The organism is Paenibacillus sp. FSL R5-0519, from assembly GCF_037974275.1.
Taxonomy (GTDB): domain Bacteria; phylum Bacillota; class Bacilli; order Paenibacillales; family Paenibacillaceae; genus Paenibacillus.
Genome location: NZ_CP150234.1, coordinates 2,074,417 through 2,132,087, shown reverse-complemented (window position 1 = coordinate 2,132,087; position 57,671 = coordinate 2,074,417). Strand labels below are relative to the sequence as shown.

The following is a 57,671-nucleotide window of genomic DNA, read 5'->3' as shown; positions in this document are numbered from 1 at the left end:
CCTACCGTTTTGTCATATTTAATGCTATGATACACATATTCTGTAGCAAATATATTTTTGGTGATTTTATCCTCATATACTCCGCGGCCTGTTTCTTCTACAGCCATCTTGGCGAGCATCATGTGTTTATCCAGACCCGCAAGCGCCATCGCTTGCACAATCCGGTCAATCTGCATCTGATCCATCTTCATGAATGCGGCGTGTGCTTTATTCGCTTTGTCGATTAACGTTTGAATATACTGACCTGCTGTCGGTTCTTTTGCTGGGGCGACTTCGTTCTTTACAGCCATCTCCCTCATCCTCCTAAAGGTTCGTATTGGTTTGTCTCTCTTCTTTACATTCACATCGTACCATGGGTAAAAGGTTAAATATGTGATTTTTTTCACAAAGTATAACGAATTTAATTTAAGTTTTGTAATGTCCTTCATAAGACCATTTTCGCTTCCTATTTAAAATATAGGGCTATACAATTCATGCTCTCCATCAAAAGTGAATTTAATCACAATGTTTGAAATTTCGTCATTTTTGCCCCCTTTCCTTCCCCCTCAAACGGTAAGATTAGGTATATACTGAACTTAAAAATTGAACCACCGCAATTTGTACCGTCCTTCCTCCCGGCCGAGATGACCCTGATCAGGACGGCAACGGTTTGCGGCAAACCTCGGAGGCTACTGCAAGCTACAGGAGTCCATCCGACGGACACAAAGGGGAGATAGACTTATGTTAGAACTAACAACTGTACTGGAAAAACGCGGCAATACCAACTGTTTCTCGGAAGCGAATTTCAACCATCTGCTGGTTACCATGAAAGATAGAACTTATCCGGAAGGTACACATCTGTACTGGGAAGGAGACGTCTCTGACAAACTTTATTATATGAAACGGGGCCGTGCCCAGATCACCAAATCCACGGATGAAGGCAAGGAACTGATCATGTATATGTATCAGTCCGGTGATATGATTGGGCAGGCTGATCCCTTCTTCGGCTCGAAACACACCTTCTCAGCGGAAGTACTGGAGGACAGTGAGATCGGTGTACTAGAGCATAAGGATCTGGAGATGTTAATCTGCCAACATTGTGACTTCGCGATCGACTTTATGAAATGGATGGGCATCCACCACCGATTGACACAGACGAAGTTCCGGGATCTCATGTTATATGGCAAACCAGGTGCGCTTTGCTCCACCCTCATTCGATTGTCGAATTCGTATGGTGAGCCTCATGGAGAGCATGTCATTATTCATAAAAAAATTACCCACACGGACCTGTCCAATATGATTGGAGCTACCCGTGAAAGTGTAAACCGCATGTTAAGCGATCTGCGCAAGAAAGATGCGATCGAATATGACAACGGCATGATCGTCATCAAAGATCTGAAGATGCTGCAAGGGATCTGTCACTGTGAACTTTGCCCGAACGAGATCTGTCGTATTTAATAATTGACTATGCTAATCGAATGTTGCTTATAATTATAATGAAAAAAGCCCAGTTCTCCTAAATAGAGATTGGGCTTCTTGGTATGCTTAGGATGCATTGGTCAATTCAAGCTTCACCGCATCACGTGGATTCAATTTCATGTCCAAACCATTTTCCATTAGTTCTTTGTCATTCACCATAATGACCCACCGCTCATTCATGCGGGGTGTGACATTCTCGACCGAAACGACGAATTTGTTATTCTCTGACATTCTTACAATCCCGCTGGACTTCAACACATCGCGAACGGTACACTCTTGAACGTAAACTCCGGCATATTGACGATTGAGGGTTGGCATAATGTTTCCACCGCTCACCTTGAGTAACGTTGTCTGATATGCAACGCCATCCCCCCCACTGTCAGCGGCTTTCACGTAAATGATCACTTCATCTTTGGCATGAAGCTCCATGTCCCAATCTTCCTGTTCAATGTCCTTGCCATTCAATTTGACAGCCCAGCTAAGCGAAGAATCCAGAGAAACTTCACCAACGGATTGAATCCGTTTGCCATCTGCCGTAAAATCAACCAGTCCGCTATTAAGTAATGCCTTTTTGAGTGTCAAACCCTCGCTAAAATCGCGCTTAATGGACTTGGTTGCATCAGGCAAAAACGTACTGCCATCTACAGCCACTGTAATTGTATTCGCTGTTTCTGTCTCTTTGACAATTGGCTGTTCAGAAGGCTGTGTCTCACTACAACCAGCCAAGATCGCCAGTAAGAGCAAACATACACCTATGTAACCGGGGATTTTCTTCATCATGTAGGTAACACCACCCTGCGTAAAATCATTCACCCTGTTGTCCATAACCTCTATTATGGCACAACCTTCAACAAAAAAAAGTGTCAAAGCCGTTACTTTTAATGGAGTGCGTCGCCAAATAGGGCTTGTACAAGAAAGAGAGCCTGCACACAGGCTCCCCAATCTTAATCATTTTTCCAATCTCATTGGTTCTGCTGTTACTGGACACTAGCCTGCATGTATGTCCGTCCTCCATCTCCATCTTTCAGGTATGGATTAAGTCCGAAGAACTGTTCTTCAGACACATATACACCTGTCAGCAATCGCCCTTCAAGCAAACCTCCGTCCACCTGCACGCAACATGAAGGTGCGTCTACATACTCCTGATATAACGGAATCTGCCCATATTGTTGATGTATCTTGAACACCTTGCCTTGCTCATGCAAAGGCCGTTCAGAGAAATAGGTAGGCACAATATAACGGGCAATGACATCCAGTTCCTGAACGCTATAGAAGGCGTCATCCCCAAGCCAAGGTGCTAACATTCGAATCTTCTCATATTGAGACCAGACAACCGCTTGAATCAGCATTTCTGCGTGAACCAACCGACCTTCTCCGATATCCAGAAGCAACTGCTTTTCATCGATTGTTTCTTCCATCTGAGACATCGTTGAATCAGGTTGTCTCAGTTCACATCCGATACACTTCCAGCCCCTGGACGTTTGAATCCATTTTTGCAGCACAGCCGGAGCTAATCTCGGGCCATCGCTGTTCACAGAATGTGTATTCACTTCGGTTAGATCATCTTTAACCGAACGGGAGTATGCTGTGCGCTTAAATAACTCTGCAGCTTTTTTGTATATTAGATGGACCTGAATGGATGCGCTCTCAAGTTCTGCAATATCTTTCTTGCCGTAGCGTACTTCACGGGATAAGCTTTCTTCTCTCATGACAAGTGGGCCTCCTTCGCTCCGGCCGTCTGTGGCCATTTTCTATAGATTATACTACAACTCATGACAACATGTGCAACGCCCAAGAGAAAAACGCCGATCCACGTTATTTTTAAGACAAAAACCCCTGATTTCCACAGAAATCAGGAGTCTATGTCATTCATGCAACGCAAGTGGGTGATGTTGCTTAGACGTTAGTCAACCCACTTCTCAGCCCAGTCTTGAATTTGATTCATGACAGGCTGGAGCGCTCTACCTTTATCCGTCAGTTCATATTCAATACGAACCGGCGTCTCAGGATAGACGTGACGAACCAGAATACCTTCACCCTCCAGATCTTTCATCCGTTCGGATAACATCTTATCACTCATGGATGGAATCAGATTGGAGATATCCTTAAATCGCTTCGAACCACTCATCAACGTTTGAATAATTAAACCATTCCAGCGCTTGCCCAAAAAGGAAAACGCCGTCTCAAAACGCGGACACATCCGCAAGTCTTGACCTTCCACATTAATCACCTCTTTAGAGATCACTCAACTTACATTTTGTTAGTATATTTCATAATAACATATTTAAGCATTAAAGAAAACGTCTGCCCCTAAAAAGTTTAAATTTTAGAAGTATTACTTGTTATATCCCAGTATACCTTACAGCCTGCTTCGTAACCATGGGAAATATCGTATAACTTCTAACTTCCCCATAATACTATCTTACCCAAAAGGAACCCAACTGCCACAGTCATCATCGACTTGCAGAAGGGTTCCTTGGTAAGGATATGTTATCCCAGATTTTTTGATTCCTTTCTAGGAATAAAGCAAATTGTGAATTAAACCAGCACGCCACCAAATGGTCTTACAGGTTCGCTCTTGCCAAATTCCGGCTTAAAGCTGCGGGCAGGATATGCCCATTTTACTGCATTACTGATTACTCGCAATATTTCCGGTTTATAATAGGTCGGATACGTCTCATGACCTGGTCGGAAATAAAAGATTTTACCTTCACCACGCCGGAACGTACATCCGCTCCGGAATACTTCCCCACCCTGGAAGTTACTTACAAACACCAGTTCATCCGGTACTGGAATATCGAAGAATTCACCGTACATCTCTTCTTTTTCCAATACAATCTTGCCTTCAATGCCATCTGCAATCGGATGAGATGGATTAACACACCATACAATTTCCTGCTCGTCAGCTACACGCCATTTCAGATCGCAGCTGGTTCCCATCAGCGCTTTGAATGGTTTGGAGAAATGACCTGAATGGAGCACAATCATTCCCATCCCGTTCAGCACTCGCTGTGCAACCTTCTGTGAGATCTCATCGCTTACACGATCATGTGCCATATGTCCCCACCATATAAGCACATCTGTGGAATTCAGCACTTCATCACTCAATCCGTGTTCAGGCTGATCCAGTGTAGCCGTACGAATAGCAAAGCCTTCGCCGCCAAGTCCGTCAGCCAGTGCTCGATGCAGACCATCCGGGTAGACTTCCCTTACTTCATCGTGAATTTTCTCATGGACAAATTCATTCCAAATGGTGACGTTGATCATATTCAATTTCCCCCTAATGTAGCTCTAAACCCACCACATATCGCCCAGCGGTTCTTCAATCAATACTTGCTGGAGATTTTGTACGGCTTTAGAGAATCCTTCTTCAACCGACATCAGACCGTCCTCGTGTTCAATACTTACTACATAATCATAGCCGACCAGACGCAAGGCACTAATAATATCTGCCCATGTCTTGTTATCATGTCCATAACCGACCGAGCGGAACTGCCAAGCGCGATCCAGCATATTCGTATAATCTTGCATATCCGTTACACCGTGTTTGTTCACGTTTACCGGATCAATTGTTGTATCTTTGGCATGGAAGTGATGGATGGCTCCTTCACGGCCCAAGATGTGAATGGCCTGAACCGGATCAATACCTTGCCACCACATGTGACTTGGGTCCAGATTGGCTCCGATTACTTCACCTGCTGCTTCACGCAGTCTCAGCAAGGTTGCTGGTGTATGAACGGAGAATCCACCATGCAGCTCCAATCCGACTTTTACGTTACGATCTGCTGCAAATTTACCCCACTCTGTCCAATACGGGATCACTTTGTTCTCCCACTGCCACTTCAGGACCTCCTGGAAGTCATTCGGCCATGGTGCAACAGGCCAGTTCGGATACTTGGCATCCTCATGATCTCCCGGACAACCGGAGAATGTATTCACTACAGGTACTTCCAGCTTCTCAGCCAGTTCTACCGTTTTAACAAAATCATCATGGAATCCCTTCGCAATATCCTTTTGCGGATGAAGCGGGTTACCGTGACAGCTCAGTGCACTAATTGTCAAACCACGTGACTCCACTGCGTTTTTGAAGTTTTTAAGTGCCGTAGGGTTGCTTAACAATTCATCCGGCTTACAATGTGCATTGCCTGGATGTCCGCCTGTTCCGATCTCTACTGCTTTTAATCCCTTGGATGCTACATAATCAAGAGCATCCTCCAATTTACGTCCTCCGAATAGTACCAAAAATACGCCGAGTTTCAAGTGCGATTCCTCCCTGGATTAGATATCGAATAATTGCTGAATTCATGAAAATTGAACTGTATACATTTACCGTTCAGATCATCTGCCTGTTTGCTTAGTGTGGAAAATCGAGAGTGTTTCTATCCTGAAATTGAACGTAAGAATACTGGTTATTCTGCACCATCCGTATGGGCATCAAGCGTTAACACTTGTTACTCATACTAGAGCGATTCCACGCTTTCAATCTCAGTTTGAACTGTGCGAGTTACTGCAAAAGCGTCATAGCTGCTCTCCAGATGTATGTGCTTGCCTTCAAGTGAAGAACGCTGGAATGAATGCATAGCTTCCAGTACGTGATAAGCGAGCTTGCCACTGGCTTTGTGTTCGCGTCCGGCACGAATGGATTCAACCATTTCGGTTACGCCGATGCCTCGTTCGTTTTGTCCACTTTCGAAGACTGGTTGGATCGTCTCCCAAGTGTCTTGACCGTATCTGCGAACCTTCACTTCCCCGTTAAAATAGTTTGGGTCCGGTACGCTAAGCGTACCTTCTGTACCGTAGATTTCAATACGTGGCAGATCCGAAGCTCCGCGAATATCGAAACTGGTAATCATGGTCGCAATGGCACCTTCTGCGAAATCAATGGTTCCTGCCAAGTGGGTAGGCGTCTCTACTTGCAACGCTGTACCTTCCTTCGGCCCGGAGCCGATCTTGCGATCTGCAATCTGTATGCCTGCCGAGGCGCCAATTCTGCGTATCGGTCCAAGCAGCGTAATCAGAGCGGTCAGGTAGTAGGGTCCCATATCAAACATCGGTCCACCACCTGCAACATAAAAGAACTCCGGATTAGGATGCCAAGCTTCCGGTCCTCCACCCATGAAGAATGAAGTCGCTGCAATCGGCTTGCCGATCAGGCCATCCTCAATCGCTTTACGAGCCGTTTGAATGCCTGAACCAAGGAACGTATCCGGTGCAGAACCCACATACAATCCCTTTTCTTCAGCCAGTTCAACAACCTTGCGACCATCCTCAAGCGAAATTGCCAGCGGCTTCTCGGCATACACATGTTTGCCTGCTTCGAGTGCAGCCAGATCGGTCATGGCATGACTGCCAGGAACCGTAAGGTTCAACACAAGTTCAATTTCGTTATTTTGCAGCAACTCATCTACATTGTAAACGTTTGCGATATTAAATTCATCTGCCCGTTCCTGAGCGCGTTCACGAATCAAATCCGCAACAGCCACGACTTCAATGACCGGGTTGTTTTTGAGATTTTCCAGGTAGATGGCGCTGATGTTACCACACCCGATGATGCCTGCTTTCATTTTCTCCACTGTGACGTTCATCTCCTTACGCATGGTGAAAATCTGCGTTTGAATGGTTGAGATACATATGTTTTGTTGGATGTTTCCTGTTCCTTAAATCTAATACTATGGTATTCCGTTTCAGCTTCAATTAAAATGAATAATATGATTGAAACATGAACTATCTGGTCATAATTTTCAAATTGCAAGGAGTATGCCCATGCCGACAGATCAATCCTGCCAAGTTCTTACAGCAGGCTTTTCATTTCATCGTAAACCCTACGCTATGGTGCAGCCTGAAGGGGTCAAGAACTACCTGTTAAGACTGCAAACAGACGGGCGTTGCCGTGCACGCATTGACGGGGACATGTCCCTGGTGGATGCGGGCGATCTGCTTCTTTTTGATCCTGACGAGCCCTATGAGCTGAGAATAGACAATGAAATTAATCCGATGGGAGAACGACTGGTGGAGAGTGGTGACTATCACATCTTCTTCAATGGTTCCTGGGTGGATGAGTGGTGGAAACGTCACAAACGGCCGACACGGATCAAAGTCGAACTGACGGAAAGTCTTTTAGTCCTGTTTCGACAGCTCGTGCTGGAGCAGCGCCGCATCTCTAATCCTTATCCGGAAATTTCAAGTTATTATATGCGGATTTTATGTCTCGAAGTGGATCGTCTGCTTGCGGAGCATCCAACGATAACCAATACCAATTATGTGGCTTATGAGATCAAGAACTACATTGAAGAAAACGCTTCCTCTTTATTCAAGCTGGATGATGTGGCAACACACATTGGCATCAGTGTCTCACGGGGTGTTCATCTCTTCAAAGAGGCATTTGGCAAAAGCATCATGCAATACACGCTTGACGTACGGCTGAACATGGCCAGGGAACGGATTATTTTCAGTCCAATGACCCTGGAGCAAGTGTCCGAGTCTTCCGGCTTCAACAACTATACCTATTTCCATCGGGTATTCCGTTCCCGGTTCGGCATGTCCCCGAAGGAATTCCGCGTCATTCACCGGGAACAGATGTAATCATACCAGTATACGTAAGTTGAACTTATTTGCGCGCGGCTATGGCCTCAGATACAACCATCGCCAGATCTTCATTGCCAAACATGGACAACACCCCAAGTACCGTATCATCCGGGATCTCACCGGCTTCCTCCTTGGATACAATCAGCTTCTGCACCTGCTGCAAACGCTCGTTGCTCTGCTGATTCGGGTAGGCTTGCCGGTACATCTCTTCCGGGTCCAAACCATTATTGACACACCACTGGGCAAATACGAGGATCATCATCTCTTCTTCCTGTTTATAGGTTTCAATGACCGCTTCCTCGATCTGCTTGTTACGTTCCTTTTCATATTCATCCATGACGTGTAATCCTCCGTAAGTGTATTCTCTAACTATTTGCGAATCAATTGTTCAGCCAGTTCATGACTGTCCATGACATGACTTGCACTGATCAGGCAATCATCTGGCGATTCCAGACAAGCCAGGAAATTATCAACTGCTCCGCTAAAACCTCTGCGTGCTAACACGGTGTCCCAGCTCCCGAACGCTTCTTTGGTTTCCAGACTCCCCTGTTCCAAGTAGCTAATCGTGTCCATGTTCACCACTTCCGTAGAACGTCCACCACCATGCAATTCGACCTTCTCCAGATCTGCCCCAGCTTCACGCACCATATCGAATCGACCGTAGGCTGTTCTACCCAGCTTGGCCGTTCCGGTTGCATGTAGTAATCGGTCCAGATCATTCTTCCGAATCCATTGGTGAAGCAGCTCCACATTATGATCCGAGTACCACAGCATCAGATCGAGCATATGGATGAGATCATCATAGATCGTTTCAGCCGCAGGACGATCCTGAATGCCTGTACGATGTTTGGTCACTGTCAGGGAGTCGAAGCCTTTTCCACCCTCCATCCATTGTTTCGCTTTTTGATACATCGGTGCGAATCTGCGGTTGAAGCCCACGGCCAGCAACAGACCTTGTGCCTCGGCAAAAGCAGTCATCTCTTCCGACTCCCGAAGCGTATAGGATAACGGCTTGTCTACGTACACGGCTAATCCCTGTTCCAGACATTGCATGACAATGTCAAAGTGCGCTTCTGTTGCTGTATGTACAAACACCGCATCCAAGTCCCAGGACAACAGTTCTTTCAGATCCGTTGTTCCCCGTTCTAATCGATACGCCTCCTGAACGGCTTTGACCGGCTCCGGAGATCGGTTCATAATGCCTACAATCTCCACGTTCGGATGAGCGGTTAACAGCGGCAAATATACTTTACGTGCAATATCGCCGAGGCCGATAATTGCAACTCGTTTACGTTGGGTTGTTTCCATGATGATCATTCCACCTTCAGTTCGGTTCTATATTTCCACGTCCTATAGTGTAACCCTTCGGACAGCAACTTGCCAGTGATTGCAGCAGACTTCACACGAATTGTTCAGACCATGGGCGAACGTGGTAAACTTGTAATGAAAAGCAGTACAGATCGGGACACGACTAGACCTGCCTGATCTGAAAGGAGCGTTTGGGATTTTGCGAAAATGGTTATGGCTTCTGTTATATGTTTTACTTGCAGGAGTCACGTTTATTTACAGGTATGAACTGCTGGCCTGGACCGATCTACATCAGTCCATCCCGCTGTTACTCGCCATGGCAACATTGTTTGCTCTTGTGCCAGTGATTCCTTATAAGTTTGTTATTATCGCCTTTGGTTACAGTTACGGTACGACCACAGCAGCCTGGATATGCTGGCTTGGCACAACACTTGCTGCCATCCTTGTCTATGGCGGAGCAAGGACCATTTTCAGACATCAGGCGAGATCGTACCTCGAACGCATTAAGGGTCTGAACCGTTTTACCACATGGATGGAAGCCCATCCATTCATGGGTGTCATGTCGATGCGACTGTTGCCGGTTGTGCCTCAGATGGCCGTTAATATCTATGCAGGTATAACGTACACGCCATTCTGGGTCTTCATGGTTGCCACAGCAATTGGCAAAATGCCCGCAATTTTTGTTTTTGCCTATGCAGGTGCACAGGCTGAAACCTCAATCTGGCTGAGTCTGGCCATCCTTGCCGGATATCTGGTGTTCATGACTATCGTATTGCTCTTATTTCGCTTTCGGTCACGTAACAAAGTCTGAATATGGGATTCGCAAGCCATTCAGATCCGCTTTGTTTTCAATCCCGCTTGGTTGGCTTGCCAAATCAGGATATAATAGAAGAACAAGCCCAATGCTTGTGGTAACAGGTTAATAAAAATGGTAGATTGCTGGAGCTCAAACCCCAGCGCCAAATCTTCATCAGAAATGGAGTGACTATAGCATGGATCAACATTCAAACGAGTTAGCAACTTTTGCAGGCGGATGCTTCTGGTGTATGGTATCCCCCTTTGAAGAACTGCCCGGTATTCACAAGATTGTATCGGGTTATACAGGAGGACATACCGAGAATCCAACATATGAAGAGGTCTGCTCGGAGACAACAGGACATGTAGAGGCTGTGCAAATTACATTCGACCCTGCCATCTTCCCTTATAAGAAACTGGTTGAACTGTTCTGGCAGCAGATCGACCCTACGGATACAGGCGGACAATTCCATGACCGCGGATCTTCTTATCAGACGGCCATCTTCTATCACAGCGAAGAGCAGCGCCAGATTGCGGAAGCGTCCAAAGCGGAGCTGGGACAAAGCGGGCGTTTTGACAAACCCATCTTCACGCCGATCTTGCCAGCCAAACCGTTCTATGAAGCAGAAGAACATCACCAGAATTATCACCGCAAAAACCCTGCCCACTACAAACGGTACAGCAAAGGTTCTGGACGCGTAGATTTCATCGAACGCAACTGGTCCGGCAAAGTGGACAAAGACGGACTGAAAGAGCGTCTGACGCCGCTTCAATATGAAGTGACCCAGAACAGCGCGACCGAGCCTGCATTCCATAACGAATTCTGGGATCACCACGGTGACGGGATCTATGTAGACATCGTATCCGGCGAGCCATTGTTCAGTTCTACCGACAAATACGATTCGGGTTGTGGCTGGCCGAGCTTCACACGTCCATTGCGTGACCACAATGTGAAGGAAAAAACCGATCTCAGTCACTTCATGATTCGTACCGAAGTGAGAAGTCGTGAGGGGGATTCCCATCTGGGTCACCTGTTCAACGATGGTCCTGCCGAAGCAGGTGGAATGCGTTATTGCATCAACTCTGCGGCACTTCGTTTTGTACCCAAAGAAGATTTGCAAAAAGAAGGATACGGTGAGTACGCGGTCCTTTTTCAATAAGTTTGAATACCAAAAAGAGCAGTGGGATGATCCCACTGCTCTTTTTGGTACTTTACAATCACATCATACTTACAATCCAACCAATCCAATACGCGAATGGAATTAATAACAGCTGTGCCACTAGTGTACCGAATAAACGGGATACGAGCATACAGCCATAAATCTGGTTCATGCGATCCAAACGGATCTCACCACGTAATGATCGGTCACTGAGCAGGGAAATTCGCGGATCAATCAGGATGGTTAGCAAAATAGTCGCTATTCCGTTAATTAATCCGGTCGATTGGGATGCAGCTACAGCCTGCCCTGGATAAAGGTACGCTGCGTACAAACTGGACAGGACACCCGTAGTGTAGATTGCGGTTACCGCTACATTCAGCATCATTAACCGTCTTGGCATCCCATGCTGTACCAATCGTTTGGCCATCTTCCAGGATGGCGGAGTGATGTAATACATTGCATTTCTAATCTTGCTTCGCTTCAGCATTCCGCGAACCATCACAGGAATGGAACCCGCTGCTTCAAAATGCACGACCATTCGGGATGAGAGTTTAACCATGGTCGGAAAACACAATATAGCTAATGCGGTTCCGATGGTAGCCGCCCCCATCAGCCAATGTAGTTGTGCTGCAAAATGAGGATTAGCTCCACGTGTTGCGGTATCCACCAGATTACCTACCATCGGACCCTGAGCCATATTGGAAGTTCGAGAAACCAGCAGCAAAATACCTGCCAATGAAATGGCGAGCGCGATTCTGCGGGTGCGTAAACCACCAAGGCGGAGCGCGTACGACAAGCTGTCTGCGGTATGAATCAGCATAGTGAACAACATAGGGATTGCCAGACTAAGACTAAACATATGTATGTACTCCTTTATCTTCCTGTTATTGAACTTATTTCTTTCCTGGACAGCATTATACTCCTGCCGCTTGCAAAAGTATAGGAACGAGATCCTTCTGGATCATCGTTAATCACTCCTACTCACCTTCCTGTTTATCGTTTATCCCTCCCCTCAGAGGGTAATATACAACTAATCCATTATTGTACAGGAGGAGTTCATATGCCTTGGAATAAACAGGATTATCCGGTATCCATGAAGAACCTGGAACCACGTGTCAGACACAAAGCCATTGAGATTGCCAATGCACTGCTTGATGACGGGTATGAGGAAGGCCGCTCGATTGCCATAGCGACAGCTAAGGCGGAAGAATGGGATGAAAATCATCCCGTGCCGAAAAGTTCAAAATCGGACTCCACATCTTCTTCCAATCATTCCGACCACCAAAAGTCGTCTTCCACGGATCGTCGTCATTCTGAGCCTGTTTCTTCGTCCAAAAGTCATGACAACATCCATGTAGTGCCTACTGACTCTGGCTGGGCGATCAAGGAAGAAGGAAAATCTACCTATCTGTCCACATTCGATACGAAGGCAGAGGCTGTAGATAAGGCCAAAGAACTCAGTAGCAAACAGAATATTCGAGCGATTATCCATAATCAGGATGGACAGATCTCTTCTTCGATCAAGTCTTGAATGAATCAGAAAACAACAAAATCCCTTTTGCTGCTGAAGAGCAGTCAAAAGGGATTTTTGTATGAACGTTAACCATTTTAACCCGATACAGGTTGGTGGTTATTCTGAAACGTATGGTTAATGGGATACCCCTCTAGCCACCGTAGTCCGTTGTGAAACAGCAGCAGCGTTAACTGCCTTGGCTGCAGCTGATGGCATCGGCAATTTCACAGCCGAAGTTGTAGCCACGGTTCCGCGAGCCGGAACACTAACAACGTACGTGATAACTTTACTGGCGATCCATACGGCCAGAATCGTATATAAAGTTTCTTTTACCGGAAGAAAGAAAAGCGACAATCCCAATACAAAAGCATCACTGACAAAGAAAACGGTCCCCAGCTTCCATCCCTTCCAGCGGCTAACCAGCACGGCGAGAATATCGTCTCCGCCTGTCGCTCCGCCGAAACGAAGCACAATCCCAGCGCCTACTCCAGTCAATACACCGGATAGAACTGCCGGAATCCACAGATTTCCGTTAAACGACAACACCAGTGTAGAGTATCGTTCAAAGCCGTCATAGAATAGGGAAAATGCAGCGACGCCAAGCAATGCCTGAATCATGAATTTCCAGCCTTTGAGGAACCAAGCCAGGATCATGACCGGAATGTCGAGCAACAACATACCGATGGCAGGCGATAAGCCTGTTGCGTATTTTCCGAGCAGGGCCAGACCAACAAATCCGCCCTCCGATAAATGATTCTGAAAGTTAATGTGATAATAGGCAAAAGCTAAAATAAATGTACCGAGCAGCATAATGGCGAATTTGATCGCCTCTGTTTTAACGTGTTGTAAGGTTAACGATGTTCTCTTCATTCAGGTTCCCTCGCAGTTTGTAGGTTGGTTTTTTAGACCGACCGTACCCTGCAAAAGGTAAGCCTGGAAGAAATCATCGTGTGTGTCCTTCGAATATTCATTCCAATCCCCTCTTTCGCAGAGTCAGCCGTTTTTTTGAACCGGTTGATGTACTCTACAAGGGGCGCTATGTGTATGAGAGATCGTAACGTTTCCAGATTGTCCTTGGGGAGATTGTCCTTCGGGGACTCATGGTATCCTGATCCTTTCTGTTCTGTTGTGGTTAGCTGTGCTTAGTTAAACTGAAAAATAACTACAATGCATAAGCTTGAACATTTAATTGTACACTCACACTTGGACTACAATACCCTCTTTCGATTGCGGTTATCCCCGGATTTTTGGAATTCCATTTTCCCTCTGGGGAAAATCCGGTGATAGCTTAATGCTTCCGAAACAGCTTTCTTTCAGAAAGCTTTTAGGCGAGCGCTTCGCTTCTAAAGTTGGGTTCTGCACTATTCGTTCCTGTGCAAATTGTAAATCCAATTTACAGCAGATGCAATTTAATTCAGTTTAAACACCAAAGCTAACTTGCTTGTTCTTCTATTATATAACACCAACGTGACCGGGTCTAAACAGCGGACCCGTCAAATATGCGCATAAAGCAGCATCTGGGCTGCTCCAGCAGTCATACGGGCACACCAGGAGTAGCAATGCTTGCTAATGGTGCAACCTGCTCCTTTATTCTATGACCAAAGCTTCCAAAAATAACTGTTAGTCACCCAACTGTGACAAATTGGGGCCTTTTTTTATTTTCTTGTACTTTTTAAAGGAATCCTTTTCCTTTCACACATACACTATAGCAAACGTAATTGGCTTATGATTTGTCCAGTTCAGACGTTTCCAGACTTACTCTGCTGTTTATGGTATAATATAACAATTGAATCCCACTACCGTTTAAGCGAGGCGGATTGATGAAAACGTTAAAGCCAAGAGTCTTTATTGGCTGCTCGCTGGAAGCGAAGCCGATTGCAGCCGCAGTACACGAAAACTTACGTTTTTCAGCTGAAGTTACCCCTTGGTATTCCGGGGTTTTTAATCCAAGCAGCTATACCATGGACGATCTGGAAGTAGAGGTACGTACGACTGACTTTGCGATTTTTATTTTTCATCCGGATGATATATCCAAGATTCGCGGGAAGTACTACGCGTCGGTCCGGGATAATACAATGCTTGAAATGGGTCTGTTTATGGGTCGTCTGGGACGAAAACGTATTTTTTTCATTCTTCCGGAGGATATTACGGACATCAAGGACATAACCAAGGTCGAAGGATTGCGTATGCCCACAGATCTGCTGGGGTTAAATCCACTCGCATATGAAATCCGTTCTGACGGAAAGTGGGCACCAGCCGTGTCCGTGGCATGTTCCAAGATCGCAGACAGTATTGAGGAACAAGGACGCTGGAGTGATCCAGAATTGGAGAACATCATTGAGAAGCATAAGCGCACTGAGGGAGAAGCAAGGTTACAATTGCTTAAGTTGCTGCGGTTCTTTAGGGAATTGCTGCGTACCCGCAAAGCAGATGCCAAGATGCTGGAACGAATGAGTGATGCCCTGCGTACTGCCTTTGTCTCTCATCCTCCATTCGCTGTACGTGGCACAGCCATATACCGTACAGATGACAGTGGTTATATTGAGCAATTATGTGGTAATGTTGGAGAACCGGGGAGAAAGTATGACTTGTCCGCTAATGACGACAAACAACCGGATGATCCCAAGCGCATCCTGGTGATTGATTCTTACCGGGAGAACAAGATCAAGATCAACCTATATGATGATTACCTTGAGAAAGAGTATCTGCTATGCTATCCTGTAGCCAAGAGGTATGTAATCACCGTTCACATTATTGGACATATTGAAGCGGATGAGGCGGTTTTTCAGCAGATTGACCTACAGAATCGTCAACTGTTCAACGCCATCAACGATTTGTTAGGAGGCGAACCGGAATGAAACCGGAAACGAAAAAAATAAGCAAGCGCTGGGGCAGCGAAAAAAAGGTACGCCTCAGTTCTGCGCCCGAATCATCACGACCGGTTCCGGAACCCAAGGAAGAAGATCGTTTCCACAAGCCGGCCGTACCGCTAACGACTATTGGGCCCTCCCTGAAGGGCAAGGAAAGACCTTATAAGGTCATCCTTGAAAAAGAGGCGTTCTACGAAAAACCTCAATATCTTGCTTAATTTTCTGAACACATCATCAAGCCTGCCGCTGAATCGGCAGTATTCCATAGGCCCCGCCGCCCAAGGCAGGGCTTTTTTGTTGCCCATTTCTAGTAAAAATAAAACTGCTTCTACTCGTTGACTTCGCATCATCGTGTTGCGGCAAGTCATTCTGAAATCCTTATTGTAATTCACTGCTTTAATTCAATGCTTATAATCACTTCTGCAGCAGACTGTATTGCATAAGGCTTATTTGGTTTATGGCCTTAGGTTTCCTGCAAAACCCATAAATTATACCTTATTTTGGAGCAGGCTTGTCCTGTTTGTTGCTATCAGCAAACTAAAGAAGACGAGGAATGATCGTAATAGTTCACGTCTTTCCTGCTACTTGCTATTTCCAATTATAATATAAGAACATATGTTCTGTAAATAAAAAAAGAAAAATATACTTTTCTAAAATTCATTTTTAAAAATATTTTAACCTATAAGAATTTTAATAAGCGTTGATTAGACTTTAATTTTTTTCTACGAAAAAAACAGGCAACGCATAACCTCGCGCTGCCTGTTTCATTAGTCATTATTTCGTACTTATATGTTGGGGCTGTCTAAATCAGACCCGACTGTTGAAGCAATCTGCGTATAATCACAGCTGTTTCAGCTCGGGTAATCGATTGATTCGGAGCAATGGTATCTTTTCCACGTCCAGACACCAATCCGGTAGAGATACTGGATGCAACTGCTTCCTTCGCCCAACTTGCTACTTGCTCAGCATCTGCGTAATCAGACCATTGCTGAACGTTCCCGGCAGACGCAGCTGTTTCCATTCCAGTCACTGTCATAGCTCGTGCAATGAGCACCATCGCTTCCTGACGAGTAATCTGTGCCTGTGGACGGAATGTTCCATCTTCATAGCCATCGATTAATCCATAGCTAGCCGCCGCGTTCACAGCATCCGCGTACCATTCGCTTCCGCTCACGTCATTAAAGGAGCTAAGCTGTTCTACAGGTTTTAATCCTAATCCCCGTACCAAGATGGCAGCGAACTCTGCACGTGTAACTCCACGGTTCGGTTCAAATGTGGTGTCCGTAATGCCCTCGATAACCATACGTGCACCCATATCATTCACTTCTGTCTCAGCCCAGTGTTGGGCTACATCAGTGAAGGTATGCGGGTGCCAGATAACGGCATATACACTGTTGGTTAAACTGTTAATCTGTGCCTGATATACCCCATTGCTCTGTGTAATTTTTGTGGGTACATGTCGTACAGTTCCTTCTGCATCCACGACAACACCTGTGGTGATCCGGTTAGGATCAACGTTCGCTGGCAATGCAATCGTACGCGATACATAACTATTGAACTTATCCACACTCACAGATTTGTCATCGTAGGTAGCTGTTACTTTGTAATCAACTGGTGATCCCAGAAGAGCATATCCATTTTGCTGAGCTGCTGATTGTGCTGTCTGTATGACTGCTGCTGTCGGCTGTGAAATCTCAATATGCAGTTTGATGTTCTCCAAGGAATAGTCAGAGTTCACACCGAGTTGCTGCGCGAGCTGCTCAATATTAACCTGCTGTGCTGGCAATGTGTAAGAGGCAATATCCGTTTGAAGCACCAATACGGCTTGTTTGTCAGCCATGAGTTTGACGGTCTGCCCCGTTAGTTCACCAATAACCTGATCTCCTTGAGCATTGCCTGTCACAGGAATCGTAACAATAGCCTTATTGCCCTCGGTTTGAAGTTTTTGTGCGATGAGAGTTGCGTCCACTGTAAGGGTTACAACTTTTCGTCCGTTCACTTCAGTAGTAGTCAAGATTCCAGCGTTCTCGGCTTTACCGTTCACGAGTACCTGAGCACCTGTAGTTGGGGGAGTTACGACGGGAGTAGTCACTGGTGTAGCCGCACCACTTCCACCAGAACCGGAACCCCCGGAGCTTCCATTGCCACCCGATCCACCTGTACTATCACTATTGCGCTTGATGTTCAGCGTATATGTTTTCTTGCTTATTCCGTCCAATGCAGTCACTTCAATAATAATTGTATTCATGCCACTGACTAACTGCACAACTGTACTATTACCACTAACACCATTAATTTTCACTGTGGTTCCAGTTTGATCCGGTTTAACGCTAATTTCAGTTGTGCTGATGGAACTACTGACCGTTGCTTCATAAATCTCTACATCCGGATTGAATGCTGGCGTTAATGTGATCGAAGGTAGAGATATTCCACTCAACTTGGCATTGGTGATATCAATTCGATTGATGTTAAGTTTATAGTCGTTACTGGTGCCGTCCTCCGCCTGCACATTAATGTTTACAAGGTTTGAGCCATACACCAGATCCGTAACTGTGTATGTGTATATCCCATCCGTCACGGTTTCACCTGTAGCGCCTGTTACGTGTACGACTTGTTCTTCATTTGCTTTGCCTAGAGAGAAGTCTAAACTTGTCACGTCAGATTCAACATTTACGCGGTAATCAAGCTCATCTGCAGAGAAGTCCGGTGTCAGCTGCCCTGAACTTACCGTCAGCGTGGAGAGTGTTGCTGTAGATGACATCCATTTCGCATAGAGCGTAATATTTTGCGTCAAGTTCGTATTGAAGTCAAAAGGTTGAAGCAGTTGGCTATCCTGATACCAGCCCGAGAACGTATATCCAGCTTTTTCGGGAGCATCAGGGTTTACTGCTGAGCTGTTGTAGTCCACTTTTTGATTGTCAATCTCGGTTCCGCCGTTCGATTCAAAACTAATATTCACATACAGTGGTTGCCACTGTGCATACAACGTCACATCACTATCATTCATGGAGAATGTATCCGCTGCGCTGTAGCTAGTTCCACTGCCGTCTGCGGATGTATTCCATCCCATGAACTGGTAATCTTCTCTTGTCAGTTCTCCCGTGTTGTCCAACACGGTTACTGTTTCATCTTTTTGATACTTGTTGTTGTCGATGGGAACACTTCCTGTGATCCCGCCATTGGCGTTGTAAGTAACTGAATGTTCTGTAGAGAGTGTCATGACCGTCAGCTTGTAATTTTTATTTCCGTCCGCATAAGCAACGTAGGGATTTCCATTTGGACCAAACGCAAGTGAAGTTTCATTGATTTGGCTAGCGGAAAATGGTTTTCCCCCAACCACGGTCCATTGATTCCCGTCCAATTTCATCATTACACCTTGTGGGTCCATGCTAAAGTTAACAAGATTTTTAAAAGCTGTATACGGAATACCTTGAGGGTCAAAAGCAAGTGACATACTATTTAGCCTTCCTGATGAGAATCCCTCATTCCCTACCACTTTCCACTGGCTGCCATTCAATTTCATTACGGTTGCTTTAAAAGCTTTCGAACCGTCTTCAAAAGCAACATAAGGCACATTATTCGGACCAAATGCAAGTGAAATATACGATGCCGAGTCTTCTGTAAACGCTGTATTACCCACATTTTTCCATGAACCATCTGTAAATTTCATTACAGTTGCTTTTCTACTCGTTGAATCTGTATATGCGAGATGAAGAATTCCCGCATTATCAAATACTATTGAAGATAATCCAGAAGCATTATTTGTTGTAAATCCGACTGGGCCAACATTTTCCCACTGATTCCCATTCAATCTTTTCACTGTAATCTTATTACTCACAGATTGATCACGGTACCCGACATAAGGAATATTATCAGGACTAAGTGCAATTGATACATAAACCGCTGCCGCAGCTGAAAAACCAGCACTACCTACAATCTCCCATTGTTCTCCGTTAAATTTCATAACTGTTGCTTTGCTAACATTATCAGTATCCTGATACGCTACGTATGGAGTATTCTGAGAATCAAATGCGAGCGAAGAAGTATAAATACCACCAGCAGAGAAGCCGGCAGATCCGACAGATTGCCATACTCCAGAAACGTATTTTAGAACCGTTGCTTTTCCGTCATTGTCTCCATCCTTAAATATGGTGTACGGTGTACCCTCCCGATCAAAAACCAAAGTAATATTTTCCGCTTGTTTTGTAGTAAATCCGGCTCCGCCTACATCTACCCATGTTCCACTTGCCGCATAGGCTCGTTCTACACCCAACGTTTGAAATCCTGGAAATCCTCCAAATATTAAAGCAGCCACAATTAACATCGTTATCACTTTTTTAGGTTGTATTAAGCGCTGATTCATCACTATCATCCTTCCATTCATCCTGTTTAAATCCGTTGCACTTGCCCCGACTTGCTCCGCCTCGTGTCAACCTTTTAAATCTACTTAAGAGCTGCTCAACTACTATGCTCGTATATGCATTAGACGTAGATCTATTGAATATGTATTTTTAAATATTAGTACTCCTTTCAGTGTGGTTTGAAATTTTAAAGATATTATAACGAGCTACTATAAACAAACTCTAAACACGGGGAGTACATTCTCCTTTTATGTTCTGCATTCCGACAAGTTGAAATTGCCTACGAGACTTATTTCACAAGGACTTTTAAGTGATTCAACCTGCCTTTAAGAGAGAATGTAAATATTTTCAGGTTGAAACCTGCATGGCTCAGGATTATGCTGACTATACTATAAACAGGAACGTTTGTTCCTAATTAGAACGATATATTTATGGCTAAGGAAGTGAACATATGACATCCTCAACTTCCGCCCCATCCCCTGCGGATGAAGACCATCGTCTGATCAAAGGTCTGGTTGTGCGCACGCTATTGCTGGATGTACTTGAACGAGATATTCGTACACTGGATACGCTGATGCTGAAGATGCCTGAAGTCTACATTCTGTCGCTGACCCGCATTCAGAACAATGTGCTCAAGGAGATGTTGGCCCTTCGTAAACAGATGAGAACCCGCGGTGTCAAGGTACTGGAAGAGAACCGTGAAGCAGATGGTATCGAAACTCTGTATATGTGCAGGGGGTATTGGCAACGGTTCTACATGCTGTGGACATTTGCACGCAATGAAGTCAAAAAAGAACTCAGTCGGCATCTGCAGATGGACTTGGCGCAGACCTGATGTAGCTCTGACACTATTGAAAACAAGTTGACCATCGCTAGCTGTGTTCATTAAGATGGAGAAGAGATATCCAACCATTCCAATAAGGGAGGAATTGATTTCAACAGGATATACTCTCAACGTCTTATCAATCAAGGAGTTGTACTTCATGGATTTGAATACCCATTCGATTAAACAAACACCCGCACATACAGGCATTGCAGCAGATGTAACCGAACTGATCGGCCACACACCTGCCGTTAAACTAAACCGACTCACAGGCAGCGACTCCGCTGACGTATACGTGAAACTGGAATACTTTAACCCGAGTGGCAGCGTCAAAGACCGTGCCGCATACAATCTGATCGTTCAGGCTGAACGTGCGGGTCACTTGCAACCCGGCGCAACCATCATCGAACCAACCAGTGGCAATACCGGGATTGGCCTTGCGATGAATGCCGCCGCAAAGGGATATAAAGCTATTCTGATCATGCCGGACAATATGTCCAAGGAACGCATCAATATCCTGAAAGCCTACGGCGCAGATGTGGTGCTCACCCCTGCCGCGGAGCGGATGCCAGGTGCGATTCGCAAAGCGAAAGAACTTCAGGCAGACATTCCGGGCAGCTTCATTCCGCAGCAGTTCGAGAATCAGGCGAACCCGGACATTCACCGGATCACGACGGCTCCCGAGATTATGCAGCAGATGGATGGCAGGCTGGACGCCTTCATCGCGACGGCGGGAACTGGCGGAACCATAACCGGGACGGGAGAGGAGCTGCGCAAGCATTTACCCGATATCCGCATCTATGCGGTGGAGCCTAAAGGGTCTCCGGTGTTGTCCGGTGGCGAGCCCGGACCACACAAGCTCGTCGGTACAAGTCCGGGGTTCATTCCGGACATCCTGAATACCGACGTGTGGGATGCCATCATCCAGGTGTCCGATGAGGACGCACTGGAGACGATGCGACAGCTTGCTGCCCGGGAAGGGCTGTTACTCGGCCCTTCCTCTGGGGCTTCGGTGTGGGCCTCCCTTCGCATCGCGAAGGAACTAGGGCCGGGGCACCGAGTGCTCTGCATTGCGCCGGATACCGGGGAACGGTATCTGAGCATGGATATTTTTTAACACAGCAAAAATCTATACACATCAAAAAGGGGCTTCCATGTCCCATAAGTCATACGGATGACAGAAGCCCTTCTTTATTATCGCTCATTTCATTTAGTGTTCATTTGGCGTTCATTGGTTCTAATGAACCTGACACACGCTATTTGCTCTCATTTGCGCAGGTTTGACAGGTAACGAATCACAGCGACGTTATTTTCCAAATTCGGTCGATTTACAGGCTTAAAAGCCATTTTCGGCGGGATAACGTTACTGAGATTCGTTAGAATTTACATCACTTCATTATCATCCTAATAAGGTGCGGTAGGTTCGTTAGAATGTTGGAGCGATTAGTAGCGAGGAGCGAGGGTAGATCCCTCGAAAAAAGGGAAGAGAAGTACACTAGTGGAACCATCAAAATAAACAAATAAGCTCTTGCTCCCATACGAATGGTGAATCCGCAGAGAACAAGAACTTATTTTATCAAGAAGCCTTATCATTAAAAATAAAGCAAGAACATCTAACGTAAGCTAATTAGTGTATCAGGGTTGTCCATTCCACACCTTCAGGAAGCAGAGCCGCAATGCGGTCTTTGGCTTCCTTTTTGGTATACAGCGATTCATCGAGAATGACCGCGGAACCGGAATCCGTGCTTGTCCGAATCAGCCGTCCGAGACCTTGCTTCACACGCAAGAGCATATACGGAAGATCAATCTCTTCGTATGGTGCTGCCGACGCACTGCGTTTTGCATTGAAGACAGGGTCCTGTGGTGGATACGGAAGCGACCAGATCATGACATTGGATAATGACGGGCCTGGAACGTCCAGTCCTTCCCACAGATTAACGGAGCACAGCACACTCTCCTCATCCTGCTGGAACGCCGCGATCAGATCACTGATCTCCCGGTCGCCCTCATACATAAAGCGCAAACCTTCTGCTCCAGGTACATGAACGATGTCCTGCTTGAACGCCCGTAGTTCTTCCATCGTACGGAACAGAATCAGCGCACGTCCTCCACTCTCCTGTAGTAACGACACCGCATCACGCATGCGATTTTCGTTCTCCGGGTGACCCGGTACAGCTTCATTGGTAATTTTCATCTTCATTTTGTCCGCATAATCATACGGGGAAGCCACCGAGAACGATACAAAATCATCAATGCCCAGGCTGTCCGCTACATAACGGAATGAACTATCCACAGATAACGTTGCAGAGGAGAACACGATTGGAATACCTGTGTTGAACACCCGCTCGTTCAGCATTTCCTTCACGGTACGCGGCATGATCGATAAGGTTGTCTCATCCTCGCTCTCTTCCGCCCAACAGATGTAACCATCTTCCTTGCGGAACAAGGCAAGTGCAGACTGAATCATGTCCAAATGTTCTTCCACGACACGCATCTGATAACCATCCAGCGAGAACAATCCACTCTCAAATACCAGTTCCTCACCGATCGCATCCAGCACACTCGTCAGACGTTCAATCTCACGCAGCAGTGGCGGCTCTACCCGAACTTCTTTCCGTTCCGATCCCGGAATCGCCACCGTATACGTATCCAGCAATGCAAACAGTCGCTCACTGCTCTCAATCGCTTCATCCACACGCTCCGCGAGGGATTCACGAATCTCACCTTCAAGCAGGCGAGTCACGAGTTCCTCGAAGATGCGGTGTTTCAATTTGTAGCTCAGTGCGTTCAGGGCTGCTTCTTCCAGCAAATGTCCTTCATCAAATACAACTGAGCTGTGATCAGGCAGCAGTGGCAATTGTCCCTCGCGTTTGCGCGCATCGTAGGTCCAGACATGCTCCATGTAATAATCATGGGAACAGATGATGATATCTTTGGAACGACGGTAATGGTCACGCGACAGCGTCAGGCCGCAGCGTTGTCTTTTTGGACACACAAAACAATCCTGAAACGGGTCCCAGTTGATTTTATTCCACTGACGATCATTCAGATGTGGATACTGTTTGCGGTCACCATACGGATGGAAAGCCTGAAGTGTACCCGGCGTGTTCACAAAATCCGGCAGACTCTCATGCACTTCTTCAATAACAGGGGCATCTTCATCCGCAAATCGCATCGCACTTAATTTGTTCAGACAGACGTATTGGTCCGGTGACTTACCCAGACGTGCGTCCACTTCCAGATCCAGATGTGCAGCCAGCTTCGCAATATCTCCGCCGGGCTTCACAAGCTGTTCAATCAAGGACTCATCGGCACAGGCGATCACCGCCGGTTTTCCCGTATAACGTGCATAACAGACCGCGTAGAGCAGATAGACTAACGTCTTGCCTGTTCCGACACCGGCCTCCGCCATAATGGTCTTTTTATCTCCATAGGCCCGTTCGAGCTGGTACGCCATAAAAATCTGTTCATCCCGTACCTCGAAGCCGGACTCTGGCAAAATATCGTAAAAAACATCGGCAACCCATTCCCCGAGACGGGATACAAAAGGTTCAGCCGGATCATATGCAAAAGGATAACGTTGTGTAGACAATCCTAGGTCAGCCTCCATTCTTAGACAAAGCGGTCCAATTCCAATTTTCCGTTCCAAAAAGGCCGCTGGGCAAAAGTTAATTATCTCACGTCATGACGTGGATTACAACATTTTTTTGACACGATAAATGAAGGACGTATTTTTGCAATCACCAATGCCCTTTTCCCCATCGTCATCGGTTGATACCGAGGTTGATTTTGGTGGATTAAGGGTGTGTTTGAGTGTCATCTATGGACAAAAGAGAGCCTTATTACATTCATTTGGGAGGATGGGCTGTTAAATGAGGGCGATGAACCGATGGCAGGATTATGTGCCACCTATGCAATGCATGGCGTTCGAACCGGAGAAGCCTGCTACGTCAGCTTGTGCACCAATCTGAGCAAATGATTATTGATGATAACGTTTACAACATTTACCATGAAGCTGTGCTGTTCAGATGGGTTCTGTCCAATCGCAATGACTTACCCCAATGATTCACCTGTCCGGCACAAAGCAACAGCAGCTCACGCATTCTATTTCCCATTAACCAAGGAGGTCTACGTAATGAAATTATTTCCATCCAAATCTACTCATGTATCTGCACGATCTGCCCGTTCTCAGAAGGAACGCTCCCTCAAATCCAAAATGGCCCAACTCTGTCTGAGTGCCGCGTTTCCTCTATTATTGATTGGTGGTGGATCGGTTGGTGCGGCGGAACTGATCGAGAGTAGCTTGCCAAATAACCCATCAGAAGCAGCCGTCACCTCAAGTATGACACTTGCTGCGGGTGATCTCTATGTCTCCCCTAACGGCTCAGCCAGCAATCCGGGTACGATCAACAGTCCAACGTCACTGGCTAACGCATTAACCCAGATCGCACCGGGCAAAACGATCTATCTACGGGGCGGTACCTATAACTTCTCCCAGACCATTACCATTGAACGTGGCAACAGCGGCACATCGAGCCAACGCAAAAACCTGGTGGCGTATGGATCGGAAAAACCAGTCTTTGATTTCTCAGCCCAAGCCTTCGCTTCCACCAATCGTGGACTGCAAATGTTCGGAGACTACTGGTTCGTCAAAGGGCTTGAGGTGAAGGGTGCGGGCGATAACGGCATCTTCATCGGAGGCAGCTACAACCGCCTGGAGCAGATCGAGGCTCATCACAACCGGGATACGGGTATTCAAATGGGGCGTTATGCTTCCACAGCCGCCAAGAGTGAATGGCCTGCATATAATGAAGTGATTCGTTCGTACTCCCACAACAACTATGACCCGGATGACGGCGAGGATGCAGACGGTTTTGCGGCCAAACTGACCGTAGGCCCGGGCAATGTCTTCGATGGTTGTATTGCGGCCTATAACGTGGACGATGGCTGGGATCTCTATAGCAAAACGGACACAGGCGCCATCGGCGCGGTTACGATCCGTAACAGCATCGCCTACGGTAACGGCGCGACATCAGACGGCACTTCCACCTCCAACAGCGATGGCAATGGCTTCAAGCTCGGCGGTGAGAAGATTGCGGTAAATCATATCGTCGAGAACAGCATTGCGTTTAACAATAAAAAGCACGGCTTCACCTACAACAGCAATCCCGGTTCGATCCAGATGAAAAATAACACCTCCTGGAACAACGGGCAAAGCAACTTTGCCTTTGATGTAGGCACCCACATCTTCACCAACAACCTGTCTTTCCAAGGCGGCGCCAGTGACAAAACCAGCGGAACCGACGTCAGCAGCACTAACGTCTGGTGGAAGAACAAAAAAAGCGAGAACGCCAAAGGCCTGCTCGCCAGCGCAGCCGACTTTGTCTCCCTCGTGCCTTCGGTAACGCGCAGCGCGGACGGAACGCCTGTCCTGGGCAATTTCCTGAAGCTTGCGAACGGCAGTGATCTGATTGGGTCAGGTACGCCATCAGGTACAAATATTGGAGCGCGGTAGGTGGTAGGTAATATGATAAAAGAATAATTTAAAAGTTAAATCCCCTTTCCCATGCCAGCCTGCTCGGTGGTAATGGATGAGGGGATTTTTGAATTGCTGTGTATTGTCTGCTGGCTTATGAGGTAGATAGATAAATACTCAGGGCTTGGCTAAAACCTCAATCATCAGTCTGCCGCCTGTGCGAAAACCTTGCTCAAACGCGGCTTCCACATACATGGACGTGGATTGTCCGATTAAGTCTATCAGTTGCTCCAAAGCATCGTATTCGTTCCCCGTAAGCTGTGTTTTGTACTCCTGCATTAGATCCGATATCTGGCGATTGATCTCCTGATACTCGGTATGCTCAGGGTGAATCGATTCGTCCAACCGCAGATTTCCGTGAAACAAATCTTCGATCAGGTTTGACATGTTATCCCCACCTAGTCTTTTTACCAACTATTCTCACTATACTTTAGCGGATTTTCCGCTAAAAATCAATAGCGGATAACACGCTAAAGTATGATGTTGGTGAGGTGATAATAATGTACGCTCGTATACGCAATTTACGTGAAGACAAAGATTTATCCCAAACACAAATGGCCACCTATCTTGGCTGTAGTCAACGTGTTTATAGTAACTATGAACGTGGCGAGTTGGACATTCCAACCGCTATATTGATTAAGCTGGCTGACTATCATCAGACAAGTACAGATTATCTTTTGAATCGGACGGATGTAAGAAAGCCTTATCCATCAAATTGATTTGGCTTGAACTTCATATACCCGTGGCTAAGTCCTTTCATGCTGAAAGCAAAGCCAAACTAGTACCCTGGTAATGTATTCACCCTTTCAAACTTGCTATGGGCGTTCGTTTGTAAGGATCATCAACCATAAGATAGAACTCTCTATAGATGAATGTCGGCGTATTAATCTTTTTCTATTGACCAACCATTCCTTAACAGAACGGGGACGTGGATTTTTTGATGTATTTCCAAGGAACAAGTTGATTCATATCCTCTTCTCTCCTGAACCAAATTGTCGCAGGGTCAACAGCTACGATATCAATCACATCGTTACAACGTTCGTTAAGAATTACTTCACCAGCACAAGCTCCACGCACCATGATCATAATCCGCTGAATCGTATCAAGCTTGTCCAGCGACCTTCCATTCTGATAACCAGGCGAGGGAAGTGGAGAATCCAGTAAGTTCTTGATTGCATCTAACGATTTCTGCCATTCTAAGTTGGCGTGTCTCCCATACGCAGAAAGTTGTAGAACGCATGCGAAATATCGGGATGAACAGACACTACTGCGGCCGAAAGAACTGAATTCGCAAATAAAAAAATGGTTTTATGATACCATTTCAATGTTTCACCGGACATAAAAATAGAAGGTAGGAAAAGTTTCCTTACCTTCTACATTTCTTCATACTTCTATGGATTTATAATATCATCGAGTTACTATAGTGTTACTACGGATTTAATCAGTAATCCTCATACATTCATCCCCCAATTATTTAATTTGGGACTTCGTATTCCGATATTAAATTCAAAGGAGGAGATATATGTTTTATACTAAAGTGCAATCTCTCGAAGAGTACTTAAATGCAATAAAAATAAAAAATCCTGAGCACGTAGAGAAAGTAAGAATAAGCCTGGGATACATAGTGCATAATTCCGCGAAGCAAGGAATAAACGTTGAAAACGAGCTGAAGAATATCCGAACCCACTATCAAGCTCAATTATCACTAGGGGGTGCCCAAAGCAATAATATTGCAATTTTCGCTGTTTTAATTAGCTTGATTGTCGGATTTTTTAGTATAGTTCCTTCTTCAGTACCAGAAAAGTTACTATTTATTCCTATGTACTTGTTTATTCTTTTTATTATGATTGGCGCAACTCAAACTAACAAACGGTTTAATAAAAAAGTAGTCACATACACTATTATCTTGCAAATTATCGATGAGTTATTAGAATCCAAAGACTTTCATTAAATTCACAACTCATCCTGCTGAAGCTTGATATCCAACTCGATGAGACGTTCCAAATCCTTTACAGTCTGCATCTTTTTTATTTTCAGACTGTAGGTCTTTCAACCACTGGGCAATCCATGCCTTGACGATTTTACGATACTGTTCCTTTGACTCAAGGATGCCCTCCATGACTTCAAGTTCGCGCTACAACAAAGTTTCATCTGCTTCTCATATGTATCCCTCAGCTTTCCGTTATGATGGAATGCAAAAAAAGCGGCGGAGTCGATAAATGCCGCGCGCGACGGGACGCTATCTCAGCCGGGGGATACCCTGGGTAATAAGGAGTACGTTAGCGCGTCCTCCTTTTTTTTATTTTTCCAACAAAATTAACCGCTTTATCTAAGACCGAAGGTTACCTGTGTTTTATTGAGTTTTAAATATGCGCTCTCTGTGATATTCCAAGTAAACCTTGTGCCGCTCTAGGAGATTTACTTTCATTTCTTCATGTACGTTCATCAATATCTTATTATGGGCTTCAAGTAATGGAGAGACCAAAATAAAGCCGTCATCACGAAAAATTATTAGACCCTTATCAAAAAGGATGTCAATGGGTTGGACATAGTAGAAAACCGTTATATTGATCGAGTCTTTCTTTGTTACTAGACACACTCCAAGGCTTTGTGTGGCTAGCTCTTAAAAGATTCGGATTATCAATCCCACACAACTTACATTTTTCCTCAAGTGCTCGTAATCTCTGTTTGAAAATACCCTGGCCGATTCTGTTTTTAACAATTTGTTCTCTAACTGTCTCTTGCGGCTCATCTGAAACTGCAATAAATTTCTATGAAGATATTAAACAATCTTCACATACTTTATACAATGGCTTTAAAAGAAGCATGACCTGTTTCAGCATTTCATAATAAAGTCGGTTTTCTAAAATGCAAACTGGTTTCCAGCTTGAAGATAGCAGTATCTCCTTCAATTTTTATAAAAGATACATTAATCCATATAGGAGCTTTCGGAAAAAACCCTCCTAAAACCCCAACAGAATCTTCTAACCATAGTTTTTACCACCAATATTCTCTTTAGATAACACAAGATGTTTCATTACCACCATCTAACATTTTCCCCTGTTCCTCAACGGGCTCTATGACAAACTTAACGATATCGCTTGAAATGTTTTTAGTCTTCCTTATCTTATCAACGGCTTTAGATAAATTAGTCGAAAAAATTACCTCATTCATTTGAGTAGTCAAAATATCTCCTCCTATTCAAACCATTGATGAAGTCTTTTATAGGGTCACCATCTTAAATGATACCTGGACATGGATTACTTATTCTCAAAATCTTTAACTTGCTCAATCTTTTGTGAAAAATCGCAAGCATTTTGAAAATCTTCTTTCATATAAAGTTCGATTAAAGCATTCGCCTCTTCCTCCCAATCGGGACCATATTGTAAAAGGTAATCTGTGAACCATTCATAGTAAAACAGGTTGGATGGATTTAACCAAATCAATCTTTGATACATCTTCATTACACAAGGAATGGACAGAAAGAAATGAGTAAGTTCGTAATTGATTGCTTCCAATAAATGATCTGAGTTGTCCGTATGATCTATTTCAGATATCAATTTATTGTATAAAGAGTCTACAGTCTCTCTCGTTGTCTTTAATTCTGTCTGATCTAATGTCGACCAATTCTGATCAATCCACTGATGCAATGTTTCCACTGTTTTTTGTAAAGTCAAAGCCATCATCCTTACTCTTATTAAACTCATTTGTTATCTACAACATCTCCGGAAAACGAAGATATGACAAACAGGTCAATCATCGTGGTACCTAACTAAGATCAACCTGTTTAATGTAATGAAATAAATATTTAAGATTCACATTTTTCTAAAAACCATCTCCTAGCTTCTTCTTTTTCTAACAGCAATGGTTTTTCCGGTGTGCCAATATTTATACTCTGAAAAAAAGCTTCTTCTATCCCTTTAATACCCTTTAGTGTTGCCCCGTTTAACAACGTATCTTTAAATGTCGATACACTTATATCTATATTTTCTAGTCTTGCATTTCTAAAATCGGTTAAATGGAAAGATACATTAATCAGATTACAATCAACTAAACATGCGTTATTAAATGCTGCTTCCCAACAATCCCCTTTACTAAATCTACTATTTTTAATGATGCAGTTGGAAAAATCCGTATACCTGAGATCTGATTTATAAAAATCACATTGATCTAAACATGTATTGATAAAAGTTGATGAGGCTAATAATGATGAATGAAAATCAATATTTTCCAGTTTGAGATCATCAAAAGTACAATCTATTAAATAGGATTGTTCAAGTAATACATTAGATAAGTCAAAAACTCTTAAATCAACTTCATCTAACTTTAACTGCTCACCTTCAACACCAATTGTCTCAACCCACTTTTTATGCAAAACAAACATATTAATAATATCTTTTTCTTCCATTTTTCCACTCCTTTAGGGGAACCATAATATTCTATGGGCTATTCCTTCTTTATCAATTGCTTTCTTCAGTTGTTCAATATGCTCTGGCACCATTTTTTTCGTATCAATAATTACGTCATGCCCCTTAGCAAATTCCTCATGTATTTTTTGCATACCATTTTGAATAGTAAAAGCACCCTTTTTAGGATTGGTTATAGGTATTCCGTTCCTACCACTTGGATATGATTCAAAACTCTTCACGTCCCACTTTATGCCCGTAGTGGTATCAATGAACTCTGCGCCCTTATCTGCTTGTGAATCACGTATTATTCTCCCTAAATCACCTCTTGCTTCTAATTGTAATCCAACATCTCTTTCATTTATATTTTTTGGTTCTATTTTATCACCACCTGAAGGATCTCGAGCTAAATCATCCAACTCTTTGTGATTCCTGCCTCCAGTGTATGTATCTTTACCCATCCCTTTAATATTACTTGCTTTCCTTGCCTCAGCCGCTTCCAAATTCTTTTTAATCTTCGCCACAGCTGGATGAGAAGAAGGTACGCGAAACGGCCCTTTGCCACCCGGCATACTCCCGCGAACCATCTGAAATGCCATAAATAGTTGGCTGAATTTCAGAGAAGTCAGCATCATCTGAGCATACTTATCGGATACAGGCTCACCTGTGTAGGGATGAATTCCATTTTCAAAGGCTTTGATCTGCATCGCATAAATATCTTCTCCTGGCGCTTCAGCATCCGTAGCTTGCATCCGATTAATATCCAAATGCCCCTGATCCTTCTTATATGCCTGGAGCGCAGCCTGATCCGTAACACCATTCTCGTTCACAGGCATCCACATCAGCTTCCCATACACATTGACTTGCGCCATCCGGTAGCCTTTATCCTCCGTACTCGCATCATTACCCAAGGTCTTCATCATTACTCCCGCACCCACAGCGCCAACAGCACTTCCAAGACTCACCTTTTCAGCATCAGCATTCTCAAACCGCATAGCGATATCCTTGAGTTCCTTGGAGATGCCCACCATACTCTCCAGCGCCTTCTGCAATACAGGGCGCGACTGCTCAAATTCATAGTAGAATCGCTCCTGCGTCACACCCAGCCACATCTGCTGAAGGAACATGATCTGTCTTGAGAGATCCTCCCGTATATGCTCCATTTGATGTCTCGCCTGATCTACTTGATTCGATACGTGATGTAACTGTTCCGGGGTTACTTTAATGGTACTCATCCATTTTCACCGCTCATCTTAAATATGATAAGACTATGTTAGCAGAAGTTTAATGCCAATGACATCCGGCTAATCTCCTGATTTCACTGCATGAATCCACGCTCAGAATGATTTATATCCGTCCTTCAGCCCCATACGATCTCTATGTAGGTGTAGACATGTTCCTGAGGGTGTCCTTCAATTTGACGACTAAAGGATACTATGGCAATTTACTGCGATGAGCAGCATGATTTAATAAAAAATAGAATTAATGAAATACTTGACTTAAAGTGATAGATAGGGGTACTATATGTTTGTATAAATGGAATATATTACAATTTAAATAATTATTTTGGAATCTTATATTTTCAAGATGGGTATCAGAGCCTATCATAGCTAAGATATCAATGCGTATAAATGAGTTTTCCATTTTGTCTGCAACACATAATCATTGGCAGGCATTCATTTTACATATACATTCCTACTTCATAGAGTTTTCTAGCCTGTAGAGTTCTACCATTTTCATAAGAGAGGAGGGCAAGAAGCTTTAATCTGCAAGCAGGTCTATTTGTCGTAATGGCATGTTTTTGTAAAAGAATACCCATAACAAGAAAGGTGGAATTTATTGCTATGAGAAAATTGTTTAGTTTAGCTCTTATACTTGTTCTAGTGCTTTCGTTTAATGTAGCTGCCTATGCAGATGGTGACGTGACTCAAGCCAAACCGTTGACAAAGGAAGAAATTATTAATTCCAAAGAATTCCGTGAAGCTGTGAAAGCAGCTAAAGCTGAATTTGAAGCGCAGAAGGCTAAAGATACGGGTGGTCCAGTTCTGTTTGCGCCTGCTCCGAAGGTATCTCACATTAACGTATACGGTGTTGTATCTCCGAATGGCGGTCAAGAAATTTACGGCTTCAATAACAACCCACTCTCTACGACCAATGATCATGGTGGGGCTTGGATTCAGTGTATTACGTTCCAGATCGGTTATGACAGTAGTCACTACGGCAAACTCGCTGGCAATACTATGACCAACAACTGGTCTGAAGCTATTGATCTGGACGGTGATCGTGTCGTAGATGCTTTTGCCCATTCTTGGGTTTCTGAATCCCCTAATACAACAGGCGGACAATTTGTAGGTACGGTCTATTCCATTAATATTCCAACACAGTGGACCGCTTGGATTAATGTTCGTTAACAGGAAAGATGTAATCTGAATATTGGAGGAATTGCTATCCTGGTTCTATCATGAGGAATACGGGGAGGTACGCCTAAAAGCTCATCAGCTTCGGATACAAATCGGATCGTGCCTAAATTTGACGTGACAACCCACTCTTCTGCTAACAATTGTGTTAGTATATTTTCTTAAACGGCTTTGACGAAGCATGCCAAGAATTTCAGGAGCGTGGAACAAAGCAGAGGAAAAAAACAGTGGCTTTAATCCCTTAATCGATGCTGATGGTAAAATTGCAGGTTCCTCCTTGTTGGCGCGACATATGGAGATGGAATACAAGCTGATGCTTCGTTATGGTGCTAAGGAAGCCGTATACGCATGGACAATGTATTTGCTGACAAAGATTCCGCGAAGTCTCTAATTCGTGCGGCCCTGGAGCGAGCTAATTATCCGTTAACAAGTTCTGGATTGATGGACACGGATTTGATTCTTGATCAGGCGCAGGGATATACATCCCTGCGCCTTTTCTCATCGTGATATTAAAATGCGCGACTTTGTACTGAAACCAACCCATTGCACAGTAGGCTGCTTTCCCTCTGCTTGTATGAAAAAAACGTGCTCTCGTTAGATCGCTCTTCTAAAAAGCCAAAGTTCAACCGATCAAAGATTCTTACATCCTTCACATCTGTAATCTTGTACTCTGCCATATAACGTGCCATTTCATCTCTGGCCATCTTGACCCAAGTTGTCTTTTCAACAAACTTCCCATTGAGCATTTATCCGAATATACAAGTAATGAATCTGGTTTCCTCACTCAGAAAAAGCAAAATATTTTGCAATCTCTAAAACACTAGCCACAAATTTAATAGATTGTATTTTAGCCAGACTTGCTTTGGAAAATGCCTAATAAATACATAATATTTGTGCAAATTGTGCATAAATACACTCAGGACCTCTATCACTATAAATTGCATTTCTTGAGATTTGCTTTGTAAGAGTTGTCTCCTCTAGTTGCAGCATTAATCAACATTTCAACTTTTTAAGATGTCAAGTTTTTACGTACCTGATAGATCATTATAACAACTGATTATTACTCATATAAGAATACAAGTTCAAACTACATCGATCGTTCTAATTCATATCACAATTAAGCACTTCTTCTTGCTTTGCCTATTTTCATTGCAGCAGTTATCTTTTCCTTCAAGAATGAATAACTCCTCTACTTAATCAATTCTATCGGCCAAAAAGAAAAAACCTTAAGGACATTGCCCCAAGGTTTAAGCGTAGGAAACTATACATTCTCATTATAAGAAATAGACTCAAATAATTGACCAAATACAGGTATTAGTTTAGTTACATACCAATTTACGTCAGTTATTTTGTTATAACTTTCTACATCAAGGACTTTTCGATTGATATCAGGACTCATAAGTATGGTACCATTCTCTTCAATTAAAAATGTTCCCCCTACGTCAGTATCTTTCCAAGTCATTGCCACTCCAATTAATTCTCTTTGATTATCCTTTATGACTAAAATCTTAAGTAACTCCTCTGGAGGAATTGATTTACGTTGCCAATTAAATTCATCATCATCTCCAATCGGTAGATAAGTCACTTTTCCTTGATCGTTATAAGACCAACCGAAATCTTCGAGTTTGCGAAGAATAGTCATTCTTGAGATTTTCTTTGATAAACTTATTTCAATGGATATTGAAACAGACATGCAAAATCCCCCTTATCTTCAATCTAAAAATTCCTTGAATCCAATCCCTTTTTTAGTCAGCCAATCTTTGATCTGCTGAGGTATTTTAGTGTTTGAATACAAATAATATTTCGCATCATTACTTTTTGCAATCTCAAGCCTAGAACCCATATCTGATTTAAACTTTGCTACTCCACCATTCTTTCCTTCTAAAATCTTATCCCAATAATTTCCTGATTTTGCTTCCCACCATTTATTTCCGACACCACCATCAAAGTCACGACCACCTTTTGAGAAGCTTCCATTTCCACCTAACCGCTTGGTCAAGTAAGCTTCAAAGTCTTTACCAATAAGCCCTTTGGCACTTGAGACATTATTCGACCCTTTGGTGGATTGTCCATTATTTGAAGTTGATGGCTTACTTTTTGCTGACCCGCTTCCCCCCCGACTTCCACCACCTCCCGAACCTCCATTAGGGCCCATACGCCCTGCGCTTGCACTACCACTACCTTGTCCCAAACCTTCTAACGAGTTTTTACCAGGTCTTTTATTGTGGCCACTTGGGTCCACATATTTTGTTGGATTATTACTCACATAAGAATACAGATTCAAACTCAATGGATCATTCAGTTCACCTTCGTAAGTGTCCTCTCCAATGAAACGTGCCATGCCTGGATCATACCAACGTGCTCGCAGATATTGCAGCCCTACCGTATCATCCCAATATTCTCCGGCATAACGAAGCATATTCGGAACAGTTTCTTCCGTCGTTAGCGGTCCACCCCAGATGTCATAGGTATAGCTGTTCAGCACTTTCCCTGCATCGTCCACGAGGCCAACGACATCGCCATGACCATTCAACTGGTAGTATTCCAGTTTACCTGTTTGTTTGTCCTGGCGAGCCCATAATTGCCCATACAGATCATAGATATAGGCATATGTCAGCTCTGCTTTTCCAGACGTTACAGTGCCCTCAGCCATAAGTTTGGCTTCTTCATCGTAGTAATAACGAATCGTTTGGTCGCCTTCCGTACGTTCATACAACAGTCCATCTCCATTATAGCTGTAGGTTACCGTTTTGCCTTCACCCGTTGCTTTGATCAGACGATTCTGGCTGTCATACGTGTACTGTGCATCCTTTAGACCGTATACCTTACCACTTCCGGTACTGTACCGGTTACCATTCGGGTCATAAGTATACGTTTCTTTTTGCGTGCCCGTTTCGGTCTGAATCCGGCTCAATTCATCGTATGTGTATTGATCAGTTTCCCCATTCTGTGTACGGGACGTAATGTTTTTATTCCCATCATATTCATAGGTGAACTGTTGCACCGCAGATGTCCCTTGAGAGATCGTGATTCCCGACAGGTCATAGCCGCTGAACTGGTAGCTTGTGCTGAGGCCCTTGCCAAACGACAATTTCTCCAGCAAGCTATTGGACGCATAACTGAATGTCATACGATCCACAGGCGTCGTTCCCGATGCTGCGAGTGCAGAGGCCCCTCCTGAACCCGAGGTAATATCCATGGAGGTTACCCGATTCATGGCATCTACTTCGCCGTGAATGCGCAAGGATTGTCCTTTGGCATCCGTTAAGGTATACCCTAGACGCTGCTGGGTATTGTTTTCGTAATCAAATCGTGTCCCATCCGGGAACGTCAGTCCGTTCAACATCCCATCTGCTGCTTGATAACTGTACGTGGTCTTTCCATGATCATCGGTCATCGATGTTCTGCGGCCAATCTCGTCGTACGTATAGGATACATCCGTATCCGGTGCTTTCATACCTGTGAGCATGTTGTCACTGTTATACGTATACTCTGTTACTTTCCCAAGTCGATCCTGTTTTTTAATCAGATTACTTTTCTTATCGTAATATAACGTTGTCGCATACCCGGCTGGACTCGGATGCGTCTGTTTAATGAGTCTTCCCAATTCATCATACTGTTTTGTGACTGTTTGCGTATTCGGTGATACGATCTGTGTCACTTGGCCCTGATAGCTATAGAAGTAGCGGCTTGTCTCTTGCTTCGGTGTGGTTACCGTCGTGATCTGTCCAAGTGCATCATACGTATAGGTCGTTCGTTGACCGTTACCATCGATAGATGCAATTACGTTACCATCGATATCATACTCGGTTTGTTGTAACGGAACATATGCACCATTCCGATATTCTTCCACCGCCGTCACTCGACCAAGTAAATCCTTCTTCTCCCGTGTTTGATTGTCAGCAGCGTCCTTATAGGTCACTGTTTGACCCACAGCATCAATATTGGTTGTTCCAATGGTCCCGTCTGGATACTTTGTCTCTATCGTTTGTCCAAACGCGTCGACTACAGCTCTCGTAACATTACCTTCGGCATCCTCAACAGCCGTTACATTACCTTCGCGGTCATAGGCGTATTTGTACGTAGCCTCAGCCGTCTGCTCTTCTACCAAAAGGCCTAGCGGATTATACCGCTCGGTCGTGACAATGCCATCTGGTGATGTATTTGTAATGATGTTCTTAACATCATTGTACGCCGTAGTTGATTTCGTACCATCAGCATGCACGATTTGCAGAAGTCGCCCTTCCTTATCATACTGATACGATTCCTGTTCCCCGGATGCATCGGTTGTCTTTTCCAGTTCACCAGCATTCGTATATTCATACGATTCCACGAGAGCTTCTGCTTTACCGGCAGCATCATTCACGGTCATGGACTTGGATTTCACCAAATGCCCTGCATTAGCCTGATAACTCAACGTAGCTACGCTGTCTTTAGCTAAATAGCCGCCTTTATCCGTAGTGCTGATGACTCTTCCTTTATCATCCAGCTTCACTTCCGATTCAGTGAGCAACTGACCGCCGTATCCATTTTTAGTTGTGCTCCCTAGAACGGAACCTTGGCTGTTATAGGTTGTTTCGGTGTATCTCTCCAAGGTACTATTAATCTTGCTGGTAGAACGGACAGGCTTGATCCAGTTGTATGGAGCTTTGCCTGTTTCATACGCATAGGTAGATTCCTGTCCTGTACTTTGCTTTTCGGACGTCACCATGCCGTTGGCATCATATGCAATAGTCGTTATCAGCTTTTCGCCAGCACGTCCACCCTCACTAACCCACTCCGTTATTTGAGTCGGAAGGTTTCGCTTCGTCTGATTATCGTACTGCAACTCCGTGGAATAAGTCACGTCATCTCCAGTTAACGTGTGCTTATCTGCGCGAACCAAATCTGGATGAGCTGCAGCGCTAAACGTTTTGGAGAACGTCCAAGTATCTACAGTGTTCTCTGCTTTCACTTTTGTTGTCCATGATGCGGGTTGACCGTATGCTTCCAGGTCTTCTCCAGAATATTCAAAGTTAACCTTGTCCAGAACGCCTTCGCCTTCCGTTGTACTAAACTGGCTCTTGCGCTCTCTTACTTTAAATACGAAATGGGATGAAGCTTCGCCAATCTGCTTCAGCGCAGGAATATATGCATAATCTGTTATAGCTGATGAAGGGCTTGTAATACGCGATAGTAAAGCTGTATGCATCACACCTTGAGCATTTTGATTGCTTTGCAACTCAGGTAAAAAGTTGAATTTCGATTCCGGATAATAATACGTATACGTCGTTGTCCGATCGAGAGCATCTGTGTATTCTCGCAAAATACGAATGCCTTCGTCCTCGCGTTGCGTGTACGTTGCCTTCCGATCCGTTCCGGCAAGCTGTACAGTAACCTTCAGGTTGTCATAAGCAAATGTCAGCGCCTGACCTTCGCTGTTTTCAATTCGTGCAATAGCTTGATTTCCGTTCAATGTCGTATAGTGAAAGTTCACGGTATTGCGGTAGCCATCTGTAATTTGCAACAGTTCTCCGGCTTCATTAAATAGATAATCGTAGCCGTTTCGGATGGATAGACGATAACTGCTAGATACGCCATTAACAGTCACGGTCGCATCTCCCTTAACGGTTAAGTCATTCCATACGTAACCTTCCAGTTCCAGGTTCGCGTTTAAGCGGTAATTGCCCACGCCTGGAATCTGAATATACTGATTATCGCCACGTTTTTCCATGAAAGGAATGTCCCAACGCCAGCCTTGCCCCAATCCAGCAGAAAGTTCTTCCTTGCGTGGCGTAACCTTATTGGAATACGTTTGTGTCGTTTCGTCATATTCAACGCCAAGTTGCCCAGTGGCTCTAGCGCTGTCATAGACGCGTGTCAGATCAAACGGAATGAGTCCAGGTAGAGAAAGGTCAGTACTCTGAATCATCAATTCCCCTGTAGCAGTAGAGATGGACTCCGCTCCATAAGACGTCATATAAAGCGATGCGTCATCTCGGATATCGACATGGTTAAGTCCAGTTTCGTCCACGGTCGTTCCCGTACCTGGAGTATCCTCATTAAGAGCATTAATCGAAAAGTTGTTTTGCTGTGATGAACCGGAAGGGCGTAGCCCCTCCATTTGAATCGGTTCGCTTATTTCTTGTGCTTCTAGCCATTTTTCAGCAGCCTCGCCGCCTGTGCGATCTGTCTGTAAAGCTTTATACAACTGGTACAACGAGTAACCCTGATCTAGTTTCTTCTCGATCCAATCTTCTTTGATACCAAATTGCTCTTTTAAACTATGGATTGTAATGTAGGTAGCGGAAGGGAGGGAATCCCTACCTTCTGCCGCCGCTGCTGTTTGTCCTCCATATCCAAAAGTACCGAATCCACTAAGAACCAATATGACGCATAACCAAATAATCGTTATTTTCTTAAACACTCCATCACCTCAACCTAGATTTAGACAATCATTAATTAAATGGGAAAATCTTTTTCGTTCGTTTCGTTAAATTACCGTTGCGATCATACTCGAACACAATTTGATCTCCCGTAAATAGGACAACTTTAAGCAGTTGATTGCCATAGCCGTACTCATAGCTATTGTCATTACGAATGTTCATCCATGCTGCTTTTATGGCTCCCTGAATCGGTTTTCCTTCTTTTTCACTTAGCTTGAGATAATAATTCTGTCCACCTTCAAGCTCCCATTCAAGAACGGTATATTGCTCACCATATACCTGTTCTTGCTCGATTGAAGCAGCTACCGGAATGCTCAGTTCCTTATCTGAATACAATTCGATCCGAGGTTCAATGGAAAAATCACCTGATTCCTTTATGGCAATCCGATACTTGTCAGAGCTATACGGACTAAAACGGTAGTACACATTCCCTTGCTGAACTGTCGGAAGCGCCGTCTCTGTGTTTTCATACAAAGTCAGAAACTCCACTTCCACTTCCTTGACCGTAAAGTGCCGATAAGCACCAACGAATTTCAGTGTTTGGGATGACACGTTATGCACCTGAATGTCAGACTTTCCAGGTACAAATTGTCCTCCTGTAGCGTTCTTTCCTTCCTTAACAACAGCTTGATTCTGATTTCGAATAACGTAATCATAGGTTCCTCCTTCTGAAGGAGAACCAACAAGTATAGCCTCATAAGGTGAAGTATTTGAGAACAAGAGCGTGTTATTTGGCGTCAAATTCCGCTTAATAAGTGCAGGCTCCTGACTGGAGCTGGCTGTCACAGGAGAGGTATATTGAATCGTTACAGGTTCCGTAGATACTACGGTAACAACAAGCGTTGCACCTGCTGGAATATCCCATGTTGCATGACTCATACCTTCCACGAAATACAATGCTTTATTAGATTTGTCGTAGACCGTATAATCCACAACGGAGTTTACTCCTGCGATTCGTTCAATTTGAGCAGGTTTTGAATCCGGATTCGTAAAGACTGCACTCTGTCCTTGATTGACAGTGATTTCTGTCTCTGGTGAAGGGACTTGATCATCTTGTCCACGGAAAACGCGGTAAATCCCACCATACGTTATGGGTTGATCCGAGATGTTGGTAACAACAACTTTTTTACCACCCAAGACATACGCCTCAATCGCTGTTGCTGTTCTACTGCTTGACACTGTTCCATCTACGTTGTAAATCGTGTAATCATACACCCGCCCCTCACTGCTGGAAGCATCATTTCGGACCCTTTTCGCATCTGAGCTTATGTTGGTAAAGGCATAGCTCTCGCCTTTGTTCAACGTTACGCGCAGATAAGCTGGTTCCTGGCTATCCACTACAGAGAAATCATCCGTGTATTCAAATGTTACAGGTGTACTTCCCTCTACGGTAACGACGGCTTCACCACCAGAAGGAATGGTAGCGAGACTTACACTGCTATTGAATTTGTCACTATGTGCTCTGCCATCTGCCTTATACACCACGATATCAAACAGTGCACCTAATTTTTTGGCGTTACTCCGTATTGGGTTGCTGAGTGAGCCTCCATTATGGAATATTACCGATTGACCCGGTGATATCGTTATTTTAGTTAGTGCTTCATTTGGTCGATCCTCTACATCAAAAATGGTGTAAATCGCACCTATGGTTACAGGCTCCGCAGATACGCCTGTGATTACTGCTTTATTTCCATAGTAAACAACTGGTTCAACCGCTGTTGCTTTTCTTGTACTCCGTTCTGTTCCATCCGGATAATAGGTGACGTAATCAAATATCCGCCCTTGGGTTGTGGATGCATCACTATCTAGATATTCCCGATCAGTAGTGTTATTCCAAAATGTCACGCTTTCTCCCTGTTTGAGTGTTACGCGATGGTACGCAGGTTCCATGCTTTCTTCAACCGAGAAATCATCCGTATAACTAAACTCAATTGGGACTTGCCCAACTACAGTCACGACTGCGTAACCTTGTGAACGAATGATCGGATTGGTATTTTTGTTGAATCCATCCGAATGAACGACGTTTTCTGCTGTATAAAGAACATAGTCAAAAAGGGCTCCATTGGTACTGCTGGCATTGTTTTTTATCGGATTGGCCAACGAACCATTATTACTGAAAATCATAGATTCTCCAGGATATACAGTGATTCGAGTAATTGCATCGCCACCGGCTTTTTGGACATCAAATGTCCGATAGGGCACACCATATGTTACAGGCGTTGCTGTAACCAAAGTTACAACGGCGGTTCTTCCTGCTGCTACAGTAGGCTTAGTGGATGTATTCGTCCCTGTAGAACTTTCTGTTCCATTTGGAAGATAAACGACATAGTCATGCTTATCTTTGGTGGAACCATCACTTTGGAGCGCATCTGATTTGGAACTGATATTGGTAAACTGGTAGCTCTCGCCCTGATGTAGAGTCGTACGCGTATAGGCTGGCTCATCACTCCATTCACCGGTATAAACTTCGTACGGAAGTCCAACGGTGACAGGCTGTGCTCCGGCCCCCGTAAAGATGATCTCGTTTCCTCCCCCTAAATATGGTTTGCCGGTTGATTCAAAATTCGAACTAGAAAGGCTTCCATCTTCATTGTAGTTTGCATAGTCATATCTCCGGTCTTGAACTGTGGAGGTATCCGCACTAACAGCTCTCGTTTGTGTTCCTTCATTGACGAACCGATAGCTCTCACCTTTGGACAAGGTGGCTCTATGTAAGGCAGGATTCGAAGATACACTATAAGTAAATTCAGCAGGTATTGTTACTGTAAATGCATTGCTCCCACTTGAAGTCACGACAGCGGTGTATCCTGCTCCTACGGATAAGCTGCTAGTCGAATTCATGTTATCCGTTGAAATACTTCCATCTGCTTTATAAACAGCATAATCATAAGAACTGCTTCTCGATGAAGCAGCATCTGTGCTCAAGGATCTTGAGCGAGTTCCATTATTAGTGAAGCTATAGGAATCACCAGGATACATAACTATAACTTGCTCTTCGGCAAATGCCATGGCTTGAGGAGTAAAGAAATCTTCTTCGTACGTATCCTCAGTTACGGTCTGTGCATCATCTACATCTTCCACATCTTCGTCTACACCTTCTGGTTCTTCGTGGATATCCGGATCAATAAGATCTAGATACTCGTCTTCTGTTACAGTTGATTCCTCCATAAAAACATCGACATTCTCAGCGCTACTTTCAGTCATTATTATGGCATCCGATTGATCCGAAAGCGCATAACCGCTAGTTGGATACATGGTTCCAATTAACAACAAAGCCATCAGAAAAACAATAAAACCTTTTCTTAAACTCATGGAATTCATATTCCTCCTTTATGTTTTTCCTCCATTTCCTCCCTCAACAGATGTATAAATGGAGCCTAATAAATCATTATCGTCATTTTCCTTATTTTAGGACATAGTAAATTTGTCCCTAAATTCAGGGACTTTTTTCCTTTTATATTTCAGATAACAATTCAAAATAAACCTGTATTATCTTGATTTGAATAGAATAATAGATTAAATGTAGTCAAATACTATTTCAATTGAATTGGTCGTCTTTCCTATTTTGTTAGGAATTAGATTTAATATCTGAAAAATTAAAAAAGCCGCCAATTGGCGACTTTTAAATGAATCAAATAGGTATCAGTCTAGTACATCATCAGCGGAAAACTGGTTACTTTCCCTCTGAATATATACAATACTTAAGTACTCCCTTCCGACTTCTCTAGCCAAATTTAGAATACAATTGCTTTCAAATTGAAGTTAATCCGCCAACTTGCTGCCCCAGAATTGATAGAGCGATTTGAAACCTGGACCTTGCAACTTGCACTACATCTCCAATCGATACGGGGTAATGCCATCCAAAGGCCGTAAAATTCCATAAAAACCGGATAATATGCGTAAATGCTGCTGAAGATACGCCAGTTCCTCATGTTGAAACACACCCGGTGCCATATATTGATACTGAATGCCTTCGTAGGCATAAATGGCCGGCGTAAGATCTGCTTTTATATTCATATTCCGAATCCGCTCCACGTTCTGTTCAGCGATTGCATCGTTACGCTTCCACATCGCTTTGAGTTCGTCATAAGATAACTTTTGAAGCAAACTCAATAGCTGTTCTGACTCGTTTTATAAATTGCGGCATCTCCGCGATAGCCATAAGATCCGTATCGATCTTCATCTTTTTAGCGGGTGATATGAACATTCTCATCGTGCTGATCCATCCTTAATCTACCGTTGTTACTCTCGTTATCCATTGTACAGAATCGGCTAAGTGAAGCCAATGGTGAAGCTTACTGTATCTCCTCGCAGTACCTCTGAAATGCATCAAAAATAAACAAGCCAGCCCACGATTGGACCGGCTTGTTTATTCGAATTTCAACACATTAATTTGTTGAGAAAGCAAAGCTTGCATTTTCAACCGCTAATTAGGGAGATACGCTCCCTGCGCCGCTATTTTGCTCTACTTTAGTACCCGGCAATTGAATCATTGGCGTGTTGGACCCACTCACATACGGAAGGGCTCCATCCCATTTCTTGATGGTTTCATATTCAACGAGTTGACTCGATAAGGATTGTTGGAGTTCTTTATTGGCTTTAGCTTGACCTTCTGCTTCGATCAATAGTTTGTCTGCATTACCTTGTGCTTCCACGCGCTTGCGCTCTGCCTCTTTCTTGGCAATTTCAAGTTCAGTCGTTTTACGTTCCAGTTCTTGAGATGCTTCGACACGTTTATCAATGGCTTCCTGCGTCTTGGCGTCAGGTTGAGGAACACCTACAGTAACGTTGGATACGATAAATCCTAACTCTTTAACATCATCAGAGAAACGTTGTTGAACATCGACGCCTGCTTCAGATGACTTTTCACCATACACATCAATGACTGTAAACTTGGAAATACCTTTACGAGCTGCATCACGGAAACGTGTTTTGAGATATGTATCCTCAATTTCTTGAATGCTAATTGGCCCAAATGTGTTGAAAATAGAAGATACTTTACTTGGTTCTACTTGGTAGTTGTAAGCAAAATCGATGGTGATGTTTTTTCCGTCAGATGTAGCAATTTGAATATCTCTGTATTCCACCGTTTGAATTCGGATCGGATATTTGGTTACTTTATCAAACGCTCCAACCAGTTTCCACCCTTGACTCAGTGTGCTATCTTTTACGCCTCCATTGGGTGAATACACGACCCCAACATAACCATTAGGAATTCGTGTGACAAAGAAAGTCACCAGTAGTACGCCCACAATAATAACTAAAGCAACCGCAATTGCTCCTGCTCTAAACGTCTTTGAATTTTTCATCAACATTCTCCTCTTGTTTGAATTTATTGTATTTCTTCAGAATTCTACTACCTATTTTATTGAATAGCGGGATCATTAATGCCCATAGAATAAATGCTAGGATCAAGATTAAAATGATTCCCCCAATAAATGGCATATTCGTCCTCCCCTCTTTGGATGTAAACGAGTACAAATTTATAAATAGCAACTAATTATATCCTTCTTTATATATACTTTGTAAATTCATATTAGGTTTCAAGATATCCGGCGTCACTTCCTGTAGACCTCTTTAGATACAAACATATTCCGAACAAGACTGCCTTAGTCTTACAAAAAAAAGAGCCATCAAATTATTTGATGGCATTTTACGAATGTGTAACCTATACGAACCCAAATTTATAAACCTTTGTACAACAGGCTACTGTCCCTCTGAATATATAAATACATAAGTACTCTCTTCCGACTTCTCTTCTGAAAAAACAAAACCTAACCGGTCAAAGCTCTTGATATTCTCCACATCTGTAATCTTCCGCTCAGCCATATATCGTACCATCTCACCTCTGGCCATTTTGGCCCGGGTTGCCTTTTCAACAAGTTTTCCATCGACCATTTGTCCGAACACACAAGTGATCATCCGGGTTTCCTCCTTCAGGAAAGGCGTGATGTTCTTGCTATACTCTTTGGAAGCCAAATTCAGAATACAATTGCTTTCAGATTGAAGCTGATCCGCCAACTTGCTGCCCCAGAATTGATAGAGCGATTTGAAACCTGGACCTTGCAGCTTACCTTGCATCTCCAATCGATAAGGAGTTACCCCATCCAGAGGCCGTAACATGCCATAAAAACCGGATAATATGCGTAAATGCTGCTGAAGATACGCCAGTTCCTCATGTTGAAAAACGCCCGGTGCCATATATTGATACTGAATGCCCTCGTAGGCATAAATAGCTGGCGTAAGATTTGCTTTTATATTCATATTCCGAATCCGCTCCACGTTCTGTTCGGCGATTGCATCGTTACACTTCCACATCACTTTCAGTTCGTCATAGGATAACTTTTGAAGCAGACTCAATAGCTGTTCTGACTCGTTTATAAATTGCGGCATCTGCGCGATAGCCATCAAATCGGTGTCGATCTTCATCTTTTTAGCTGGTGATATGATAATTCTCATCGTGCTAATCCATCCTTAATCTACCTTTGTTTTTGTCGTTATTCATTGTACAGGATTAGATGGGTAAATCCAATGGTGTTGCTTATTACTCTCTTTTCTCATAGTAAGTATGATTGAATTATTCATTCGGATCAGGCGTCAGCTGAATCCATTCATCGGCTCTATAGTAGATATGTTCCTGCGGATTGTCCTTAAATTGGACGACAACAGGATACATCGGCATTTTGCTTCGACGAGCGGTGATGCTTATAATCGTATTCCCATCTATTCCTTTTTCGGCGGTTAAATATGTTCTCAAGTCATCCTCCAGCTGCTTCATATCACTCTTATACGAGCCATACCATGTAAAAGAAGCGATGACCACTAGTGCAACTATAACTAATGAGGTCTTTAGCAACTTCATTTTACTCACCCTGACTTTAATTTATATACAAATGAACCGAATTTCACCAATCTGATTGAACCACCTTATCTAAATAGGCCCTTGCTACTAGATCAGATCAAGACTTGTCAATATACCATTACCTGAAGTTGGGTCGAAATTCTCATGGGTGACTATGATCTGGTTTGTTATGATTATAAATAAAATGTATTTAAATTAATAGGGTCTATGAGAAAGGGTGCCACTTCTTATGTTTATTGTTCATCTACTGCTCGCTCTCGCACTTTTGGGCGGTTCAGACAGCTCCAATGATGCCATATCTACACAACTGCAAGTCAATCCGTTACAACCTCATCCTGCTTATTCTGAACTAGTCTTGGAATCCGGTTTAAAGCCTTTCCGTTCTGAACTAACATACAAAGGATATGATCCAGACTATAATCAATTTGAGCAGGCTGCTAAAATTCTTCAGGACAAGCTTCTTGAAAGCTCACTACCACCACTTTTATCCAAATCCGGAGATACAGGTACATTTGATTATGGCGGACAATTAAAATTGTTAAAAACTGTTCCTCTGAAGCAAAGTATTGAATTCGGCCCATTAACTATTCACATGATGGATGTTCAATTATTAGAAGCTAGTGATATACCAGATGATACTCGTAAAAACATTTCTATTCTGAATCAAGAAGATATCGGTCCTGATATGACGTATATCAAAATCATCTACAGTGTCGAAAATACAACAGATCAAAATATCGGATTTTACGGTTTGAATTCCATTCATCCGAACACGGGTAAACCTATCTCAGCAGATCAGAATTTCATGAGGAAACCCTATGTTTATCATCAATATGACGGGGTAGTCATGGATAATATGGGCTATGGTTTAGTCTATACAGATGACCCCGACAAGCTGGAATCCATTGAATTGGTTTTCAATAGAATCTATGACTATGACACTGGAGAAACCATTGTAGAGCCTACTTCGTTGAATATTCCTTTCACGATCCAGAAGTAAGATTAAACTTATAATTGCTTCAATGCTAAGATACCATTTCTCCACGACAGAATAATTATTAAACCCGGCCACGTAACTGCAGAGAAGCAGCATACAGCCGGGTTTTCTTGTTTTATTAAAAGGATGCCTTTGATCTATTTAATAACTCAAACTATCTCATCTCGTAAAATCATGCTGCCCAATGGTCAGAAGCGTTGGCCTGCTCTTACTCCACACCGAAGTGGCAATCTTCGGATTGTAATAATACAGCGCTCCATACGTCGGATCAACACCATTTAATGCTTTGCGTGCTGCCTTATAAGAAGTCGCCGTCGGCTTGGTATTGAACTGTCCATCGTCAACCGCCGTGAACTGCCCTTTCTGGAAAATGACCTTGGAGATCGACGACGGAAATGCATCCGAATGCACCCTGTTTAAGACAACCGCTCCTACAGCAACCTGCCCTTCAAAAGACTCCCCGCGCGCTTCACCATGAATCAGCTTCGCCAACTGGCGCAGCGTCTCGCCCTCCGCTTTGGCTTTTTTGTTCAGCCTGTTCAGCGTTGCCGGACCTGCAACTCCATCCGCACTGAGTCCTTGCGCCTGCTGAAACTCGCGGACAGCGCTTTTGGTGATCGAACCGTAATAACCGGTCATACCGGCGTCAAAATACCCCAGGTCACTTAATTGTTCCTGCAATTGCAGCACATGTTCACTGCGAACGCCCTGTTCCAGCTTCTGTGCTCCCGCAGAAGGCGCTGCTACGGTCAACCCGACAGCCATCGCACAAGTACCGAGAAGCATACCCACTCGCCCTGTTCTTTTGCCTGACTTTCTCCCTCTCCGATGGGTTACTTTTCGGCTAACGGTGATAGGCTCTATGATGTCAGCACTCAACTGCACATTAGACCCCTCAATTGTATTACCGTCTATAATCTGTACATCCTCATTGCCCGTATACTCCATATTTTTCGTAATCGTCATGTGATTCATAATATTAGTGACCCCCATCTCTTTCGTAGGTTTACTTTCATCTACAACATACACATCATACATTCCGTTTATCTCACTACGACCATTACTGTTATTATCGCTGTACGCTACATGTATGTTGTTATCCCCATGTACTCGCACCATGTCAATCAAGTTGTTGTGGCTTCCATTTATGCTGTTCGCACGAGTCGCTTCACCCATCGTATTGTTTTCATTGAATTCACGCATCTGATCCATTTCACGCTTGGTCTGCATCTTTTCGTTACCCTCCATTTTCTGAATCCAGATCCCACTTCTTTCCCCTGAATCCTCACGGCTCTACATCCCGAGTGTCATTATAGGATATAGAAAAAATGAAGTCTATCGGACCGATGGAGCATGTAAAAATGAGTCTTGGACACAACAAAAAAAGGCATGAGCCCATGGTCGTATCAGGGTCACACCTCTTCTTGTATCAACCTTATACCGCTTGTCCAACCCGTTATTTCCGTAGGCAGGCAGACCCGTACAAAAGTTGCGTTGTATTTATTGACAATTACTCAGCAAGTTCCTGACCCTTCGTTTCCCGGCCCCAGAACAGTACAGCTGCTGCGCCAATGAGAATCGTCACGAAGAAAATCGTGAAAATCAGGCTGATCGCCACTTCACGTTGAACCAGCATACCGACCATTAAAGGAGCAAGTACCCCACCGATCCGGCCAACGGATGTAGCTAGACCCACACCTGTCGAACGAACAGAAGTTGGATACAATTCCGGGCTGTAGGCGTACAGACCACCCCAGGCTCCCAGGTTAAAGAAGGACAGACAGATTCCTGCGGCCAGGATCGTCGCTTCCGTTGTTGCCAGTCCAAACGCAATCGCACTGCATGCAGTCAAGGTAAGATACACAACCAGTACGAACTTGCGACCGTAACGTTCAATGAAATAAGCTGCGGTGAAGTAACCCGGCAACTGTGCGATCGTCATGATCAGCACATATTGGAAACTTTTAACCAACGTAAATCCTTTTGCCATCACGACCGAAGGCAGCCACAGGAACATTCCATAATAAGAGAAAATGACGGTAAACCACAAAATCCAGAGCATCAACGTTGTACGGCGATGTGGTGCTGACCAGACGGTAGCCACTTTCTCGCGGAACGTGATTTTGTGAAGCTTGGCATGATTCTTATACCGCGGCGGGTCCTGAATGGCACGACGTAGATACAGTGCGTAGAACGCCGGAAGTGCACCAATGGCAAAGGCAATTCTCCATCCGTACTCCGGGATGACAAAGTTGGCAATGAGCGCGGATACAATCCAGCCCCCTGCCCAGAAACTTTCCAATAATACAACGGCACGTCCACGTTCAGCCGTAGGCATCGACTCCGATACCAGTGTAGATGCCACAGGCAACTCTCCGCCAAGTCCAATACCGGCAACCAGACGTAGTGCACACAATACGGCAAATCCTGTCGCCAATGCAGATAGACCGCTTGCAATCGTGAAGATTAACAAGGTCCACATTAGAATGGCCTTCCGTCCAAAACGGTCCGCAAGTGCCCCTGCAAGCAAAGCACCGAGTGCCATACCGATCGAGTTAATACTCGTAAGCACCCCGACTTGTCCGGGACTGAGACTCCATTCCTTGGCGAGTGCAGCCACGATAAAGGAGATCATACCCACTTCCATCGCATCAAACAGCCAGCTCATACCGGCACTGAACAGCAGCTTACGCTGCTTGGGATTCCGCAATACTTCCAGTTTGCTCATCACTTATAGCTCCCTTGATCTCTATGTAGTCACTCTGACACTAAATCATTATTATGCAGAATGCTCGAGAAATCAATGCAAAATAAGCTTTTCCTTCCGATTTCTACGATACCTCACCCCTTGAGTGAACCCGCTGTCAGACCTGCAACGAAGTAACGCTGGAGTAACAGGAACAGCACAATCATCGGAATAGCAGTGACAAGTACACCCGTGAGCATCATCGGATAGTTGGTTACATACTCCCCACGGAATTGCATCAGTGCGAGTGGTAAAGTCAGCTTGGACTTACTGCTGAGCATGAGCATCGGAATAAGCAAGTCATTCCATACCATGACGAGCATGAATGTTGCTGTTGCCGCCAGCGAAGGTGCAGCAAGTGGCAGTGCAATCCGCGTATAAAGCCTCCATTCACTTGCTCCATCCATACTGCCCGCTTCCAGAATCTCCGAATTGAGCATGCGCATGAAGCCTGTCAGCATAAATACAGAGACAGGCATGAGCATCACGGCGGATACGACAATCAGGCCCGTCAGACTGTCTGACCACCCGAGTGTACGCGTGAGGGAATAGATTGGCAGCATGCTCACCTGAGAAGGAACAATTAGGCCTGCCACGAACAGCGCAAATACGATTTTGCCTACGCTGCCGCCCCAACGAACAATGGCGTAAGCAATCATACTGCTCAGCAGCAGCTCAATCGCAACCGTTCCCAGCGTTACGACCATACTGTTCCCGAAGTATTGCCACATCGGCTGATTGCGAAACATCCCAATGACGTTATCCCACGTGAACGGGTCAGGCCAGCTGAATGGACTGGTGAAGAAGTTGCTGCTTGTTTTGAACGAAGATACAAATACAAAATACAGGGGAACAAGAATCAGCAGCGCGTATACCAATAGGATCAGACGATTGAACCATTTTAAAAACATGTGAACTCCCTTCTGCCCCGGTTGCAGGATGAATGCTCCAGCATCAACCTCAATAGCTTACCCGGTCGGCACGCAGTGCCTTGAACTGCAACAGCGTCAAGAGCGCGAGTAACACCAGGAAGATCATCGAACCGGCAGAAGCCAGACCAAAGGAATAGCTGCCAAAGGCGGTATGATAGATATATGTGGTCAAAATTTCAGTTGCGTAATTCGGACCTCCGTCCGTCATGGTGAAAATGAGGTCAAATGCCTTGAACGACTGGATGGTCGTATAGGCCACAACAATCGTTGCCGAAGGTGCCAGCAGCGGCCAGGTCACGGTACGGAATACCTGCCATTTGCTGCCGCCGTCCAAACGAGCCGCCTCATATAATTCTGCCGGGATGCCTTGCAGACCCGCGATGAATACGATCATCATCTGTCCGGCATGGGCCCAGACTTGGACCGCAGCGATGGAATAGATGGCAATCTTCGGATCACCAATCCAGTTGCGGGCCATGCTGCTCATTCCCGCCTCATTCAATCCATAGTTGATCAATCCGATGGATGGATCATACATGAACGCCCAGATCAGCCCGACTGATACGGAAGACAGAATTGCAGGCAGGAAATACAATGCCCGAAGCACAATGCGTGTCTTGGTATTGCGTACCAGAAGCAGCGCCAGGACAAGTGAAATAAAGGTTTGTGCAATAACAACCGTTAACATGAACTCCACGTTGTTGCCAAAGGCTTTGCGGAATACGATGCTGCTGAGACTGTCCTTGTAATTATCCAGCCCTACAAATGCATACGACGGGGATACCCCGTCCCAATCCGTAAAGGAGTAGAACAGCCCCGTCAATGTAGGAAATACGAACAGTGCCACGTACAGCAGCAACCCGGGGATCAAAAACAGGGATAGCTGAATACGATTCTTCATCGTTTATTTCCCGATATGCTGATCAATGATCGCTTGTGCCTGCTGTGCTGCTTCTTCTGGAGAAGTGCCGCTCAGCACGGCCTGAATGGAGTTGGTTACTGCTTTTTGATTATCTCCGTTCAGGATGGTGAACCGTGGCTGGAACACGGTCTTTTTGCTCGCCCATTCTCCGGCTACCTGAAGCTCAGGCGTATCGTACTTCACATCAGTCACCGTTACATTCTGTCCCGTCTGGTTGGCGTAGTCACTAGCCACATCGGGTTTACTCAGGAATTCGATGAACTTCTTCGCTTCTTCCGGATGTTTCGACTTGCTGTTCACCGCAAGCATGAATGTGGTCGTATGCACCCCTTCATACTTCGCTTGATCGGCACTTACCGTAATTGGCGCAAGCAGTTTTTGCTCCAAATTTGGATTCTGCTGGTTGTTCTGAGCCAATTGATATGATCCACTTGCCAGCATTGCTGCTTTCTCTTGAATAAACAGTGCGCCAGCCGCAGGGTCCTTCGTACCCAGTGCATCCTGCTGGAAGTAACCTTTATCGTTCAGTTCCTTGATTTGAGTCAATGTTTTCACCCAGAACTCATCCGTCAGTTTGGCTTCGCCAGCTTCAACTTTGGTAAAAATGTCGTCACTCGGTGCGTTGTTCATCACCATTGTATTCATGAATTGCCCTGGGCCAATGTCCGCTCCGGCAAAGGCAATCGGAATGATGCCATTGTCCTTCAGCTTCTGGCAAAGGGCCAGAAAGCCTTCCCAATCGGTTGGTGGCGTCAAGCCGTATTGTTCAAACAGTTTTACATTATAAATGGGATCGTTATATACGAGTTGATACGGGATCGCATATTGCTTGCCATCGTGCTGTCCTGCTTCAATCAGCTTTGGATTGTAGGCCGACAGGAACGATGATCCGCTCAGATCCGTGAACAATCCTGCTTTGGTGAAAGCTTCGAATTGTGCACCCGGGAAGGATGCAAATACATCTCCTACCGAACCGTCACTGATTTTGGATTGAACGGTGGACTGATATTGATCGGAGGGCAGTGTCTGCATCTCCACGTTGATGTTCGGGTTTTCTTTTTCAAATGCGTCAATAGTCTTGTTGAGTGCTTCCACATCTTCACCACGCCAGTGCATGAAGCTGATTGTAACCTTGCCTGAACCCGAGGAGCCGTTATCTCCAGATGACGCGTTATCCCCACCGCCGCAAGCTGATAACAGGATGGACATCACCAGCATACTGACGAGCGGCAGGATTAATTTTTTATTTTTTTTCATGAAAGACGACCTCCTGAGGATGATTGATATGTTAACTAAGAATGTTTATACTGAACGCACTCCGATGACAGAATAACCTTCCGATCGCTGTTATCCCCAGATTTATTTGATTCCCTTTTATAAAGGGAAAATCCGGAGATAAAGGCGAACGCTTCGCTTCTTCACGTTATTTCTGTCCTCTCCGTTTTCGTATAAAGAGATTAGTTGAACCTATTTAGTTAGTAGTAACAGTAACTTAGTTAGTAGTAACGGAATGTTGCTTCTGTCTTGTTTTCCATTTTTCGCGAATGATTGGCATCACGGTCCGTCCGAAGATTTCAGCCTCTTCCAGATGCGGATAACCAGATAGAATGAAGGTCGTAACGCCGAGATCACCATATTCCATCAAGCGCTCTGCGACCTGTTCGGCAGTACCCACAATCAGGATTGCACCGCCGGAACGCACAACGGACAAGCCTGTCCACAGGTTGGGACCTACGACAAACTGCTGCTTCTCGGACAGTTCCCGTAACTCGTTCTGTCTGCGTTGGTTGGTTGCATCCGTTTCGGCAAAAGCTGCTTTGGCTTTCTCGATCGCTTCTGGTGGTACTTTGCTAATAATCTCCCACGCTGCAGCCCATGCTTCTTCCTCGGTATCCCGAATGAGTACCTGAGCACGCATGCCGTAACGGAGCTGACGATCTTGTCCCGTTTCCTCTTTCACCTGCTGACGAATGACCTCAATCTCTTCGATCTGCTCCTGAATCCAGTCATGAGGCTCGCCCCACATGAGAAACGTATCTGCATGTTCAACAGCGACCTTCTTGGCAATCGGTGAACTGCCTCCCAGATAGAATGGTGGATGCGGATTCTGTACCGTCTCCGGCATGCCTACCGGTCCTTTGAAGTTGTAATACTGGCCGTTGAATTCAGGATTGGGATCATTGGATGCGTCTGCACCAGAACTTGAACCATTTCCGGCAAACTCCGTCAGATTCAGCCCCGTCGATTGGGTCCATGAACGCTTCATGACTTCCATATACTCGCTCGCCCGCACATACCGTTCATCATGCGCATGTGCGAGTGGATCTCCCAGTTCCTCCAGATCCCGAACAGAACTGCCTGTCACTACATTGATCATGGCGCGACCACCAGATAGCTGATCCAATGCCGCTCCCATGCGTGCAGCGAGTACAGGTGTAACCAAACCCGGACGAATGGCGACAAGGGGACGCAATGTCTTCGTATGACTCATTACTGCCGAGCCAACCACCCATGCGTCCAGACAGGCTCCCCCTGTCGGAATCAGTACAAATTCGAATCCTGCCTTCTCCGCCGTCTGTGCCACATCGATCAGATAATCCAGACTCGGCTCCCGCTCCGGGGCAACCCCCACATACTTCCCATCCCCTGCTGTAGGCAAAAACCATCCAAACTTCATATCTTCCTGTTCGCTCACAAAAGTCAATCCCTTCTATGATAAATTGCTCTAAAAATGTTTCACTCAAGCACTTCGGTTACAGAAAACCTTTTGAGCACTCTTGTCCCCAGATTTCTTTTCATTCCCCTTTATGGGGGAAATCCGGTGACAAAGGCGCCCGCTTCGCTTCTTCAGGTCCTTTCTGTCCCCTTCGTTGTCGTGTCATTCTTTAAATTGATTTATTAGGCATATTCTGAATTAAATACCGATTAATTAACTTGGTTTAATAGGTATGGACATCATATCAATTGATTTGTCTGTGAGCAATGTCATTTCGCGGCAATTTTATTTTGTCATTTTGTGGTCTTTTCTCAGTTTTAGGTCTTGCTGATCTTGAATATGTATAAAACCCACCTGTATAATAGGTTTAAATATGTTTTAAAAAAGTCTGGTTTTCAGTACCGAGAAGATGGAATGAAGATAGAAATGGAGTAGCGGAGCGTAGGAGACCTACGTGAGCAACCACAATGTTTCCAAAGGAAACATACTTCGTAAGCCTCCCGCTTATTTCGGCTGAATTTCAGCTTCGATGTTGATCATGCCACTAGGCATGATTCGTAATCAAAAGTGGACTTTTTGAACTACATCTGTAAGCGAAACTTTTAAAAAGTACAAACGATACTTATATTATTAAAGAGGTGTTCCTGATGACCGAGAGCATGAAAGAGGACCACCATGAGTTTTTGGATATTATTTTCTTCACTCCATCTGAATTCGAGAAAGCCGGTGGCGCCTGGCCGATTCGCATTGGCCGTAATATAGCCAAGACCAACTATCATATTGGACCTCGTACCACACCTTATCATTATTTGTTAATTGTGCTGGAGGGGGAAGGTACATTCATACAGGACGGACAGCGTCATACCCTTCGTGCCAGGGATGCATTCTGTCTGTTTCCCCATGTTACGCATGAGTACTGGACAGATCCGGAGCATACGTTGCAGAAAATATTTATTGCCTTTGATGGGGCATACGCAGCCGAACTGTTGTCTCGAATCGGACTTACACCCAAATCACCATATCGTTCAGGTGTACTGACGTCGGAGACTGCAAGCGCCATGCGCTCTTTCATGGAGGATGTTCGTAAACCACAGGATGGAGCAAGTGATCTGGGACGACTCACTCGGTTTCTAACTCTATTCGACCGAATTGCCCGGTCCCCCGCAACCAAAGGATTGCAACCGGATTCGGCTACGCCTTGGCTTCAGAAAGGCAAGGAATACATGGATATTCATTTTGCAGGCGGCATCTCCGTGGAAGGTGTGTCTGCTCATGCCGGTGTGGATCGGACCCACTTTGCCAAACAGTTCCGCAAAGCCTATGGTCTGTCCCCCGTGCAATATATTCAGCAATTGAAAATGAATCAAGCCAAACGTCTGCTTGTGCAGACTCCGCTAAGCTTAACTGAAGTGGCTCATTCCGTAGGTTACCCGGACTTGTTCTCCTTCTCCAAAGCGTTCAAAAAGCAGGTCGGGCTGCCGCCCAATCGCTATCGGACCGCAAAAAGTACGAAAGAGTAAGGGAGCGGCCTTTCGCTATCCAGCCTATAATTCAGCCACGTGTACCTCGCTTTGTTTGCGGTTGTGTACAATATCCCCTTTACCGAACAACGTGCACAAAAGGACTTCGAAGAAGCTTTCCGTAAAATCGAAACATCCTTGTTAGATGAGAATTACAGTGGATTTTGCAGCACTCCTGTACATCATAGTGCTGCAAAACCCATTGCTTAATCCACCACCAAAAAAGGCAAGCCCCATCTACCTGGGACTTGCCTTTTTTCTATACTATAGTCTTGAAGCACGTAACCGAAACCAATAGCTTGTTAACGTTAATCTATCGCTATTCCTTTTTCTCATCCTTACGTGCAAGCGGAATACCGTTCTCCTTCGCATACCATGCTTCATAATGATGCACAGCCACACCTGCAAAAGAGGAATGGGAAGAACCGAGATCGAACACCTTGGCCATTTCTTCATTCATGTTGCTAACCGCTTTACGGAAAAAGGTCAGGTGATCCCCTTCGTGTGTATCCGCGAGTTCTGCGCCAATCCAGACTTTCTTGCCCAGATCATCCGCTTCCTCCAATTCTTCCTTGGACAGATCATACATCTGCTGCCCGCTATCCCGATAAGCCATAATTGCCACTGCATCGAAGTGGGAGATAACCCAGCGACTGAATGTACCCTCACCTTCCGCCGACTGACGGGCATCAAGCCAGAACGGAATGGCAGCGCTCATGTACAATCCGGCGGCCTCTCCCGCTTTCGTCCAAGCCTTCATGTTGTCGCTCCACTCCGCAATGACACTGCTTTCTTCATCCTCCCAGCGTTTCAGCTGATACGGCTCCACATCCAGTTGAATACCTTGGAAACGTTCATTTTTGGCAGAAGCTGCATTGTAGGCTCTCACTCGCTCGATAAAAGCAAGTCCTTCATCCCGCTTCTGCTCATAGGCCCAGTCTGCATGGCCGTTAAGTCCATGCACTTCAATCTCAGCCTGCCGGGCAGCCGCAATGAATTTGCGGTATGTTGCATCAGGCACCTCATCCTGGATTTGCAGGAAGATGGTATCCACGCCCTGCTCTTTGGAGAAAGCAATAATCTCAGGTGTCTGTTCTGCAATAATGGACGCGTCCCACAGCCAGGTCGCTTTGTGTTCCTCGGTGGAGAACCATTTAAACATCCAAGACAGAAGCAGCAGGCACAACACCACAGCCAGAATGGCCCATTTCGCCATCCCTACCAGCTTGACCCGTTGCCTCATATATTCCCTCAGACGAGCAACGCTTCACTTGGTTCAAACACAGGATGCTGAACCGAGTGACCAATTTTGTAGATGT

Annotated in this window: 50 protein-coding genes (2 of these 50 only partly in view); 16 read left to right on the top strand and 34 right to left on the bottom strand. The window is 44.7% G+C overall.

Going from position 1 to position 57,671, the window contains the following annotated elements:
- Positions 1–290 carry the beginning of a bifunctional acetaldehyde-CoA/alcohol dehydrogenase gene (adhE, locus tag MKY73_RS09735; protein ID WP_339307142.1) on the bottom strand. It extends 2,323 nt beyond the left edge of the window, so the window shows 290 of its 2,613 coding nt (coding positions 1–290); it begins with the start codon at positions 288–290; its stop codon lies beyond the left edge, outside the window.
- Between the two features lie 430 nt (positions 291–720).
- Between adhE and MKY73_RS09730 the strand changes: the two genes are divergently transcribed.
- Complete coding sequence (locus tag MKY73_RS09730; protein WP_339235547.1) at positions 721–1,437, top strand: Crp/Fnr family transcriptional regulator; 717 nt, start codon at positions 721–723, stop codon at positions 1,435–1,437.
- A gap of 87 nt (positions 1,438–1,524) precedes the next feature.
- Here the strand turns inward: MKY73_RS09730 and MKY73_RS09725 are convergent, their stop codons facing one another.
- The 6 genes from MKY73_RS09725 to MKY73_RS09700 form a co-directional block, all read right to left on the bottom strand.
- Positions 1,525–2,238 carry a hypothetical protein gene (locus tag MKY73_RS09725; RefSeq protein WP_017687552.1) on the bottom strand — a complete coding sequence of 238 codons (714 nt, stop codon included), beginning with the start codon at positions 2,236–2,238 and terminating at the stop codon, positions 1,525–1,527.
- A gap of 197 nt (positions 2,239–2,435) precedes the next feature.
- Entirely contained in the window at positions 2,436–3,167 is a 732-nt protein-coding gene (locus MKY73_RS09720) for a hypothetical protein (RefSeq protein ID WP_339307140.1), read from the bottom strand.
- Positions 3,168–3,361: 194 nt separating this feature from the next.
- Complete coding sequence (locus tag MKY73_RS09715; protein WP_253442681.1) at positions 3,362–3,658, bottom strand: helix-turn-helix domain-containing protein; 297 nt, start codon at positions 3,656–3,658, stop codon at positions 3,362–3,364.
- A gap of 338 nt (positions 3,659–3,996) precedes the next feature.
- Positions 3,997–4,725, bottom strand: coding sequence for a trehalose utilization protein ThuA (locus MKY73_RS09710; RefSeq protein WP_017687549.1), 729 nt, complete (start codon positions 4,723–4,725; stop codon positions 3,997–3,999).
- Positions 4,726–4,749: 24 nt separating this feature from the next.
- On the bottom strand, positions 4,750–5,718 hold the full coding sequence (locus MKY73_RS09705) for a sugar phosphate isomerase/epimerase (protein WP_253438881.1): 969 nt from the start codon (positions 5,716–5,718) through the stop codon (positions 4,750–4,752).
- A gap of 200 nt (positions 5,719–5,918) precedes the next feature.
- On the bottom strand, positions 5,919–7,031 hold the full coding sequence (locus MKY73_RS09700; RefSeq protein WP_339307138.1) for a Gfo/Idh/MocA family oxidoreductase: 1,113 nt from the start codon (positions 7,029–7,031) through the stop codon (positions 5,919–5,921).
- A 190-nt stretch (positions 7,032–7,221) separates the two neighbouring features.
- On the opposite strand from MKY73_RS09700, the gene MKY73_RS09695 reads away from it, so the two are divergent.
- Complete coding sequence (locus MKY73_RS09695) at positions 7,222–8,040, top strand: AraC family transcriptional regulator (protein WP_339307136.1); 819 nt, start codon at positions 7,222–7,224, stop codon at positions 8,038–8,040.
- A gap of 25 nt (positions 8,041–8,065) precedes the next feature.
- Here MKY73_RS09695 and MKY73_RS09690 read toward each other — a convergent pair whose 3' ends face one another.
- The gene (locus MKY73_RS09690) at positions 8,066–8,380 is read right to left on the bottom strand and encodes a hypothetical protein (RefSeq protein WP_091028755.1); all 315 of its coding nucleotides are present in this window, start codon (positions 8,378–8,380) and stop codon (positions 8,066–8,068) included.
- A gap of 32 nt (positions 8,381–8,412) precedes the next feature.
- Complete coding sequence (locus MKY73_RS09685) at positions 8,413–9,351, bottom strand: Gfo/Idh/MocA family oxidoreductase (protein WP_339307134.1); 939 nt, start codon at positions 9,349–9,351, stop codon at positions 8,413–8,415.
- A 199-nt stretch (positions 9,352–9,550) separates the two neighbouring features.
- Between MKY73_RS09685 and MKY73_RS09680 the strand changes: the two genes are divergently transcribed.
- Together MKY73_RS09680 and msrA are read left to right on the top strand one after the other, a co-directional pair.
- On the top strand, positions 9,551–10,162 hold the full coding sequence (locus tag MKY73_RS09680; RefSeq protein ID WP_339307132.1) for a VTT domain-containing protein: 612 nt from the start codon (positions 9,551–9,553) through the stop codon (positions 10,160–10,162).
- A 181-nt stretch (positions 10,163–10,343) separates the two neighbouring features.
- Positions 10,344–11,306: a peptide-methionine (S)-S-oxide reductase MsrA gene (gene msrA, locus MKY73_RS09675; protein WP_339307130.1), complete on the top strand. Its 963-nt coding sequence runs from the start codon at positions 10,344–10,346 to the stop codon at positions 11,304–11,306.
- 58 nt (positions 11,307–11,364) lie between these two features.
- On the opposite strand, the gene MKY73_RS09670 is transcribed toward msrA, so the two are convergent.
- Positions 11,365–12,165: a lipid II flippase Amj family protein gene (locus MKY73_RS09670; protein ID WP_339307128.1), complete on the bottom strand. Its 801-nt coding sequence runs from the start codon at positions 12,163–12,165 to the stop codon at positions 11,365–11,367.
- A gap of 201 nt (positions 12,166–12,366) precedes the next feature.
- Between MKY73_RS09670 and MKY73_RS09665 the strand changes: the two genes are divergently transcribed.
- A complete protein-coding gene (locus tag MKY73_RS09665; RefSeq protein ID WP_339307126.1) occupies positions 12,367–12,837 on the top strand; it encodes a DUF2188 domain-containing protein in 471 nt (156 codons plus the stop codon).
- A 117-nt stretch (positions 12,838–12,954) separates the two neighbouring features.
- Here MKY73_RS09665 and MKY73_RS09660 read toward each other — a convergent pair whose 3' ends face one another.
- A complete protein-coding gene (locus tag MKY73_RS09660) occupies positions 12,955–13,689 on the bottom strand; it encodes a YitT family protein (protein WP_253438909.1) in 735 nt (244 codons plus the stop codon).
- A 950-nt stretch (positions 13,690–14,639) separates the two neighbouring features.
- On the opposite strand from MKY73_RS09660, the gene MKY73_RS09655 reads away from it, so the two are divergent.
- The gene (locus MKY73_RS09655; RefSeq protein ID WP_339307122.1) at positions 14,640–15,677 is read left to right on the top strand and encodes a nucleotide-binding protein; all 1,038 of its coding nucleotides are present in this window, start codon (positions 14,640–14,642) and stop codon (positions 15,675–15,677) included.
- Positions 15,674–15,907 carry a hypothetical protein gene (locus MKY73_RS09650; protein WP_017687536.1) on the top strand — a complete coding sequence of 78 codons (234 nt, stop codon included), beginning with the start codon at positions 15,674–15,676 and terminating at the stop codon, positions 15,905–15,907. Before MKY73_RS09655 ends, MKY73_RS09650 begins: the two co-directional genes overlap by 4 nt.
- 584 nt (positions 15,908–16,491) lie before the next feature.
- On the opposite strand, the gene MKY73_RS09645 is transcribed toward MKY73_RS09650, so the two are convergent.
- Positions 16,492–20,052 carry an S-layer homology domain-containing protein gene (locus MKY73_RS09645; RefSeq protein ID WP_339307120.1) on the bottom strand — a complete coding sequence of 1,187 codons (3,561 nt, stop codon included), beginning with the start codon at positions 20,050–20,052 and terminating at the stop codon, positions 16,492–16,494.
- A gap of 449 nt (positions 20,053–20,501) precedes the next feature.
- Between MKY73_RS09645 and MKY73_RS09640 the strand changes: the two genes are divergently transcribed.
- Positions 20,502–20,885, top strand: a complete 384-nt coding sequence (locus tag MKY73_RS09640; RefSeq protein WP_339307118.1) for a hypothetical protein — start codon at positions 20,502–20,504, stop codon at positions 20,883–20,885.
- Positions 20,886–21,033: 148 nt separating this feature from the next.
- Entirely contained in the window at positions 21,034–21,990 is a 957-nt protein-coding gene (gene cysK, locus MKY73_RS09635) for a cysteine synthase A (protein WP_339307116.1), read from the top strand.
- Between the two features lie 510 nt (positions 21,991–22,500).
- Here cysK and MKY73_RS09630 read toward each other — a convergent pair.
- Entirely contained in the window at positions 22,501–24,483 is a 1,983-nt protein-coding gene (locus MKY73_RS09630; RefSeq protein WP_339307114.1) for an ATP-dependent DNA helicase, read from the bottom strand.
- Between the two features lie 525 nt (positions 24,484–25,008).
- Between MKY73_RS09630 and MKY73_RS09625 the strand changes: the two genes are divergently transcribed.
- A complete protein-coding gene (locus MKY73_RS09625; protein WP_339307113.1) occupies positions 25,009–26,388 on the top strand; it encodes a right-handed parallel beta-helix repeat-containing protein in 1,380 nt (459 codons plus the stop codon).
- Positions 26,389–26,526: 138 nt separating this feature from the next.
- On the opposite strand, the gene MKY73_RS09620 is transcribed toward MKY73_RS09625, so the two are convergent.
- Positions 26,527–26,796, bottom strand: coding sequence for a DUF6809 family protein (locus tag MKY73_RS09620; RefSeq protein ID WP_339307111.1), 270 nt, complete (start codon positions 26,794–26,796; stop codon positions 26,527–26,529).
- A 113-nt stretch (positions 26,797–26,909) separates the two neighbouring features.
- On the opposite strand from MKY73_RS09620, the gene MKY73_RS09615 reads away from it, so the two are divergent.
- Both MKY73_RS09615 and MKY73_RS09610 read left to right on the top strand, forming a co-directional pair.
- Complete coding sequence (locus MKY73_RS09615; protein WP_339307109.1) at positions 26,910–27,128, top strand: helix-turn-helix transcriptional regulator; 219 nt, start codon at positions 26,910–26,912, stop codon at positions 27,126–27,128.
- A gap of 803 nt (positions 27,129–27,931) precedes the next feature.
- The gene (locus MKY73_RS09610; protein WP_339307107.1) at positions 27,932–28,360 is read left to right on the top strand and encodes a hypothetical protein; all 429 of its coding nucleotides are present in this window, start codon (positions 27,932–27,934) and stop codon (positions 28,358–28,360) included.
- 583 nt (positions 28,361–28,943) lie between these two features.
- Here the strand turns inward: MKY73_RS09610 and MKY73_RS09605 are convergent.
- The 5 genes from MKY73_RS09605 to MKY73_RS09585 form a co-directional block, all read right to left on the bottom strand.
- Positions 28,944–29,063, bottom strand: a complete 120-nt coding sequence (locus tag MKY73_RS09605) for an HNH endonuclease signature motif containing protein (RefSeq protein WP_339307105.1) — start codon at positions 29,061–29,063, stop codon at positions 28,944–28,946.
- A 361-nt stretch (positions 29,064–29,424) separates the two neighbouring features.
- Positions 29,425–29,595, bottom strand: a complete 171-nt coding sequence (locus MKY73_RS09600; protein ID WP_339307103.1) for a hypothetical protein — start codon at positions 29,593–29,595, stop codon at positions 29,425–29,427.
- 74 nt (positions 29,596–29,669) lie between these two features.
- Positions 29,670–30,086: a hypothetical protein gene (locus MKY73_RS09595; protein ID WP_339307101.1), complete on the bottom strand. Its 417-nt coding sequence runs from the start codon at positions 30,084–30,086 to the stop codon at positions 29,670–29,672.
- 131 nt (positions 30,087–30,217) lie between these two features.
- A complete protein-coding gene (locus MKY73_RS09590) occupies positions 30,218–30,817 on the bottom strand; it encodes a pentapeptide repeat-containing protein (RefSeq protein ID WP_339307099.1) in 600 nt (199 codons plus the stop codon).
- A 12-nt stretch (positions 30,818–30,829) separates the two neighbouring features.
- The gene (locus MKY73_RS09585; RefSeq protein WP_339307097.1) at positions 30,830–32,050 is read right to left on the bottom strand and encodes a WXG100 family type VII secretion target; all 1,221 of its coding nucleotides are present in this window, start codon (positions 32,048–32,050) and stop codon (positions 30,830–30,832) included.
- A 609-nt stretch (positions 32,051–32,659) separates the two neighbouring features.
- Here MKY73_RS09585 and MKY73_RS09580 point away from each other — a divergent pair.
- Together MKY73_RS09580 and MKY73_RS09575 are read left to right on the top strand one after the other, a co-directional pair.
- Positions 32,660–33,226: a DUF4879 domain-containing protein gene (locus tag MKY73_RS09580; RefSeq protein ID WP_339307095.1), complete on the top strand. Its 567-nt coding sequence runs from the start codon at positions 32,660–32,662 to the stop codon at positions 33,224–33,226.
- A gap of 354 nt (positions 33,227–33,580) precedes the next feature.
- Positions 33,581–33,739: a hypothetical protein gene (locus MKY73_RS09575; RefSeq protein WP_339307093.1), complete on the top strand. Its 159-nt coding sequence runs from the start codon at positions 33,581–33,583 to the stop codon at positions 33,737–33,739.
- A 754-nt stretch (positions 33,740–34,493) separates the two neighbouring features.
- Here MKY73_RS09575 and MKY73_RS09570 read toward each other — a convergent pair.
- The 7 genes from MKY73_RS09570 to MKY73_RS09540 all read right to left on the bottom strand — a co-directional run bounded on the left by MKY73_RS09570 (position 34,494) and on the right by MKY73_RS09540 (position 46,519).
- A complete protein-coding gene (locus MKY73_RS09570; protein WP_339307092.1) occupies positions 34,494–34,925 on the bottom strand; it encodes a hypothetical protein in 432 nt (143 codons plus the stop codon).
- An 18-nt stretch (positions 34,926–34,943) separates the two neighbouring features.
- Positions 34,944–39,638: an RHS repeat-associated core domain-containing protein gene (locus MKY73_RS09565; RefSeq protein ID WP_339307090.1), complete on the bottom strand. Its 4,695-nt coding sequence runs from the start codon at positions 39,636–39,638 to the stop codon at positions 34,944–34,946.
- Between the two features lie 31 nt (positions 39,639–39,669).
- The gene (locus MKY73_RS09560) at positions 39,670–42,969 is read right to left on the bottom strand and encodes a hypothetical protein (protein WP_339307088.1); all 3,300 of its coding nucleotides are present in this window, start codon (positions 42,967–42,969) and stop codon (positions 39,670–39,672) included.
- Between the two features lie 516 nt (positions 42,970–43,485).
- Complete coding sequence (locus MKY73_RS09555) at positions 43,486–43,770, bottom strand: YaaA family protein (protein WP_339307086.1); 285 nt, start codon at positions 43,768–43,770, stop codon at positions 43,486–43,488.
- A 317-nt stretch (positions 43,771–44,087) separates the two neighbouring features.
- Entirely contained in the window at positions 44,088–44,966 is an 879-nt protein-coding gene (locus tag MKY73_RS09550) for an SPFH domain-containing protein (RefSeq protein ID WP_339307084.1), read from the bottom strand.
- A 397-nt stretch (positions 44,967–45,363) separates the two neighbouring features.
- Positions 45,364–46,116 carry a peroxide stress protein YaaA gene (gene yaaA / locus MKY73_RS09545; RefSeq protein WP_339307083.1) on the bottom strand — a complete coding sequence of 251 codons (753 nt, stop codon included), beginning with the start codon at positions 46,114–46,116 and terminating at the stop codon, positions 45,364–45,366.
- A 118-nt stretch (positions 46,117–46,234) separates the two neighbouring features.
- Positions 46,235–46,519, bottom strand: a complete 285-nt coding sequence (locus MKY73_RS09540) for a DUF3139 domain-containing protein (RefSeq protein ID WP_339307082.1) — start codon at positions 46,517–46,519, stop codon at positions 46,235–46,237.
- A 229-nt stretch (positions 46,520–46,748) separates the two neighbouring features.
- On the opposite strand from MKY73_RS09540, the gene MKY73_RS09535 reads away from it, so the two are divergent.
- The gene (locus MKY73_RS09535; RefSeq protein WP_339307080.1) at positions 46,749–47,519 is read left to right on the top strand and encodes a hypothetical protein; all 771 of its coding nucleotides are present in this window, start codon (positions 46,749–46,751) and stop codon (positions 47,517–47,519) included.
- 156 nt (positions 47,520–47,675) lie between these two features.
- Here MKY73_RS09535 and MKY73_RS09530 read toward each other — a convergent pair whose 3' ends face one another.
- From MKY73_RS09530 to MKY73_RS09505, 6 genes are all read right to left on the bottom strand, one after another.
- On the bottom strand, positions 47,676–48,746 hold the full coding sequence (locus MKY73_RS09530; RefSeq protein ID WP_339307079.1) for a cell wall hydrolase: 1,071 nt from the start codon (positions 48,744–48,746) through the stop codon (positions 47,676–47,678).
- A 280-nt stretch (positions 48,747–49,026) separates the two neighbouring features.
- Positions 49,027–50,244 (bottom strand): MFS transporter, encoded by a 1,218-nt coding sequence (locus tag MKY73_RS09525; RefSeq protein ID WP_091018234.1) that lies wholly within the window; start codon positions 50,242–50,244, stop codon positions 49,027–49,029.
- Positions 50,245–50,357: 113 nt separating this feature from the next.
- Positions 50,358–51,173 (bottom strand): carbohydrate ABC transporter permease, encoded by an 816-nt coding sequence (locus tag MKY73_RS09520; protein WP_339307077.1) that lies wholly within the window; start codon positions 51,171–51,173, stop codon positions 50,358–50,360.
- A gap of 49 nt (positions 51,174–51,222) precedes the next feature.
- Positions 51,223–52,095: a sugar ABC transporter permease gene (locus tag MKY73_RS09515; protein WP_339307075.1), complete on the bottom strand. Its 873-nt coding sequence runs from the start codon at positions 52,093–52,095 to the stop codon at positions 51,223–51,225.
- Between the two features lie 3 nt (positions 52,096–52,098).
- Positions 52,099–53,373 carry an extracellular solute-binding protein gene (locus tag MKY73_RS09510; protein WP_339307073.1) on the bottom strand — a complete coding sequence of 425 codons (1,275 nt, stop codon included), beginning with the start codon at positions 53,371–53,373 and terminating at the stop codon, positions 52,099–52,101.
- A 235-nt stretch (positions 53,374–53,608) separates the two neighbouring features.
- The gene (locus MKY73_RS09505; protein WP_339308543.1) at positions 53,609–54,793 is read right to left on the bottom strand and encodes an LLM class flavin-dependent oxidoreductase; all 1,185 of its coding nucleotides are present in this window, start codon (positions 54,791–54,793) and stop codon (positions 53,609–53,611) included.
- Between the two features lie 686 nt (positions 54,794–55,479).
- Here MKY73_RS09505 and MKY73_RS09500 point away from each other — a divergent pair.
- Positions 55,480–56,352, top strand: a complete 873-nt coding sequence (locus tag MKY73_RS09500; protein WP_339307072.1) for an AraC family transcriptional regulator — start codon at positions 55,480–55,482, stop codon at positions 56,350–56,352.
- A gap of 319 nt (positions 56,353–56,671) precedes the next feature.
- On the opposite strand, the gene MKY73_RS09495 is transcribed toward MKY73_RS09500, so the two are convergent.
- Both MKY73_RS09495 and MKY73_RS09490 read right to left on the bottom strand, forming a co-directional pair.
- Positions 56,672–57,595: a hypothetical protein gene (locus MKY73_RS09495; protein WP_339307070.1), complete on the bottom strand. Its 924-nt coding sequence runs from the start codon at positions 57,593–57,595 to the stop codon at positions 56,672–56,674.
- Positions 57,596–57,603: 8 nt separating this feature from the next.
- Positions 57,604–57,671 carry the 3' portion of a nucleotide sugar dehydrogenase gene (locus MKY73_RS09490; protein WP_339256293.1) on the bottom strand. 1,300 nt of this gene lie beyond the right edge of the window, so 68 of the gene's 1,368 nt are visible here — the last part of the coding sequence; its start codon lies beyond the right edge, outside the window; its stop codon occupies positions 57,604–57,606.

Excerpts from the sequence above, each read along its gene's own strand:
- MKY73_RS09730 (WP_339235547.1), top strand. The coding sequence starts at position 721 with ATGTTAGAACTAACAACTGTACTGGAAAAACGCGGCAATACCAACTGT.
- MKY73_RS09725 (WP_017687552.1), bottom strand. The coding sequence starts at position 2,238 with ATGATGAAGAAAATCCCCGGTTACATAGGTGTATGTTTGCTCTTACTG.
- MKY73_RS09720 (WP_339307140.1), bottom strand. The coding sequence starts at position 3,167 with ATGAGAGAAGAAAGCTTATCCCGTGAAGTACGCTACGGCAAGAAAGAT.
- MKY73_RS09715 (WP_253442681.1), bottom strand. The coding sequence starts at position 3,658 with ATGTGTCCGCGTTTTGAGACGGCGTTTTCCTTTTTGGGCAAGCGCTGG.
- MKY73_RS09710 (WP_017687549.1), bottom strand. The coding sequence starts at position 4,725 with ATGATCAACGTCACCATTTGGAATGAATTTGTCCATGAGAAAATTCAC.
- MKY73_RS09695 (WP_339307136.1), top strand. The coding sequence starts at position 7,222 with ATGCCGACAGATCAATCCTGCCAAGTTCTTACAGCAGGCTTTTCATTT.
- MKY73_RS09690 (WP_091028755.1), bottom strand. The coding sequence starts at position 8,380 with ATGGATGAATATGAAAAGGAACGTAACAAGCAGATCGAGGAAGCGGTC.
- MKY73_RS09685 (WP_339307134.1), bottom strand. The coding sequence starts at position 9,351 with ATGGAAACAACCCAACGTAAACGAGTTGCAATTATCGGCCTCGGCGAT.
- msrA (WP_339307130.1), top strand. The coding sequence starts at position 10,344 with ATGGATCAACATTCAAACGAGTTAGCAACTTTTGCAGGCGGATGCTTC.
- MKY73_RS09670 (WP_339307128.1), bottom strand. The coding sequence starts at position 12,165 with ATGTTTAGTCTTAGTCTGGCAATCCCTATGTTGTTCACTATGCTGATT.
- MKY73_RS09665 (WP_339307126.1), top strand. The coding sequence starts at position 12,367 with ATGCCTTGGAATAAACAGGATTATCCGGTATCCATGAAGAACCTGGAA.
- MKY73_RS09660 (WP_253438909.1), bottom strand. The coding sequence starts at position 13,689 with ATGAAGAGAACATCGTTAACCTTACAACACGTTAAAACAGAGGCGATC.
- MKY73_RS09655 (WP_339307122.1), top strand. The coding sequence starts at position 14,640 with ATGAAAACGTTAAAGCCAAGAGTCTTTATTGGCTGCTCGCTGGAAGCG.
- MKY73_RS09650 (WP_017687536.1), top strand. The coding sequence starts at position 15,674 with ATGAAACCGGAAACGAAAAAAATAAGCAAGCGCTGGGGCAGCGAAAAA.
- MKY73_RS09645 (WP_339307120.1), bottom strand. The coding sequence starts at position 20,052 with ATGAATCAGCGCTTAATACAACCTAAAAAAGTGATAACGATGTTAATT.
- MKY73_RS09640 (WP_339307118.1), top strand. The coding sequence starts at position 20,502 with ATGACATCCTCAACTTCCGCCCCATCCCCTGCGGATGAAGACCATCGT.
- cysK (WP_339307116.1), top strand. The coding sequence starts at position 21,034 with ATGGATTTGAATACCCATTCGATTAAACAAACACCCGCACATACAGGC.
- MKY73_RS09630 (WP_339307114.1), bottom strand. The coding sequence starts at position 24,483 with ATGGAGGCTGACCTAGGATTGTCTACACAACGTTATCCTTTTGCATAT.
- MKY73_RS09625 (WP_339307113.1), top strand. The coding sequence starts at position 25,009 with ATGAAATTATTTCCATCCAAATCTACTCATGTATCTGCACGATCTGCC.
- MKY73_RS09620 (WP_339307111.1), bottom strand. The coding sequence starts at position 26,796 with ATGTCAAACCTGATCGAAGATTTGTTTCACGGAAATCTGCGGTTGGAC.
- MKY73_RS09615 (WP_339307109.1), top strand. The coding sequence starts at position 26,910 with ATGTACGCTCGTATACGCAATTTACGTGAAGACAAAGATTTATCCCAA.
- MKY73_RS09610 (WP_339307107.1), top strand. The coding sequence starts at position 27,932 with ATGTTTTATACTAAAGTGCAATCTCTCGAAGAGTACTTAAATGCAATA.
- MKY73_RS09590 (WP_339307099.1), bottom strand. The coding sequence starts at position 30,817 with ATGGAAGAAAAAGATATTATTAATATGTTTGTTTTGCATAAAAAGTGG.
- MKY73_RS09585 (WP_339307097.1), bottom strand. The coding sequence starts at position 32,050 with ATGAGTACCATTAAAGTAACCCCGGAACAGTTACATCACGTATCGAAT.
- MKY73_RS09580 (WP_339307095.1), top strand. The coding sequence starts at position 32,660 with ATGAGAAAATTGTTTAGTTTAGCTCTTATACTTGTTCTAGTGCTTTCG.
- MKY73_RS09575 (WP_339307093.1), top strand. The coding sequence starts at position 33,581 with ATGGACAATGTATTTGCTGACAAAGATTCCGCGAAGTCTCTAATTCGT.
- MKY73_RS09570 (WP_339307092.1), bottom strand. The coding sequence starts at position 34,925 with ATGTCTGTTTCAATATCCATTGAAATAAGTTTATCAAAGAAAATCTCA.
- MKY73_RS09560 (WP_339307088.1), bottom strand. The coding sequence starts at position 42,969 with ATGAGTTTAAGAAAAGGTTTTATTGTTTTTCTGATGGCTTTGTTGTTA.
- MKY73_RS09550 (WP_339307084.1), bottom strand. The coding sequence starts at position 44,966 with ATGAAAAATTCAAAGACGTTTAGAGCAGGAGCAATTGCGGTTGCTTTA.
- yaaA (WP_339307083.1), bottom strand. The coding sequence starts at position 46,116 with ATGAGAATTATCATATCACCAGCTAAAAAGATGAAGATCGACACCGAT.
- MKY73_RS09540 (WP_339307082.1), bottom strand. The coding sequence starts at position 46,519 with ATGAAGTTGCTAAAGACCTCATTAGTTATAGTTGCACTAGTGGTCATC.
- MKY73_RS09535 (WP_339307080.1), top strand. The coding sequence starts at position 46,749 with ATGTTTATTGTTCATCTACTGCTCGCTCTCGCACTTTTGGGCGGTTCA.
- MKY73_RS09530 (WP_339307079.1), bottom strand. The coding sequence starts at position 48,746 with ATGCAGACCAAGCGTGAAATGGATCAGATGCGTGAATTCAATGAAAAC.
- MKY73_RS09525 (WP_091018234.1), bottom strand. The coding sequence starts at position 50,244 with ATGAGCAAACTGGAAGTATTGCGGAATCCCAAGCAGCGTAAGCTGCTG.
- MKY73_RS09520 (WP_339307077.1), bottom strand. The coding sequence starts at position 51,173 with ATGTTTTTAAAATGGTTCAATCGTCTGATCCTATTGGTATACGCGCTG.
- MKY73_RS09515 (WP_339307075.1), bottom strand. The coding sequence starts at position 52,095 with ATGAAGAATCGTATTCAGCTATCCCTGTTTTTGATCCCCGGGTTGCTG.
- MKY73_RS09510 (WP_339307073.1), bottom strand. The coding sequence starts at position 53,373 with ATGAAAAAAAATAAAAAATTAATCCTGCCGCTCGTCAGTATGCTGGTG.
- MKY73_RS09505 (WP_339308543.1), bottom strand. The coding sequence starts at position 54,793 with ATGAAGTTTGGATGGTTTTTGCCTACAGCAGGGGATGGGAAGTATGTG.
- MKY73_RS09500 (WP_339307072.1), top strand. The coding sequence starts at position 55,480 with ATGACCGAGAGCATGAAAGAGGACCACCATGAGTTTTTGGATATTATT.
- MKY73_RS09495 (WP_339307070.1), bottom strand. The coding sequence starts at position 57,595 with ATGAGGCAACGGGTCAAGCTGGTAGGGATGGCGAAATGGGCCATTCTG.